Annotated in this window: 47 protein-coding genes (1 of these 47 only partly in view); 5 read left to right on the top strand and 42 right to left on the bottom strand. The window is 61.2% G+C overall.

Going from position 1 to position 57,671, the window contains the following annotated elements; translation table 11 throughout:
* The 4 genes from HMPREF2765_RS06785 to infC form a co-directional block, all read right to left on the bottom strand.
* Positions 1 to 79 carry the beginning of a TrmH family RNA methyltransferase gene (locus tag HMPREF2765_RS06785; RefSeq protein WP_005507874.1) on the bottom strand. Its footprint begins 923 nt before the window's first position, so 79 of the gene's 1,002 nt are visible here — the first part of the coding sequence; its start codon is at positions 77 to 79; its stop codon lies beyond the left edge, outside the window.
* A 118-nt stretch (positions 80 to 197) separates the two neighbouring features.
* The gene (rplT, locus tag HMPREF2765_RS06780) at positions 198 to 578 is read right to left on the bottom strand and encodes a 50S ribosomal protein L20 (protein ID WP_005507127.1); all 381 of its coding nucleotides are present in this window, start codon (positions 576 to 578) and stop codon (positions 198 to 200) included.
* 114 nt (positions 579 to 692) lie between these two features.
* Positions 693 to 887 carry a 50S ribosomal protein L35 gene (gene rpmI / locus HMPREF2765_RS06775; protein ID WP_004006287.1) on the bottom strand — a complete coding sequence of 65 codons (195 nt, stop codon included), beginning with the start codon at positions 885 to 887 and terminating at the stop codon, positions 693 to 695.
* Positions 888 to 1,084: 197 nt separating this feature from the next.
* Complete coding sequence (gene infC / locus HMPREF2765_RS06770) at positions 1,085 to 1,939, bottom strand: translation initiation factor IF-3 (RefSeq protein WP_371440734.1); 855 nt, start codon at positions 1,937 to 1,939, stop codon at positions 1,085 to 1,087.
* A gap of 140 nt (positions 1,940 to 2,079) precedes the next feature.
* Here infC and HMPREF2765_RS06765 point away from each other — a divergent pair, with 140 nt between their 5' ends.
* The gene (locus tag HMPREF2765_RS06765; RefSeq protein WP_070604849.1) at positions 2,080 to 2,502 is read left to right on the top strand and encodes a DUF1844 domain-containing protein; all 423 of its coding nucleotides are present in this window, start codon (positions 2,080 to 2,082) and stop codon (positions 2,500 to 2,502) included.
* 133 nt (positions 2,503 to 2,635) lie between these two features.
* On the opposite strand, the gene HMPREF2765_RS06760 is transcribed toward HMPREF2765_RS06765, so the two are convergent.
* The 3 genes from HMPREF2765_RS06760 to HMPREF2765_RS09110 all read right to left on the bottom strand — a co-directional run bounded on the left by HMPREF2765_RS06760 (position 2,636) and on the right by HMPREF2765_RS09110 (position 4,949).
* Positions 2,636 to 3,421, bottom strand: a complete 786-nt coding sequence (locus tag HMPREF2765_RS06760; RefSeq protein ID WP_070604846.1) for a HisA/HisF-related TIM barrel protein — start codon at positions 3,419 to 3,421, stop codon at positions 2,636 to 2,638.
* Complete coding sequence (locus tag HMPREF2765_RS06755; protein ID WP_083303631.1) at positions 3,421 to 4,173, bottom strand: type 1 glutamine amidotransferase family protein; 753 nt, start codon at positions 4,171 to 4,173, stop codon at positions 3,421 to 3,423. The genes HMPREF2765_RS06760 and HMPREF2765_RS06755 overlap by 1 nt, the downstream gene beginning before the upstream one ends.
* Before the next feature lie 119 nt (positions 4,174 to 4,292).
* Positions 4,293 to 4,949, bottom strand: a complete 657-nt coding sequence (locus HMPREF2765_RS09110; RefSeq protein WP_083303630.1) for a LysM peptidoglycan-binding domain-containing protein — start codon at positions 4,947 to 4,949, stop codon at positions 4,293 to 4,295.
* 849 nt (positions 4,950 to 5,798) lie between these two features.
* Between HMPREF2765_RS09110 and lexA the strand changes: the two genes are divergently transcribed.
* Positions 5,799 to 6,473, top strand: a complete 675-nt coding sequence (lexA, locus tag HMPREF2765_RS06745; protein ID WP_049341736.1) for a transcriptional repressor LexA — start codon at positions 5,799 to 5,801, stop codon at positions 6,471 to 6,473.
* Positions 6,474 to 6,720: 247 nt separating this feature from the next.
* On the opposite strand, the gene HMPREF2765_RS06740 is transcribed toward lexA, so the two are convergent.
* Both HMPREF2765_RS06740 and hflX read right to left on the bottom strand, forming a co-directional pair.
* Positions 6,721 to 8,793: an ATP-dependent DNA helicase gene (locus HMPREF2765_RS06740; protein WP_070604843.1), complete on the bottom strand. Its 2,073-nt coding sequence runs from the start codon at positions 8,791 to 8,793 to the stop codon at positions 6,721 to 6,723.
* A gap of 5 nt (positions 8,794 to 8,798) precedes the next feature.
* Complete coding sequence (hflX, locus tag HMPREF2765_RS06735; protein WP_070604840.1) at positions 8,799 to 10,511, bottom strand: GTPase HflX; 1,713 nt, start codon at positions 10,509 to 10,511, stop codon at positions 8,799 to 8,801.
* A 143-nt stretch (positions 10,512 to 10,654) separates the two neighbouring features.
* Between hflX and HMPREF2765_RS06730 the strand changes: the two genes are divergently transcribed.
* Complete coding sequence (locus tag HMPREF2765_RS06730; RefSeq protein WP_049345322.1) at positions 10,655 to 11,278, top strand: class I SAM-dependent methyltransferase; 624 nt, start codon at positions 10,655 to 10,657, stop codon at positions 11,276 to 11,278.
* A gap of 153 nt (positions 11,279 to 11,431) precedes the next feature.
* On the opposite strand, the gene dapF is transcribed toward HMPREF2765_RS06730, so the two are convergent.
* The 3 genes from dapF to miaB all read right to left on the bottom strand — a co-directional run bounded on the left by dapF (position 11,432) and on the right by miaB (position 14,988).
* Positions 11,432 to 12,367 carry a diaminopimelate epimerase gene (gene dapF, locus HMPREF2765_RS06725; protein WP_049345095.1) on the bottom strand — a complete coding sequence of 312 codons (936 nt, stop codon included), beginning with the start codon at positions 12,365 to 12,367 and terminating at the stop codon, positions 11,432 to 11,434.
* Positions 12,368 to 12,463: 96 nt separating this feature from the next.
* Positions 12,464 to 13,384: a tRNA (adenosine(37)-N6)-dimethylallyltransferase MiaA gene (gene miaA / locus HMPREF2765_RS06720; protein ID WP_070604837.1), complete on the bottom strand. Its 921-nt coding sequence runs from the start codon at positions 13,382 to 13,384 to the stop codon at positions 12,464 to 12,466.
* Positions 13,385 to 13,473: 89 nt separating this feature from the next.
* Entirely contained in the window at positions 13,474 to 14,988 is a 1,515-nt protein-coding gene (gene miaB, locus HMPREF2765_RS06715; protein ID WP_005507114.1) for a tRNA (N6-isopentenyl adenosine(37)-C2)-methylthiotransferase MiaB, read from the bottom strand.
* 35 nt (positions 14,989 to 15,023) lie between these two features.
* Between miaB and HMPREF2765_RS06710 the strand changes: the two genes are divergently transcribed.
* Complete coding sequence (locus HMPREF2765_RS06710) at positions 15,024 to 16,409, top strand: hemin ABC transporter substrate-binding protein (protein ID WP_070604833.1); 1,386 nt, start codon at positions 15,024 to 15,026, stop codon at positions 16,407 to 16,409.
* A 164-nt stretch (positions 16,410 to 16,573) separates the two neighbouring features.
* Here the strand turns inward: HMPREF2765_RS06710 and HMPREF2765_RS06705 are convergent, their stop codons facing one another.
* From HMPREF2765_RS06705 to dapB, 11 genes are all read right to left on the bottom strand, one after another.
* A complete protein-coding gene (locus HMPREF2765_RS06705) occupies positions 16,574 to 18,478 on the bottom strand; it encodes a regulatory protein RecX (protein ID WP_070604830.1) in 1,905 nt (634 codons plus the stop codon).
* 225 nt (positions 18,479 to 18,703) lie between these two features.
* Positions 18,704 to 19,807, bottom strand: coding sequence for a recombinase RecA (gene recA / locus HMPREF2765_RS06700; protein WP_005507111.1), 1,104 nt, complete (start codon positions 19,805 to 19,807; stop codon positions 18,704 to 18,706).
* A gap of 404 nt (positions 19,808 to 20,211) precedes the next feature.
* Complete coding sequence (locus HMPREF2765_RS06695) at positions 20,212 to 20,433, bottom strand: DUF3046 domain-containing protein (protein ID WP_049351797.1); 222 nt, start codon at positions 20,431 to 20,433, stop codon at positions 20,212 to 20,214.
* Positions 20,434 to 20,578: 145 nt separating this feature from the next.
* Positions 20,579 to 20,986 carry a helix-turn-helix domain-containing protein gene (locus HMPREF2765_RS06690; protein WP_012903910.1) on the bottom strand — a complete coding sequence of 136 codons (408 nt, stop codon included), beginning with the start codon at positions 20,984 to 20,986 and terminating at the stop codon, positions 20,579 to 20,581.
* Positions 20,987 to 21,262: 276 nt separating this feature from the next.
* On the bottom strand, positions 21,263 to 21,853 hold the full coding sequence (locus tag HMPREF2765_RS06685; protein ID WP_070604829.1) for a CinA family protein: 591 nt from the start codon (positions 21,851 to 21,853) through the stop codon (positions 21,263 to 21,265).
* Between the two features lie 100 nt (positions 21,854 to 21,953).
* On the bottom strand, positions 21,954 to 22,601 hold the full coding sequence (gene pgsA / locus HMPREF2765_RS06680) for a CDP-diacylglycerol--glycerol-3-phosphate 3-phosphatidyltransferase (protein WP_070604826.1): 648 nt from the start codon (positions 22,599 to 22,601) through the stop codon (positions 21,954 to 21,956).
* Between the two features lie 200 nt (positions 22,602 to 22,801).
* The gene (locus HMPREF2765_RS06675) at positions 22,802 to 25,999 is read right to left on the bottom strand and encodes an FtsK/SpoIIIE family DNA translocase (protein ID WP_070604823.1); all 3,198 of its coding nucleotides are present in this window, start codon (positions 25,997 to 25,999) and stop codon (positions 22,802 to 22,804) included.
* Positions 26,000 to 26,255: 256 nt separating this feature from the next.
* Entirely contained in the window at positions 26,256 to 27,971 is a 1,716-nt protein-coding gene (locus HMPREF2765_RS06670; RefSeq protein WP_005507894.1) for a ribonuclease J, read from the bottom strand.
* A gap of 389 nt (positions 27,972 to 28,360) precedes the next feature.
* Positions 28,361 to 29,296, bottom strand: a complete 936-nt coding sequence (gene dapA, locus HMPREF2765_RS06665; RefSeq protein ID WP_005507104.1) for a 4-hydroxy-tetrahydrodipicolinate synthase — start codon at positions 29,294 to 29,296, stop codon at positions 28,361 to 28,363.
* Between the two features lie 193 nt (positions 29,297 to 29,489).
* Positions 29,490 to 30,152 carry a tetratricopeptide repeat protein gene (locus HMPREF2765_RS06660; protein WP_070604820.1) on the bottom strand — a complete coding sequence of 221 codons (663 nt, stop codon included), beginning with the start codon at positions 30,150 to 30,152 and terminating at the stop codon, positions 29,490 to 29,492.
* Positions 30,153 to 30,161: 9 nt separating this feature from the next.
* Positions 30,162 to 30,932, bottom strand: coding sequence for a 4-hydroxy-tetrahydrodipicolinate reductase (gene dapB, locus HMPREF2765_RS06655; protein ID WP_070604818.1), 771 nt, complete (start codon positions 30,930 to 30,932; stop codon positions 30,162 to 30,164).
* A gap of 252 nt (positions 30,933 to 31,184) precedes the next feature.
* Here dapB and HMPREF2765_RS06650 point away from each other — a divergent pair, with 252 nt between their 5' ends.
* Entirely contained in the window at positions 31,185 to 33,131 is a 1,947-nt protein-coding gene (locus HMPREF2765_RS06650; RefSeq protein WP_070604813.1) for an acyltransferase family protein, read from the top strand.
* A gap of 207 nt (positions 33,132 to 33,338) precedes the next feature.
* Here the strand turns inward: HMPREF2765_RS06650 and HMPREF2765_RS06645 are convergent, their stop codons facing one another.
* From HMPREF2765_RS06645 to HMPREF2765_RS06555, 19 genes are all read right to left on the bottom strand, one after another.
* Positions 33,339 to 34,670 carry a M16 family metallopeptidase gene (locus tag HMPREF2765_RS06645; RefSeq protein ID WP_049356035.1) on the bottom strand — a complete coding sequence of 444 codons (1,332 nt, stop codon included), beginning with the start codon at positions 34,668 to 34,670 and terminating at the stop codon, positions 33,339 to 33,341.
* Between the two features lie 200 nt (positions 34,671 to 34,870).
* A complete protein-coding gene (locus tag HMPREF2765_RS06640; RefSeq protein WP_049345119.1) occupies positions 34,871 to 37,090 on the bottom strand; it encodes a polyribonucleotide nucleotidyltransferase in 2,220 nt (739 codons plus the stop codon).
* Between the two features lie 376 nt (positions 37,091 to 37,466).
* Positions 37,467 to 37,736, bottom strand: a complete 270-nt coding sequence (gene rpsO, locus HMPREF2765_RS06635) for a 30S ribosomal protein S15 (protein WP_005507098.1) — start codon at positions 37,734 to 37,736, stop codon at positions 37,467 to 37,469.
* 283 nt (positions 37,737 to 38,019) lie between these two features.
* The gene (locus tag HMPREF2765_RS06630) at positions 38,020 to 39,435 is read right to left on the bottom strand and encodes an amino acid permease (RefSeq protein WP_070604810.1); all 1,416 of its coding nucleotides are present in this window, start codon (positions 39,433 to 39,435) and stop codon (positions 38,020 to 38,022) included.
* Positions 39,436 to 39,687: 252 nt separating this feature from the next.
* Complete coding sequence (locus HMPREF2765_RS06625) at positions 39,688 to 40,026, bottom strand: hypothetical protein (RefSeq protein WP_070604807.1); 339 nt, start codon at positions 40,024 to 40,026, stop codon at positions 39,688 to 39,690.
* Positions 40,027 to 40,273: 247 nt separating this feature from the next.
* On the bottom strand, positions 40,274 to 41,167 hold the full coding sequence (mtnN, locus tag HMPREF2765_RS06620; protein WP_005507095.1) for a 5'-methylthioadenosine/S-adenosylhomocysteine nucleosidase: 894 nt from the start codon (positions 41,165 to 41,167) through the stop codon (positions 40,274 to 40,276).
* The gene (locus tag HMPREF2765_RS06615) at positions 41,167 to 41,625 is read right to left on the bottom strand and encodes an S-ribosylhomocysteine lyase (protein WP_005507905.1); all 459 of its coding nucleotides are present in this window, start codon (positions 41,623 to 41,625) and stop codon (positions 41,167 to 41,169) included. Before HMPREF2765_RS06615 ends, mtnN begins: the two co-directional genes overlap by 1 nt.
* 284 nt (positions 41,626 to 41,909) lie before the next feature.
* The gene (locus HMPREF2765_RS06610; RefSeq protein WP_070604804.1) at positions 41,910 to 42,926 is read right to left on the bottom strand and encodes a bifunctional riboflavin kinase/FAD synthetase; all 1,017 of its coding nucleotides are present in this window, start codon (positions 42,924 to 42,926) and stop codon (positions 41,910 to 41,912) included.
* Between the two features lie 262 nt (positions 42,927 to 43,188).
* Entirely contained in the window at positions 43,189 to 43,926 is a 738-nt protein-coding gene (locus HMPREF2765_RS06605; RefSeq protein WP_070594119.1) for a DUF4345 domain-containing protein, read from the bottom strand.
* A 221-nt stretch (positions 43,927 to 44,147) separates the two neighbouring features.
* Positions 44,148 to 45,245, bottom strand: a complete 1,098-nt coding sequence (truB, locus tag HMPREF2765_RS06600) for a tRNA pseudouridine(55) synthase TruB (RefSeq protein WP_070604801.1) — start codon at positions 45,243 to 45,245, stop codon at positions 44,148 to 44,150.
* Positions 45,246 to 45,686, bottom strand: a complete 441-nt coding sequence (rbfA, locus tag HMPREF2765_RS06595) for a 30S ribosome-binding factor RbfA (protein WP_005507090.1) — start codon at positions 45,684 to 45,686, stop codon at positions 45,246 to 45,248.
* 173 nt (positions 45,687 to 45,859) lie between these two features.
* Complete coding sequence (gene infB, locus HMPREF2765_RS06590) at positions 45,860 to 48,727, bottom strand: translation initiation factor IF-2 (protein WP_070604799.1); 2,868 nt, start codon at positions 48,725 to 48,727, stop codon at positions 45,860 to 45,862.
* A 219-nt stretch (positions 48,728 to 48,946) separates the two neighbouring features.
* Complete coding sequence (locus tag HMPREF2765_RS06585) at positions 48,947 to 49,288, bottom strand: YlxR family protein (RefSeq protein WP_049341695.1); 342 nt, start codon at positions 49,286 to 49,288, stop codon at positions 48,947 to 48,949.
* Between the two features lie 251 nt (positions 49,289 to 49,539).
* Positions 49,540 to 50,637 carry a transcription termination factor NusA gene (gene nusA / locus HMPREF2765_RS06580; protein WP_049362942.1) on the bottom strand — a complete coding sequence of 366 codons (1,098 nt, stop codon included), beginning with the start codon at positions 50,635 to 50,637 and terminating at the stop codon, positions 49,540 to 49,542.
* 109 nt (positions 50,638 to 50,746) lie between these two features.
* Entirely contained in the window at positions 50,747 to 51,418 is a 672-nt protein-coding gene (rimP, locus tag HMPREF2765_RS06575; protein WP_070604796.1) for a ribosome maturation factor RimP, read from the bottom strand.
* A gap of 86 nt (positions 51,419 to 51,504) precedes the next feature.
* Entirely contained in the window at positions 51,505 to 53,349 is a 1,845-nt protein-coding gene (locus tag HMPREF2765_RS06570; RefSeq protein WP_070604795.1) for a proline--tRNA ligase, read from the bottom strand.
* A gap of 111 nt (positions 53,350 to 53,460) precedes the next feature.
* The gene (locus HMPREF2765_RS06565) at positions 53,461 to 54,618 is read right to left on the bottom strand and encodes a GNAT family N-acetyltransferase (protein WP_083303629.1); all 1,158 of its coding nucleotides are present in this window, start codon (positions 54,616 to 54,618) and stop codon (positions 53,461 to 53,463) included.
* 271 nt (positions 54,619 to 54,889) lie between these two features.
* The gene (ispG, locus tag HMPREF2765_RS06560; RefSeq protein WP_044142245.1) at positions 54,890 to 56,032 is read right to left on the bottom strand and encodes a flavodoxin-dependent (E)-4-hydroxy-3-methylbut-2-enyl-diphosphate synthase; all 1,143 of its coding nucleotides are present in this window, start codon (positions 56,030 to 56,032) and stop codon (positions 54,890 to 54,892) included.
* Between the two features lie 139 nt (positions 56,033 to 56,171).
* Entirely contained in the window at positions 56,172 to 57,527 is a 1,356-nt protein-coding gene (locus HMPREF2765_RS06555; protein WP_070604791.1) for a M50 family metallopeptidase, read from the bottom strand.
* Between the last annotated feature and the right edge of the window lie 144 nt (positions 57,528 to 57,671).

The raw sequence follows: 57,671 nt of genomic DNA, 5'->3' as shown, positions 1-57,671 counted from the left end.
TACTAATACGTTCAAAAAAGTTCACTCTTAAAGGGTACAGGCAAAGGCACACCCAAAAACGCAGAACAGCCACAAGCACAACCCCCAGATACGCAGAAAGCGGCCGCCCACACTCAAAAGTGCAGACGGCCGCTCACGACGCTTAAGTATCCTACCCCGAACCTAGATCTTCGAGGTAAGAACACAACCTAGGCTAATTAAGCCTTGGGAGCCGAGGTGTCCTCGGGCAGGTTGTTCTTAGCAATCTCAACCAGTGCGTTGAAGGCAGCGGGCTCGTTAACAGCCAGCTCAGCCAGCATACGGCGGTCAACCTCAACACCAGCAGCCTTCAGGCCCTGGATGAAGCGGTTGTAGGTCAGGCCCTGTGCGCGGGAAGCAGCGTTGATACGCTGAATCCACAGGCGACGGAAGTCACCCTTCTTCTTACGACGGTGGTCGTAGCTGTAAACCAGCGAGTGAGTGACCTGCTCCTTAGCCTTACGGTACAGGCGAGAACGCTGACCGCGGTAGCCGGATGCACGATCGAGAATAGTACGGCGCTTCTTGTGCGCGTTAACCGCGCGCTTCACACGTGCCACGTGTGTCTCCTTCGTCTTATGTCCTGAACAGCTCACATATCACGCTGAACAGGAGCGAGTCTTTAATCAGTGCGCACCACTATCGGTGCACCAGGTGCAGAGAGTAAGCGTTGCTTACTTACCCAGCATCTTCTTGACAACCTTTGCCTGGCCGCCGGTAACGATCTGGTCAGAAGCCAGACGACGGGTCAGACGAGAGGACTTGTGCTCCAGGTAGTGGCGACGGTTCGCCTGCTGGCGCTTAACCTTGCCGCTACCGGTGAGCTTGAAGCGCTTCTTAGCACCAGAGTGGGTCTTCTGCTTCGGCATAGCTGCCGTTCTCCTTACATTCATCCCCCGCCACAACGGCGGGGGAGCTTAGTGGGGTTGAGCGATACACGCATCAGCCCCAAGGACCAAAGGTGAGGCACCCCTGACGAGGCGCCTCGGAACCGGCACCGGGTGAACCCGCAACACCCACCCAACGGTGGAGGCGCGTGCCCATCCTAAAGTGACGACCCGGTTCCCTACTCGGCGGAAGCCTGTGCCTTCAACTCGGCAGGCATAGCGTCTGCCAAAGAATTAGTTACGGGCTTCGCCTTGGTCGTGTCAATACGCTCGCGACCCTTGCGACCGCCGGCGCCCTGCTCACGGCGAGCCTCTGCCTTACCGCGAAGCGGAGCCAGAACCATCACCATGTTGCGGCCATCCTGACGGGGGCGAGACTCAACGGTGCTCACCTCAGCCAGCTCAGCCGCCAGACGCTCCAGCAGACGCACACCCATCTCGGGGCGCTGCTGCTCACGACCACGGAACTGAATCATTGCCTTGACCTTGTCACCACCGGAAAGGAAACGACGAGCGTGTCCAACCTTGGTTTCGTAGTCGTGGGTATCAATCTTCAGGCGGAAACGGATCTCCTTCAGAACGGCATTAGCCTGCTTCTTGCGGGATTCACGAGCCTTGATTGCGGCTTCGTACTTGTACTTACCGTAATCCATGAGCTTGCACACGGGCGGCTTCGCGTTCGGGGCAACCTCGACCAGGTCGAGTTCGGCGTCCGCAGCCAGACGCAGAGCGTCCTTCAGAGGGACAACGCCTACCTGCTCGCCACCGGGACCGACAAGACGGACCTCGGGAACGCGGATACGATCGTTAATGCGTGGTTCGCTAATGACTAGCTCCTGTGCTCTGTGGGTTTCCCCGTGAATACTATCCGTTGCGGGCGCTAAAAAAGCCCCCGCAGTTACACAAGCGGAGGCACAAACCAGCGTACGCCGAAATCGGCGGACGAACCCGTTCACCTCAAAACTCGCAAACAAACGCCTGCGGCGGTCAACCGGGTGGGAGGCATGCTCCACTTGCAAACTGCCTACAACCATACCGCAGAATCCCCGACAGACGCAAGGAAATAGACGCAAAACACCATAAAAATTGCGGGGGCTCCCCCAGAAAGTCCACAGAAGCACCCACTCTTAAGGACGCATTTACCGAAATAAACGAAATGTGAGATTCTAGGGTTATGAGCACTGAAAACAATAACTTCCGCTTTACCGCGGGAGAAGAAACCCCCGTCCACGGCCACACCGAGCTCACCGAGGAGCAGGTCGAGGCCGTTAATGAGCAGCTGCGCGATATTGCAGACGTTCCCGCCATCGAAATCATTAGCTCCGCAGCCATCCACATGATGAGCGCCGCAGCCGTCAAGTGCGGCCTAGCAGCAGACGAAAACGCCGACGACCTCAAGGACCTCGACGAAGCACGCAAGCTCATCACCGCACTGGCAGGCCTCGTCACCGCCGCAGCACCCGAAATCGGCTCCCAGCACGCAGCGCCCCTGCGCGACGGCCTGCGCACCCTGCAGCTCGCCTTCCGTGAAGCATCCCCCTTCCCGGACGAACCCGGCAAGGGCCCCGGCGAAAAGCTCACCGGCCCGGTCTACTAAACCAGGTTTCCAAGCCCGCCAGTCCGCCAAGCCGCATCTGGCCTACTTACGGCGAAACCCCGTCTCCCTCACAATGAGGAAGACGGGGCTTCGTTATGTATAAAATCTGTGCGGGTTAGCGGGAACGGTAGCTTTAGCGGGAGCCAGCAGCCTCAAGAGCCTGCTCAAAACTAAAGTTGCCCACATACAGTGCCTTACCAAGCACCACGCCCTCCAAACCGTACGGAACCATGGAACGCAGCTTCTCAAGATCAGCCAGCGACGCCACACCACCGGACGCCACCACCCGGCAGGCAGTCTGAGCCAGCACCTCATCCAGCAGCTCCGCACCGGGACCCGCCAGAGAGCCATCCTTGCTCACATCCGTAACGATATAGCGGCGCACGCCCGCGCCCTCCAGCCAAGCCAGTGCCTCCGCTAGGTCAGGACCCGACCAGTCGGTACCGCGAGCCACCGTCACCCAGCCCCGCTCAGGGTTGTAGCGGGCATCCAGGCCAAGAGCCAAAAGATCAGAATCCACGTAGCGAGCCAGGGTGCTTTCAAGCCAGGAAGAATCCGCCAGAGCCGCGCTGGTCACATTCACTCGGTCCGGGTTCAGACTCAGGGCGCGCTCCAGGCTCTCAGCATTGCGAACGCCGCCGCTGACCTGGATACGAACCGGAGCGGAGCCCGTTCGGGTGTTCTCGGCACGGACGGCGGCAACCACCTCAGCCAAAACCTCAGTATTCGTACCGCGCCCAAACGCCAGGTCAAGGTCAACCAGGTGAATCCAGCGAGCACCAGCCTTCACCCAGGTCAGAGCCGCCTCCACCGGGTCGAGGCGCTGCTCACCACCGGACAGGGTGCCACCCACCGGGCGCACCGCGTAGCCTTCAGAAATATCAACAGCGGGCAGAAGTTCAAGAACGGGTGCAGACATTAGTTACCTCCTGCAGCAGTAACGGAGTCACCAGAAGACAGGCGACCGGTCACCGCCAGGGATGCAACCCAGCGGCGCATAAACTCCGCACCCAGCTCCCCAGAACCCACCGGGCAGAACTGCACCGCAGTCAGCGGGCCGTTCTCCACCGCCGCAATATAGGCGGGTTCGGTTGCCGTCCAGGTCACCGCCGGAGGGGCAATATATTCAATGCTCTGGTCAAAAGCCCACTCAAAAACGCCGTGCTCAGACTTGAAGTGAGCCTCGCCCTCAAGGTCCTTGAGCAGCGCACTATCGGCAGACGGGCTCAGAGCGGAAGCTCCGGGCGCCAGGTCGCGAGTAGAAAGCTCCACACCCTCACCGGGCCACTCCCCCATGCCCTGCACCTGAACCTGCCCCATCTGCGGATGCTCCACCGTAACGGAGTCGAAGAGGCAGCTCAACGCTGCACCGGCGACCAACACCGGACGACCACCAGCCACACGGCGACCAATCACGCGCTCAGCGTCCTTAGCTTTCAGATCTTCGTACGCCTCGAGAGAGCTCGCACCGCCGGCAACCACCATGCCGTCAGCCTCACGCAACTGATCGGGCACAGCGGTCACGATAACGTCCGCCCCAGCATCCTGAAGAAGCTTCACCAGGGCGCCACGAGTGCCGGGTTCCCCCAAAACGGCAACCACAGGACGAGCGGTCTGAGCGTTCTGTACAGATTCAGTTTCGACGGGTGTGGGTTCAACGGGAACAGGCATCGGTGCGCTCCTATTTCATAGGCTCAAGAATTCGGCTCAAGCGCTCTAGCTTGAGAGATGAAGGATTCGGAGTCAAGACATCAACCTCATGCAGAAGCCAACCACACACGGGTCCATGCTTAGCGCTGAGTCTGAGGAATTTCCAGACGCTGACCGGCATCAACAGAGGTGCTGGTCAACGAGTTCAACTCCATAATACGAACCACAGTATCACGGGTGTCACCTTGCGGATCCACCGCCTGAGCAATATCCCACAGGGTCTCGCCGTGCTTGACCACGACGACGGTTCGAGTCGCCGAAGTGTTCTCCACGGAAGCAGAAGCCGCCGGGCCAAAGAAGCTAATAGCACCGAGCACAATCAGTGCCGCCAGGGTCAGCAGAGGCAGGCCCTTCAGGAAACCGCGCGGAGTGCCAAAACGACGAATCGAAGCGGGAACCGCACGCAGAAGCTCGCCTCCCTTAGCCAGAAGAGCACTCTTCACGCTAGGCGCCTGTGCGGCAGAAGCAGCCTGCGCCTCAGAAGCTACGGAGCGAACCGGTGCCTGAATAGAGCCAGCAGGGGCAGAAGCGGCGGGAACACGAGTAGGCTGACCCACCTGAGCGGGGCGAGGCGCATGAGCCGCACGAGAAGAGCGAACAGACTGCGAAGACGCAGGCACACGAGAACGCCCCTGCACGGTGCTGGCGGACGCAGTGCGGGCGGGGTGAAGTACCACCAAACCTGCCGGAAGGTGTGCAGAAGTGTCACGAGAAGCAAGAGGTGTTGCAGTAGTCATTGTGGTTCCTTTCTCTTAGCTCGCCCCGGGGTTACCCCGCGGGTCTAGCAATGCCGAGCGATACCCGCTCGGAGGTCCTAGTTGAGCGATAACTATGGAGTGGTGATTGTTAGGCGATAACTATTGGGTAGCTATTCTCTAGTTAGGTCAGAGCGTCGGATACACCGGGCTGCGCTGGGTCGCACTGGGTGACCCCGGAACCCCATCCCCTGCGCTCTCTCTTCGCCAGATGCTCCCTAGAGCATCCAAGGTAGATCATGCGAAGAGAGAGGCAGAGGATTCGAATACATTCGAACACCCATTCACTCTCCTCTCCCGAAAGACTCCGGGTTGAATCTTCGAATATTTTTCGAACATTCACCCGTAAATCCTGAATTCCAGGAGAGATTCAAGAGTATATACGAACTCTTGTTCTAAAGTCTAGCAGAGATGTACTAAAAATTTCTTCGAGTTTCGAAGAAAAAATCTAGAATATTTGTTTGAGTTTTTCGGTGTAGTGTTCTACACTGGTGTCAAGAGACGTTCCACACGCTCCTGATGAGTCCTACTCACAGCAGGTTTCTGTACCCGTTACGGTTTGATTCTGTATCGAATGCAGGTGCTGCTGACTGAGTTTTATAGGGCGGAGGCGCATACTCGTTGCCTGCGTATCGCTCCGGTATCGCTCCGGCACGGATAGAATTCCTCCACCCCCTGACGAGATAAGACCCATTTCGGCAGAACCAAAAAATTTTTAGGACTTCACCAGAAAACGTGTGAAGCACCCATCCGTGCCCCGACCGGACTGTGTCTCAAACAGACTGCAGAGACCGGAGTACAGAATTCGGGGCACAGACCGAAGGAAAAGAAATGGCAACAGCACCCCGTCCGGCGCTGACCGCGCGCCAGCAGAAGATTCTTGACGCGATCCGCACCGAGATTGAACAGAAGGGTTACCCGCCGTCCATGCGCCAGATTGGTGACATGGTGGGTCTTGCGTCCCTGTCCTCGGTCACTCACCAGCTCGGTCGCCTCGAGACCATGGGCTACATTCGCCGCGACCCCAAGCTCCCCCGTGCCATTGAGGTGCTGGATGAGAACGGCATCGGCATCCACGGTAGCGCTTCCTCTTCCCTGCCCGAGCTGCCGAACTTCGAAGTCGGCGATGAGGACCTCGTACCCGTTCCCCTGGTTGGACGAATTGCAGCGGGCGGCCCCATCACTGCCGAGCAGTCCGTGGAGGATGTGCTCGCTCTGCCCCGCCAGCTGGTCGGTAGCGGCAAGCTGTTCATGCTCAAGGTCAAGGGTGATTCCATGATTGACGCCGCAATCTGCGACGGCGACTGGGTGGTTGTCCGCGAGCAGCACACCGCAGACAACGGCGATATTGTTGCTGCGCTACTTGACGACGAGGCAACCGTGAAGGTGTTCCGTCAGGTCGACGGCCATACCTGGCTCATGCCGCGCAACTCCAACTACGAGCCGATTATGGGCGACCGCGCAACCGTCATGGGTAAGGTCGTCTCCGTGCTGCGTAGTCTCTAGAAAACCACAGCCTCTAGAAGATGCAGTCTCTGAAAGACGCGGGCTCTAAACAGCCACAGCATCTCAAAGAAGCTGTTTTAAACAACACAGCCTCTAAAAGACATAGCTACGAGGCTTTTAGCTCTCTATAGAAATCACCCCGGTGCTACGTGAATGTTCACGTATCACCGGGGTGATTTCTATATTTCCGAAGCGGATATCTCCAAAGCGAAAGAGGCGGCGTAGCCAGGGATGAATCTTGCCCGAGCTAACGCTCAATACTCGCCGAAAGACGAGCCAACGCGCCGGTCACCGCAGCCTTATTCTGCGTCGACCACATCGGCGGCATCGCCTTCATCAAGAAACCGCCGTAGCGTTTAGTCGCCACGCGAGAATCCAGCACAGCCACCACGCCGCGGTCAGACACCGAACGGATCAGGCGACCCGCGCCCTGCGCCATACGAATCGCCGCGTGGTGAGCAGAAACCGCCATAAAGCCGTTACCGCGATGACGGTTCACCGCCTCCGTACGAGCCTGCGCAATCGGGTCATCCGGGCGGGGGAACGGGATGCGGTCCATCACCACCAGGCGGCAAGAGTCACCGGGAACGTCCACGCCCTGCCACAGGCTCATCGTTCCGAACAGGCATGAGTCAACGTCCTCGCTGAACTCCTCCACCAGAGCCTTGAGCGAAGACTCACCCTGCAGAAGAATGTTCAGGTCGCTGTGCTCACGCATGTACTCGGCGGCACGCTCAGCGGCACGCTTCGAGGAGAACAGGCCCAGGGCACCGCCCTCCGACGCCTCGCACAGCTCACGCAGACGATCCAGCTGGCCCTCGTGCACACCGAATCCCGGAGGCTTCAAATCCCCGGCAACGTACATGATGCCCTGCTTGCGGTAGTCGAAAGGCGAACCCACGTCGATGCTCGTCCAGCGCGGCGCGCCCTCGCCCTGCAGTCCCAGGGCACCGGCGGCAACGTCAAAAGAGTCACCCACCGTCAGGGTCGCACTCGTCAGAATCACGGTGCGGTCAGCGAACAGACCGTCACGTAGCTGCAAACCGACGCTCAAGGGGGCGATGTTCAGGGTCGCCGGGTCGGTATCGGAAGCAGCCACGTAGCGGCCGTTCTCCCAACCACCCTGACGAGAAATCCACAGAACGTCCTGCTCGCCCGAAGCCTCCAGAATGCGGCTACTCATGTCGTGTACCTCAGAGACACGCGAGCGCGCCATCTGCAGGCCGGCGTCAACGTCCTGCCCGTCTGGTTTGGTATCGGACAGGGCGGTGCGGGCGGCATCATTGACCGCAGAAATAGCGGTCAAAAGGCGACCGTCCAGGCCTTTCAGCAGGCCCTCGGCAAGACCCTCGAACGCGGTCTCCAGGGTGCCGGCAGCCATTTCCAGTGCGCCGGAATCAGCCTTTGAATGCTTCTTCACGCTACGCGCCGCACGGCGAACCATCGCAACCGTCAAAGAACCAGACACGGCACCGGTCACGCGGTCCACCAGCTCATGAGCCTCATCAATAATGACCGTCTCATGTTCGGGCAGAACCTTCATGCCCTCGAAAGCGTTAATCGCCAGCAGGGCGTGGTTCGTGATGACAATGTCAGCCTCAGCGGCACGGCCACGCGCCATCTCGCTAAAGCACTCTTCCACCAGCGGGCAGCGGCGGCCCAGACACTCGGCGGCACTGACCGATACCTGAGCCCAGGCGCGGTCAGAGACGCCGGGCTTCAGCTCGTCACGGTCGCCGGTCTCAGTGCGGTCAGCCCACTCGCGCAGGCGCACCACTTCCTCACCCACGCGGGAGGTCGAAGAAGGCATGTCAAAGAGAGCATCCGGCTCGTCTTCCGGGTAGCCGCCCTCCAGCTTGTGCAGGCAGAGGTAGTTATTGCGGCCCTTGAGCAGAGCCACCTGCGCCTGCGATTCCGGGCGCGGCTCCAGCGCTTGTAGAAGACGCGGAATATCGCGGTTCACGATCTGCGCCTGCAGGGCGAGGGTCGCCGTCGCAACCACAATCGGCTGGTCCGACTCCCCCACCCTCGCCAGGGCAGGAACCAGGTAGCCCAGGGACTTACCGGTACCGGTACCCGCCTGGACCAGCAGGTGACGCTGCAGTTCAAGAGCCTGCGCCACATACGCCGCCATGGTGCGCTGACCGGCACGGTTCTGACCGCCGGTGGCGGCAACCGCCTCGTCCAGCAGGGTCAGGGCATCCTTCGCACCGGGCAGGGTCTCAAGCTCCTGCCCGGTGAATCGGGTGCCGTCGGTTGCCGGTCCGGGCACAGTTCCCGGGGTGTTTTTGGGCGCGTTGATGCTCTCGGTCACGCTCATCCGCCCTAGAGAGCCTCGGAGGTAGAGGGCTGCTCGGAGTCAGATGCGGTCGCCTCAGTGAGGGCGTGTGCCTCCGCAAGTTCCTCTTCCAGGACCTCCAGCAGGTCGCCCTCCAGCACATACTCGGACAGTTCGGAGGCGACATCCTCACGGACCAGAGCCACCACGAAGGTGCCGTCCGATACGAAATCGGTGCTCTTAATTTCGGCGTCCCACTCGTGCAGGCGCGAAATAATCTCACCGTGCGAATACGGAATCAGCAGCTTCACCTCAATGGAGGGGCGCGGAATGGTGTCCGCGATCTTCTGCTTCAGCTCCTCAATGCCCTCACCGGTACGCGCCGAAACGATCACGTGCTCCGGCTCGCGCTGGCGCATACGCTCCAGCACGAACGGGTCAGCAGCGTCCGCCTTATTCAGCACAATGATCTCGGGGATATGGCGGGCGTCAACCTCCGCGATGACCTCGCGGACGGCACGAATCTGCCCCTCCGGGTCCGGGTGCGAAGCATCCACCACGTGCAGGATGACGTCAGCGTCAGCGACCTCTTCCAGGGTGGAGCGGAACGCCTCCACCAGCTGGGTCGGCAGCGAACGCACGAAACCCACAGTATCGGAGAGGGTATAGCCGATACCGTCCGGGGTCTGCGCCTTACGGACGGTCGGATCCAGGGTCGCGAACAGGGCGTTCTCCACGAGCACACCAGCATCGGTCAGACGGTTCAGCAGGGAGGACTTACCCGCATTCGTGTACCCGGCGATAGCCACCGAAGGCACACGGTTACGGCGACGGTTCAGACGCTTCGTCTCACGCGCCGGCGCCATCGCAGCAATCTCACGCTTAAGCTTCGCCATGCGAGCGCGCAGGCGGCGGCGGTCCATCTCAATCTTGGTTTCACCGGGACCACGCGAACCGATACCCTCACCGGCTGCGGCACGGCCACCCGCCTGACGGGACAGGGACGCACCCCAACCACGCAGACGCGGCAGCATGTACTCCAGCTGTGCCAGCTCAACCTGCGCCTTACCCTCGCGGGATTTAGCGTGCTGAGCGAAAATGTCGAGAATCAGGGCGGTGCGGTCAATGACCTTGACCTTCACGATGTCTTCGAGGGCACGACGCTGCGAGGGAGCCAGTTCGGAGTCGACAATGACGGTGTCAGCGCCGGTCGCCTCCACAATGTCCTTGAGTTCCAGCGCCTTACCGGAGCCGAGGAAGGTGCCGGGGTCCGGCTTGAGGCGGCGCTGAACCAGGCCGTCCAGAACCTCGGAACCTGCGGTTTCAGCCAGTGCCGCGAGCTCACGCAGGGAGTTCTCTGCGTCCTCTACGGTGCCTTCAGTCCACAGACCAGCCAGCACCACGCGCTCCAGGCGTAGCTGGCGGTACTCGACCTCGGTGACGTCTTCAAGTTCGGTGGAGAGGTTCGCGATACGGCGCAGTGCGCGGCGCTCAGCGAGGTCTTCCTGGTCACCGTCATATTCGGAATGCTCGCGCTGAACGTCAGAAATTTCGCGCGCGCGAGTATCCAGCACACGGCGGCTATTGTTGCCGTGAGTGCTGGAAGAATTATCGCTGTGATGCGCGGTACCCGCTGCGTCATAAGTAGTGACGGAGGCGGCGACCTGGGAGCGGCCCAGAACGCGGTCTACGGTGCGGCGCAGCTGCTCATCGCTGGGTAGCTTTTCGGTATCAGATACGGGGATGTTCTTAGAATTCATACGACTCTAATTCTACCGCCGTTGCCCGCATCAGGTAGGGGGTTCGGTCGTCTGTGCGCTCAGGGCGTGCAAGCTGCCGACCCGCCCCGTGCATACTCTGCCCGTGTGCGGCGGGTTCTTGCCCTACCGGTACACTGGATAGCATGAGCGAGCAGCATTATTTCTCTGAAACCCCCGAGACCGAATTCAAGCCCCGCCCGGTGCAGGTGGAGCTTGCCGGCCGCAAGGTCACCGTCACCACAGCTAACGGCATTTTCAGCCCCTCCGGTATTGATAAGGGCACCGCTATTTTGCTGCAGGAAGCACCCGACCCGCAGGGTACACGCATGCTCGACATCGGCTGCGGTTGGGGCCCCATCACCTTGACCTTGGCGATGCTCGCACCGCAGGCGCAGGTGCACGCGGTGGATGTGAACTCCCGCTCCATTAGCCTGACTGAACGCAACGCCGCCGCTCTCGGCCTGTCGAATGTCACCGTGGGAACCCCCGAATCGGTTGACCCCGAACTGCGTTTTGACACCATCTGGTCGAACCCGCCGATTCGCGTGGGCAAGGAGGTTCTGCACGAGATCCTGCTGACCTGGCTGCCGCGCCTGGCGCCCGGTGGTGACGCCTACTTGGTGGTTCAGAAGAACCTGGGCTCCGATTCTTTGCAGAAGTGGATGGACGCGCAGCTTGAGGAGCTGCACCCCGGCGAGTTTGAGGTGTCGCGCTACGCGACTTCGAAGGGCTTCCGTATTCTGCAGGTGCACCGCTACGAGGACTAAAACCTCTGGCGCTAAATCCTCTAGCGCTTATTGCTTAAAAATATAAAAGCGGCGGGTGTTTTCTGAATGTGTTCTCAGAAAACACCCGCCGCTTTTGTCTATAAAATCTCTGGTCTAGGACTGCTCGCTACCGCAGCCGACTATCGCTGCAGGCTATCGCAGCACGACAGTCGCAACCATCTGCGCCGGACCAGCCAGAACAACATGCTCCAGGTCGTCCGGGCCCAGCACGAAAGTCACCGCGAGGGTACCGCCGGGCACATGCACCAGCCACTCATCCGGTGCTTCCTCGCCACCCCAGAAACGGGTCGCCGCAGCCGCCGCACACGCACCGGTACCGCACGACAGAGTCTCGCCCACGCCGCGTTCGTGCACGCGCATACGGATAGCGCCCACATGCGCACCGCTCTCAACGTCCAGGTCGACCGGCACCACAAACTCAACGTTCGTGCCGTTGACCGGGGCGGGGTTCACCTGAGGCAGGCTGTGCAGGTCCAGGCCGTCCAGCTTACCGTCGGAGCCGAGCATCACCACGGTGTGCGGGTTACCCATCGAAATGGACAGGCCAGCACGCGGAGTCTTCAAGCCGCGGGCAGACACCAGGCAGTCCTCGCCACCCTCGCGGGCAGCCTCACCGTGGATGAAGCTCCACGGACCCATATCAATCGCGTAACCCTCTTCGGTGCGCGCCACAGTCTTCACGCCGGCACGGGTACCAATCTTGACGGTCTCGCCCACCTCAAGCTCAATCAGGCCCTCAGTGCGCAGGTACTCCACGAACGCGCGCACACCGTTGCCGCACATTTCAGCGATAGAGCCGTCACCGTTGCGGTAGTCCATGAACCAGACAGCGTCCGGGTGCTCCTCGAGCAGCTTCTGACCCGCGCGGGAGGCGGTGCTGCGGGCAGCACGAATGAAGCCGTCCGCACCAATGCCGAAGTGTCGGTCGCAAGCGCGGGCTACCAGCTCGGGGGTGAGAGCAATTTCTGCGTTCTCGTCCGTCAGAAAGATGAAGTCGTTACCGGTGCCGTGACCCTTGGTGAGGGTCAGGCCCGCCAGCTCGCCCCAGGTGGAAGGGTTCTCGCTCATATGCTGTCCTTAAGGTTGGTGACCTGTCCGTTTATGATTTTACCGCGCCGACCGACTCGACGAGGTATCTGTTCGGCTGCGGCTCGTTATTGTGGCTTATCGGGTGCTTTCGCGGATGATGGCTTCCGCTTCGTCGGCAAGGGTGGGTGAGAGCGCGTCCAGCCAGTGCACGCGCGGGTCCGCGCGGAACCAGGTCAGCTGGCGGCGTGCAAACTGGCGGGTGGCAATCGTCGTATCCTCAATCGCCTGCTCCACGCTGTGATCCTCATCTTCAAGGGCGCGGGCAAACTGCGCGTAACCAATCGCGCGGGAGGCGGTCTTCCCCTCCTGCAGTCCCTGCTCGTTCAGGGTGCGCACCTCGTCCAGCAGGCCGCGCTCATGCATCAGCTCCACGCGGCGGTGCAGACGCTCGTGCAACAGGGTACGATCCATATCCAGGCCAATCTGCACGCTCTCAGTCACGTACTCGCGCACCGGCATGAACGCCGAGAACGGGCGGCCCGTCACCTCGAACACCTCCAGCGCACGAATGATGCGGCGCTCATCCTTCACGCGCGCAGCCGACTCAGGATCGACCTCCGCCAGGCGGGCGTGCAGAACACCAATACCCTCGGTACGCACCTGCTCCTCCAGGCGCTCGCGCACCCGCGCATCCGTGCCGGGGAACTCCAGCTTATCCAGGGCGGCACGCACGTACAGGCCCGAACCGCCCACCAGAATCGGGTAGCGGCCACGGCCGCGAATCTGCTCAATCAGCTCACGGCTACCCTCCTGAAACTCCGCCACGGACGCCTCATCCCGCACATCCATAATGTCGAGCAGGTGGTGCGGAACGCCGCGCGTCTCCTCTGCAGTGACCTTCGCGGTACCGATATCCATGCCCCGGTAGAACTGCATGGAGTCAGCGTTAATGCACTCACCATTCAGGCGCAGAGCCAGCTCAATCGCGAGCGCGCTCTTACCGGTGCCGGTCGGGCCCACAATAGCGATAACGGGCAGAGTTTCGGAGATAGTCATGCGCCCCATTCTACCGGTTCCCTCACCCCCCCCAACTTGCGGTGAGGATGAGGGCCCGAAGAACAGGGCGCATGATTCGAATCTAGGTTTTAGGGGCGCAGACCGATGGTCGGCATGCCCAGACCCACCGGCGCACCGGGCACCTGGGTGGTGCCGGTACCGCAAGAGTCAGCCTGGGAGCGGTCCCACGCGTCGCCGGCGCGGGTGCGGCGCAGCTGGTACTGCTCGGCGGTCGGGTCAGAAATCAGGTGGAAGGAACCAGCCTCGGTAATCGGTACGGTGACCATGTCGCCGGGGCGCGGAGTCTCGCAGCCCTCGGGCACGGAGAAGTGCACGAGGCGCTGGTCCGGGCCACGACCGGAGAGACGGTGAGTCTGGTCCGCCTTACGACCTGCCTCCGCAACGACCATCAGTTCAACGGTCTTACCGAGCTGCTTGCGGTTCTCTTCACCGGCGATGCGATCCTGCAGGGCAATCAGACGCTCGTAGCGTTCCTGCACGACCTCCTTCGGGATCTGGTTCTCCATGGTTGCCGCGGGGGTGCCGGGGCGGATCGAGTACTGGAAGGTGAACGCGGAGGAGAAACGAGCCTGCTCCACAACCTTCAGGGTGTCCTGGAAGTCCTCTTCAGTCTCGCCGGGGAAGCCCACAATGATGTCGGTGGTAATCACGGCGTTCGGGATGCGCTCGCGCACCTTGTCCAGAATGTTCAGGAACTTCTTGGAACGGTAGGAGCGGCGCATATCCTTGAGCACCTTGTCGGAGCCGGACTGCAGCGGCATATGCAGCACGGGCATGACGTTCGGGGTCTCCGCCATCGCGTCAATCACGTCGTCGGTGAACATTGCCGGGTGCGGGGAGGTGAAGCGTACACGCTCCAGGCCCTCAATCTCACCGCAGGCGCGCAGCAGCTTGGAGAACGCCTGGCGGTCGCCGAACTCCACACCGTAGGAGTTCACGTTCTGACCGAGCAGGGTCACCTCAATAGCGCCGTCATCGACCAGTGCCTGAACCTCAGCGAGAATGTCGCCGGGGCGGCGGTCCTTCTCCTTACCGCGCAGAGACGGCACGATGCAGAAGGTGCAGGTATTGTTACAGCCCACCGAGATGGACACCCAGCCGGAGTACACGTGATCGCGCTTAGTCGGCAGGGTGGAGGGGAAAACTTCGAGGGATTCGAGCAGTTCTGCCTGCGCCTCGTGGTTGTGGCGGGCACGCTCCAGCAGGGTGGGGAGGGCACCAATGTTGTGGGTACCGAACACGACGTCAACCCAGGGCGCCTTCTCAATGATGGCGTCCTGGTCCTTCTGAGCCAGGCAGCCGCCCACAGCGATCTGCATGCCCTTGTGGGCGCGCTTGACCGGTGCCAGCTGACCGAGGTTGCCGTAGAGTCGGTTGGAAGCGTTTTCGCGGACCGCGCAGGTGTTGAACACGACCAGGTCGGGCTGGGTGCCTTCCTCAGCGCGAACGTAGCCGTTAGCCTCCAGAAGGCCGGACATTCGTTCGGAGTCGTGCACGTTCATCTGGCAGCCGAAAGTGCGCACTTCGTAGGTGCGGGGGCTGGTTTCGGGGGTCTGGGCGGAATCGCTGAGGGTCGAAGTCATGCCCTATAGGGTATCCGATGGGGGATAATGGCTCTATGCAGGTTTCCCTTAGTAGTAACTTTCCGGCTCTGTCACCGAACGATTCTTCCGCCCCCGCCCCTGACGGGGAGCGTCTGAGCACCCTCATTGAGGAGGCGATTGCTGCCTACTCCCCTGTTCCGCCTCAGGCGAGCGCTGATTCTGCCTCGATGCGTCAGACCCTGATGCAGCTGCTCAGCTGGGCGCATTCTTTGGAGCAGGTGTCTGCCCGTGCGGTTGAGCGCGTGCAGATTCTGGGTACCGGCATGCGTTCCGTTGTGGTGCGTGTGGCGTATGAGCCTGCAGCCGAGTCTGCCCAGTCTTTCGAGTCTGCACAGTCTTTGCCGACCTCGATTATTGTGAAGCGTTACCGCCGTAAGGATTCGACGGTGAACGCGGGCGGTTTCGGGTACCTGCGTGAGCGCTACGGTTTGGAAGCGCTGAACCAGCAGGTTCCGGGTCTGTTCCCGCAGCTTTACGGTGCGGATGCTGAACTGCGCGTGCTGGCACTGGAGGATGTGAGCGACGGAACCGTGGAGGGCGAGCAGTATTCGGTCGCCCACGCCCTGCTGGAGGGCACCGAGGAGCAGGCGCTGGATGCGCTGAACTACTACATTGAGGCGTACCGTTCCCTTGCCGCCAGCGGCATTATGGGTGAGGCGGTCGAGGATTACCGCCTGAACCTGGCGCGTGCCGACCGCAAGGCGCAGTTCCCGGGTGCTATCGCCTCGCCGGGACTGGCTGAGCGCGGCTTGAAGAAGCTGTACGGTGTGGCTGATGAGGCGCGCGCACCCGAGCAGGGTGCTGACTCTAGCCCCGTCTCTGCCTCCGCTGAGCATGAGGATGCGCCCGTTCTTCCCGCCGCAGTTGAGGAGCTGTCCTTCCGCTTCCGCCGTGTTCTGCAGCCCTTCTTCACCAAGCGCCCGCCCGTGCCCGAGCAGTTCAAGCTCAACCGTGGACGTGTCTATATGCTCTCGTCGGGCGATTTTTCGCCGCAGAACGTGCTGATTGGTTCAGCGGACGGCGCGCAGGTGCGCATGGTCGATGCGGAGGGCACCTGCCTGCACCACCGAGGCTTCCCCTTCGTTGAGGCGACGCTGGGATTCCCCTCCTCGCCGGAGTACCCGCGCTACCGGGTGGACCGCAAGAAGGCGCTGCCGGCGCTGTACTCTGCCCTCTTTGAGAACGCCCCGCTGGATGAGCACCTGGCGGAGGATTTGGCGGTGTGCACGGCGGTGACCGTGTGCGCTCTGTTGGAGCTGTACTCTTCTTCGGCGCGTTCTAACTTGTTGCCGCGTATCCGCCGCGAAGGTGCGCAGCTGATGCGCCTGCTCCTGGAAATCGCCGGCTCTCAGGATTCAACCCTCGCCGAGTTCGCGGACCGTCTGGGAGCCGTCGATTAAGCAGCGAATATAGCCTTCGACAAGGCGGTTTACACAGCTCAAAAGAATAAAGGGTGGGCTCGCTACAGAGTATTTCTGTGGCGGGCCCACCCTTTATTGTGCCTATTTTCGCAGTCACCCTGGCACGGGTCTACCCGGGCGTGCGGAACGTATTTATTCGCCCTCTACCAGAGCTCGTCCTCCGCGCCGTAGGCGGCAAGCTCCTCACGGATTACCGACATCGATACCGAGGAGGAGTACCCGCGGCGAGCCAGCATCCCCAGCAGGCGGCGGGTGACCTTATCCTTTTCGGCGCGGTCGCTCAGGTCCATGCCGGGGCGCAACTTCTTACGCACCAGCTCGGCGGCGTCCTCACGTTCCTGCTCGTCAGTGCGCTGTGCGAGGGCATTCTCTGCTTCTTCACCGCGCACCCCGCGTTCAGCGAGCTCACGGCGAAGCGCCGCGCGGGAGAGCTTCTTGGTACGGCTCTTCTGCGCCACGAACGTCTGGGCGTATTCGGCGTCATCAATGAGTTTTGCCGCCTCGAACTTATCGAGCAGCGGCTCAATGAGCTCAGTTTCGAAGCCTTCTGACTGTAGCTTCTTACGCAGCTGACCTCGGGTTTTTGCCGAGTACGCAAGCTGGTTGTACACGATGGTTTTCGCGCGAGTGTAAGGGTCGGTCTCCTCGGCTGCGCGGGCGGCACGCACCTTCTGCCTCCAGGAGGGCACGTTGCTTTCCGCCTGCGAAGCTACAGCACCACGCGCTCGAGAACCGCCCTTCTGGGAACCAGCCGAAGCGGCGCGGCGCTTTCCGGTGCCGACACCCTGCGCCTCCTCCTCGGCAATGCCGCGGATGAGCGCTTCTTCGGCGGGGGTGAGTTCTTCGTTCAAGGCGCTTCCCTCCCTAAATAGGTTGCTTCCCGAGCCGCGGCGCGTGGTGCTCTTGCGGGTTTCCTCGTCGTCACTGCGAGCCCCGAAAGCGGGCGCGTAGGGCGAGCGGCTCCGCATTTTCTCTTCCTGCGCCGCGCTCATGCGACGGAATCCGCGTTTGTAGTCGGTGTTCTTAGAGACTCGCGAAGGCTTGCGTTTCTTCTGCTTATCCCGCTGCGCAGCTTGCCTCTCGATTTCTTCCTTCTCTTCGGCGGTGAGCCCCGATCCGATGGAGGCGGCGCCGGCTCGGCTCATACGGCCTGCCGCCATGGGGCGCGGCTCAGCACCGCCGGGAGTGAAGGCACGCTGGGGTGCTTCGTCGATGGAGACGGCGGGCAGGTTCGGGTCGATGAGCAGGCTGCGGCGCGGTGATTTACCGTCTTCCTCAGAGCTGCCACCTTCAGAGTTGGCGGGCACAGCCTGCAGGGGTAACTCGGGTACGCGGAACTCACCGGCGTAGTCGCCGCCGTTATCGCGGGCGATGCTTTCTTCAACAAAGCCGTGCGCGGCGGGGTGCCAGTCCGGGAACTCCTCAGCGGCTACCGAATCCGCGGTCCTGTTCCGCACCCACTTTTTGGGGGCGTTTTCTGTGGCCGCTGACTTCTTCTTAGGCGCTGGCTTCTTCTGAGGCGCGGGCTTTTCAGCCTGCCGCGCTTTCGGCTTGGTTTTCTGGGGTGCGGTTTCTTGGCCCCCACGCTGCTCCGCTATCGCTTCTGCGGGTGCTGCTTCTGCGGGTGCCACTTCGTCCGAGGGGACCCAATATTCCCCTGCATACTCGGGCTCTGCCGGATACGGAGGTTCGTCCTCATAAGGAGGCTCCTCAGGGTACGGGGGCTCATCCTGATACGGGGGCTCTTCAGCAGCAGGAAGCGTAACAACAGGAGGTGCCTCCCATGTGAGGGTGGGCTCCGCCAGGGCGGCGGGCGCCTCAAAATTGAGCGCCTCAAAGCCGCCTACCTCAACAGGCGGGGTTGCCGGTTCAAAGGAAATAGCGGTCTCAAAGGGAACAGGCGCAGAGAATGCAGAGTCTTGGAGGGCTGAACCATCCAGAGCCGAGAAACCGAAGTGCGGTTCGGTCGCGTCCAGCGCCGCAAAACCGGCGTCACCGTCACGCGCGCTGTTTTGCTCGTGCTCTTCATGACCGTTCTGTTCCGTCATGCTCAGTTCCTCCTCTCCCCTGTATTGGATCGCCTGATGACGGGTCGCTTGATGACCCGTGCGCCGGGCTATACGGCGCTCCCCCATTGTAACGAGGCGCTGTCCCAGCACCCGCTGGCGCTCCATATAAAGCGCTCCCGTTAACGACAGATTGCCGTGCACCGTGCGGAATGCACAGCACACGGCAATCAGTCGTGGCGTTAGCAAGAAGCTACGCGGGCCGGTTTAGAACTCCTCAGCCAGCTCGTCCAGCGGGTCGTTACCCTCAGACTCAGCAGCTGCCTGCTCGTCAGCTTCTTCCTCAATGATGCCCAGCTTCACCAGAACCTTGTACTGCAGTTCCTCGGTGAGCTCGGGGTTGTCCTTGAGCAGCTTACGAACGTTCTCGCGGCCCTGGCCCAGCTGCTCACCGTCGTAGGTGAACCATGCGCCGGACTTCTTGACGATGTCGTTCTCCACCGCCAGGTCCAGGATGCCACCCTCAACGGAGATACCCTCACCGTAGAGGATGTCGAACTCAGCCTGCTTGAAGGGCGGAGCCATCTTGTTCTTCACAATCTTGGCGCGGGTGCGGTTACCGATCGGGTTAGCGCCGTCCTTGAGGGTCTCAATGCGGCGGATGTCGATACGGACCGAAGCGTAGAACTTCAGCGCCTTACCACCGGTGGTGGTTTCGGGAGAGCCGAAGAAGACACCAATCTTCTCACGCAGCTGGTTGATGAAGATTGCGGTGGTGCCGGTTGCGGAGAGGCGACCGGTAATCTTACGCAGAGCCTGGCTCATGAGGCGAGCCTGCAGACCCACGTGGGAGTCACCCATGTCGCCTTCAATTTCGGCGCGGGGTACCAGTGCTGCAACGGAGTCGACAACCACGATATCAACGGCACCGGAACCAACCAGCATGTCCATGATTTCCAGTGCCTGCTCGCCGGTGTCGGGCTGAGAGACCAGCAGCTGGTCGATGTCCACGCCCAGCTTAGCCGCGTAAATCGGGTCCAGTGCGTGCTCGGCGTCGATGAACGCTGCCACGCCGCCTGCCTTCTGAACGTTCGCTACAGCGTGCAGTGCAACGGTGGTCTTACCGGAGGACTCGGGACCGTAAATCTCGATGACGCGGCCGCGGGGCAGACCACCAATACCCAGAGCGGCATCCAGAGCGATAGCGCCGGTGGAGATAACCTCGGTCTTGGTGATTTCCTTATCACCCAGGCGCATGACTGCACCCTTGCCGTAGTTCTTGTCGATCTGTGCCATCACGGCTTCAAGTGCCTTGGCGCGACCCTCTTCGGGAACGCGAGCTACGCTCTGAGACTTGGTGTTCTTAGCCACGGTAGTACCTCGTTCTTTGTGTTGTCAGTGGTTGACGGGAGTAATGTTTCTTCGGAATCGGTGGGACTCGTAATCGAGACCTTGAAGGTTTTGGCCTACCGGTTCCTTCTGAGACTACTCTAGGGTCACAGCCTGACAGGATAAGGCCATTTTTTAAAATCTGTGGAAAACTTTGAAGATTTTTCCGAAAAATTCCTGATGTGGAAAAGTCTAGCATGAGTCGAACAAAATTACGACCCGGTTTCGAATAAATCGGATAGGGTTTCGGCATATATTTTCGAAAAACCCCGGATTCTCGGCTAATTATTCGAAAATACCTCCCGCACAGGCGCCAGCACTCGAACAAACGCTAGGGAACAGACGGTGGGCACCGCCCATACGCTAGAACACGCCAGGCTCACTACCTAGCGCAGCGGTTCCTTATCCGGACCCAGGCGGCGCTCCTGCGGAATCTCCTGCTCATCACAGATCGCCAGCCACACATCCCTCGGGTTAACGCCCTGGTCCAGCGCCTCCGCAGCGGTCACATGACCCAGCGAGCCCAGCACCAGGTCCCGCGCAAGTACCGGAGCATACCCGGCACCGAACTCATACTCCATGCACGCCCAAAATTCGCTCAGCTTCACAAGCGCTCCTTCCGCTTCACCGCTAGTTTGCTTCATAATTCGTCACATCGCTCGGTAATAAACCGAGAATAAGCGATGCCGCACACCCACCTTACGGGGATGCACGGCATCGCTTCACGTTTAGTGCGGCATGTGCCGCCTCGCATTACTTCGAGAGAATGTAGTAATCGCTCTTGTACTGCTCAGACATCTCAGCCGGAACAGTATCCGGGATCTGAACGCCCTCGAGAACCGCCATACGGTCGGCAACCTCACGCAGCATCTGGGACATCGGAATGTCCAGAGCCTGGCAAATCCATGCCAGCAGTTCGGAGGAAGCTTCCTTCTGACCGCGCTCAACTTCGCTCAGGTAACCGAGGGAAACACGGGCACGCTGGGAAACCTCACGCAGGGTGCGGCCCTGACGCTGGCGAACGTCGCGAAGGACCTCACCGATTGCCTGTCGCAGGGGAACAACCTTGGCTTCCTCAACGACCGGGGCGGCCTGTCGGGGGGTCTCCTCGATTTCCTTCCACTTAGTAATGCCATTAATCGATACGCGCTGCTTAGCCATGAGCTTCTATATCACTTTCCTGAGTAGGTATTCCCGACGCGCGGGACTGTACATAGTTAAGCCTAACTGATTTTTGGAGCGTGAGCTAGGAGCCCCGCCATTTTTGTCTTCTTCTTACGGCTTGTATCTATTCAAACAGACGAACCTATGCCTTTATTCCCTCGGAGCTGAAAGAACCCTGTGAATATATTTGAACCGTAAAATTTTTTCTCAGGTAGGCGCCGCACAGACGACGACACAGCCGTTCCAGGCACCGCACAGCCCAGCCCTAGCACGCTACGCCAGCTCGTCCTTCAGAACCCCACCGGCACCACCGCGCACCGCACGTGCCAGCAAAGCAATCGCATCCGCGCTCGCCGCCGCACGAATCTGCGCGCGATCCCCTGAATAGTGGCGCTCAAACACCTCAGAACCGGACGGGGAACACACGCCAATATAGACCGTGCCCACCGGCTGGCCATCCGCAGGATCAGGACCGGCAACACCCGTAGTCGACACCGCATAATCGGCACCGCACACACGCGCCGCACCAACAGCCATCTGCACCGCCACCGCAGGATGCACCGCACCCTCACGCGCCAGCAGCTGAGCATCCACTCCCAGCACCTGCGCCTTCACCTCGTAGGCGTAGGAAATCACGCCGCCGCGGTAATACGCGGATGCGCCCGGCACCGTACAAATCGCGCCGCCCACATCCCCGCCGGTCAGCGACTCAGCCGTCGCCACCAGCACCGGCCCCTCCTGGGAGGCACGCAACCGCACCGCATCACGCAGTAGCAGCGCCGCTGCCTCCGGGGTGCCGGAGAAAACCTCAGCGGTCGAAAGCTCAAGGGACAGAGCATCTTCAAGTACGAGGGGAACCATCATTCTCTCCTTTCAGCGGCGCACCGCCGCCCAAAACCTCACGCGGCACGCAACGCACCGCAGGTACAGCGAAGGGGAGCAGCACACACCACTCCCCTCGCCTCTAGTTACCGCCGCCCTGGGAGGCCTGAGCCTGCAACCAGTTACGGCGCAAAATATACGCATCACGCACATACACCAGGCCGGTCCACACGGTAATCGCGGTGACCGCGCCCATCAGAACCCAACCGGGAATCAGCCAGCCAAGACCCAGCTGGCCCAGCGGCAGAAGCATCAGCACCAGCGCAACCGTCTGCAGCACAGTCTTAATCTTGCCGCCCTTACTAGCAGCCATCACACCGTACTTAATGACGAACAGGCGCATGATCGTAATGCCCCACTCACGCAGCAGAATCACAATCGTGACCCACCACCACAGCTCACCCAGCGCCGACAGCACAATAAACGCCGCGCCGGTGAGGAACTTATCGGCAATTGGGTCAGCAATCTTACCGAAGCTCGTAATCAGATTACGCGAGCGCGCCAGGTAACCATCCGCCCAGTCCGTGAGCATAGCAATAATGAAAATAATCCACGCCAGCCAGCGGTGCGTCGGATCAGCGGCACCAAAAGTACCGCCCGCAACCAGGGCAACAATGAAGAAAGGAACCGCAATAATACGCAGAACCGTCAGCACATTCGGCACATTCCAGTTCGAAGGCTTCGCTGTGCTGACCGCACCGGCGGATGCGGAATTGCGAGCTTCACTCATAACGGCTCCTTACGGGTAGATGGCTTTCGACGGTGAGAGACCGCGTACGCACCGACACCTAAACGTATCGGGGATACGCAAACACCCCGTACCGTCCATTATACGTGTGCCGTAGCAGACATCACAGGGATGATACGGGGTGCATGTCGCACGCTCACTCAGCTGAGTGGACTCAGCCGAATGGATAGGGCGCTGAGGGGCTAGCGGCCGGTCAGCTGCCAGGCGTCCTCCGAGCCCTCATCATCGGGCTCATCGAAATAGTCGGTGACCGGCTCGCCCGGGTCCACGGCATTCGCGTAAGGGTCAGCAGCCGGAGGCTCCTCACCGCGAATACGCGCCAGGGTCGCCTGCAAGTCATCCGGGCGGATGAGCACCTCACGTGCCTTCGAGCCCTCCGAGGGGCCCACCACGCCCTGCGACTCCAGCAGGTCCATGATGCGGCCAGCCTTCGCGAAGCCCATGCGTAGCTTACGCTGCAGCATCGAGGTCGAACCGAACTGGGTCGTAATCACAATCTCCGCCGCCTGCAGCAGATCGTCGAGGTCATCGCCGATTTCCTCATCAATCTGTTTCTTCGCAGCAGAGACCATCACGTCCTCACGGTAGATGGTCGGCGCCTGCTTCTTCACGTGCTCAACCACGGCGTGAATCTCAGACTCAGACACCCACGCACCCTGAACACGCATCGGCTTCGAAGCACCCATCGGCAGGAAGAGCGCATCACCCTGACCGATCAGCTTCTCCGCGCCGGGCTGATCCAGCACCACGCGAGAGTCAGTGACCGAGGAGGTCGCAAACGCCATACGAGACGGAACGTTCGCCTTAATCAGACCGGTCACCACATCCACCGACGGACGCTGGGTCGCCAGCACCAGGTGAATACCCGCCGCACGCGCCAGCTGCGTAATACGAACAATCGCCTCTTCCACGTCACGCGGAGCGACCATCATCAGGTCGGCGAGCTCGTCAACAATCACCAGCAGGTACGGGTACTCGTGCACCGTACGCTTGCTGCCGGGATCGGGCTGAACCTTACCCTCACGCACCGCCTTGTTGAAGTCGTCAACGTGCTTGTAGCCGTAGTGGGCGAGGTCGTCGTAGCGGGCGTCCATCTCACGAACCACCCACTGAAGAGCCTCAGCGGCCTTCTTCGGGTTCGTAATGATGGGCGTAATCAGGTGCGGAATACCCTCGTAGGCGGTCAGCTCCACACGCTTCGGGTCAACCATCACCAGGCGCACCTGGTCCGGGGTTGCACGCATCAGAATCGAGGTAATCATCGAGTTCACGAACGAAGACTTACCGGCACCGGTCGCACCAGCGACCAGCATATGCGGCATCTTCGCGAGGTTCGCCAGCACGAAGCCGCCCTCAACGTCCTTACCCACACCCATGACCATCGGGTGTTGGTTCGCGTGAGCCTGCGGGGAACGCAGCACGTCACCCAGGGCAACGGTCTCACGGTCCGTATTCGGAATCTCAATACCGATTGCGGACTTACCCGGAATCGGGGACAGAATACGAACGTCCGGGCTTGCCACAGCGTACGCAATGTTCTTGCTCAGCGCGGTCACACGCTCCACCTTCGTGGCGGGACCCAGCTCAATCTCGTAGCGGGTCACGGTCGGGCCGCGCGAGAAGCCGGTGACCTGCGCATCCACCTTGAACTGTTCCAGCACATTCGTCAGAGCCTCAACCACGTGCTGGTTCACCTCGGAAGATTCCTTGGCGGGCGGACCAGCAACCAGAATCTCCTCCGAGGGCAGCACATAGGTGCCGCGGGAGGACTGCACGACCTGCTCGCCGCGCGCCCGCTCGGTGGTCGCCACCTGAGTGTTGTTCTGCAACGGGCGGGATGCGCCAGCCTCGGGCGCTCGCGAAGCCGCGGGAGCCGCGTTCTTCGGGTGAGCACCCGGCGAGTGCATGCGGGTCGGAATCGGAGGCTGAGCCGCGGGTGCGGCAGGAGCCTGGGACGCGGAAGCCGAGGCGGCAGACTGCGCAGGGTTCACCACCTGGTGCGGCTTAGTCTGCGGTGCAGCTTCCTCAGAAGCGCCGAAGCCGTCATATGCCTCAACATCAAAGAGAGGCTCCTCGCCAGGAATACGGTTCACGCGGCCGTTCGCCACAGCGGCGCGCTGCACCTGATCCAGGCGGGCTGCGGGCGCATCCGACGCCTCAACGTCGAAGAGGTCAGGGCTGCTCGAATAAGCGCCGTTCTGTGCAGAGGTACCCTGGGCTGACGCACCCTGCGCGGCCGGTGCCTGATTGAGGCGACCGGGCAGACGGGACAGACGGTTCGGCTTAGCCGCCGGGCGCGTCTGCTGAGCGGATGCCTGCGCAGAATCCTGTGCGGAGTCCTCCGGCTGTACCGGCATCTGCGTGGTCTCCGGGTGAGTCTCATCCACCACGGCGCTCACGAATGCTTCATCACCGGCGTACTCGTCCAGGGAAGAATCGGTCGACGTAGCGGGAGCAATGCCCAACCAGCCGCGCAGACGAGCGAACAGGCCGCCAGACTTCTGAGGCGTGCGTGCCGGCTTCTCATCGTCACCGTACAGGTAGCTGCGGTCATGCTCCTCAGCGTTCAGGTCCACGGTCTGAGTCGCATCCGAAGGGCTGTCCTTAACGGAGGTTCGAGTCGTGCCGTTCGGCTTCTCACCCAGAGCCAGACCGACCAGGTGCAAAGTACGCGGCACCACCTGACGAATCGGGGTATTCGTCAGAACCATCAGACCGGCAATACCCAGTAGCAGGTGAATCAGAATCTCAACGAACGCAATACCGCCGCTCACACGCACAATGGGGGTGCCCAGCAGCACGCCAGCCACACCACCACCAGCCCAGACGGCGTCAAAACCATCCGCGAAGGTCGGGTGACCCGCATGGCGAGCAAAGAACAGGGAGGTCGCCACCAGGATGATGAAGGAGCCCAACGCCACGCGGTTATTACGTTTAATCAGGTCGGGTCCACGGAAAACGCACCACGCCATGATGAGGCAGAGCACCGGGACCAGCAGGGCGCCCTGACCGAAAATACCGCCCAGCATGGTGTGCCAGGCGTCCAGGGGCGCACGCAACAAACCGAGGGAGGTGTGGGCACGCCAGTTGTACCACTCCACTCCGGCGCTAATCAGGCCGAACAGCAGGATGGTGAGCGCGCCGCCGTCACGGCGGTCTTCGGGCGCAAGGTCGGTGCGCACCGCGCCGATGGAGCGGAAGAGCCCACCGATAGCGTGAGCGATGCTCAGCCAGACGGAGGAGATAGCGCCCGCTACAGGGTTCGCCGCGTTGGCACCGCGCTGGGCACCGCCTCGGGAGGTGGTGCGCTTGCGGGTGGTCTTCTTAGTGTTTGCTTTAGTAGAGGTCGTGTTACGACCCTTCGTGGTCCGTGGAGCCATACCTTTTAGGGTATCAACCTTCCCGTTAATGTACCGATTCTTTCGTTATCAGTGAGCTAAAAAGTGTGCCCCGCCCTGTGCCTGTGAGGGCATTGATAGGGCGCTGATGAGGCGCTTCTCCCCTGCTATGTTCGCTTTCGCGCAGCTTTCGCGCAGCTTTCACCCATCCGTTCGGCAGATACACAGCAGGCGGGGCCGACACAACGTATCGACCCCGCCTTTTCGCTATGACGGGCACCTAGCCTCGCGCAGAGTATTAGTTCTTCGCGGCCTTCGAGGTGTTCTCAACAACCACGGGAACGATCATGGGCTTGCGGCGCAGACGGCGAGAAATCCAGGCACCGATGGTGCGGCGCACAATCTGCTGCAGCTGCTGCACGGTGTGCACCTTCTCGGGTGCGCGGTGCAGAGCATCCTCCAGGGCGGCGGTAATCTTCGGAACAATCTCGTCGAATACCGCGTCGTCCTCCGCGATACCGCGAGCGTGAATATCCGGGCCGGTCACCACACGCTTGGTTGCACGGTCCACCACGGTCACGATGGACACGAAGCCCTCTTCACCCAGGATGCGGCGGTCCTTCAGATCGCTCTCGGTGACCTCACCGACGGAGCGGCCGTCAACGTACAGGTACTCGCAGGGAACCTCGCCCACCACGGACGCCACGCCATCGCGCAGATCCACGACGGTGCCGGACTCGCAGAGCAGCACGTTCTTCTTCGGAACGCCGGTCTCCATCGCCAGGTCACCGCTAGCAATCAGGTGGCGAACCTCACCGTGAACCGGCATAACGTTCTTCGGCTTGAGGATGTTGTAGCAGTACAGCAGCTCACCCGCGGCAGCGTGACCGGAAACGTGGACCTTCGCGTTGCCCTTGTGCACCACGTTAGCGCCCAGCTTCATGAGGGCGTTGATGATGCGGAAGACGCTGGTCTCGTTACCGGGAATCAGCGAGGAGGCGAGCACCACGGTGTCGCCGGGCTCAATCTGAATCTTGTGGTCACCGTTCGCCATGCGCGACAGTGCCGCCATCGGCTCGCCCTGCGAACCGGTGCACATCATCACGATCTGGTCGGGGCGGTAGTCGTCAACCTTCTTCAGGTCCACCAGCACGTTGGCGGGAACCTTCAGGTAGCCCAGCTTCTCAGCGATGGTCATGTTGCGGACCATGGAGCGGCCCACGAGCACGACCTTGCGGCCACGCTCAGCGGCTGCGTCCAGAACCTGCTGCACACGGTGAACGTGCGAGGAGAAGGACGCCACAATGATGCGGCCGCTCGCGTCACGGAATACGTTCGACAGCACCGGACCGATGTGCTTCTCGGTCGGGGTGAAGCCGGGAACCTCAGCGTTGGTGGAGTCCGGCAGGAACAGGTCCACGCCCTCCTCGCCCAGGCGAGCGAAGTGGCGCAGGTCGGTGATGCGGCCATCCAGCGGCAGCTGGTCCATCTTGAAGTCACCGGTGTGCAGAACCTTGCCAGCCTTGGTACGGATGTAAACAGCCAGTGCGTCCGGAATCGAGTGGTTCACAGCAACGAACTCGCACTCGAACGGGCCGAAACGCTCCACCTGGTGTTCCTTCACCGCGAGGGTGTAGGGCTTGATGCGGTGCTCGGCGAGCTTCGCCTCGACCAGCGCCAGGGTCAGTTCGGAGCCGACCAGGGGGATGTCGGGGCGGCGGCGCAGCAGGTAAGGAACCGCACCGATGTGGTCCTCGTGGCCGTGGGTCAGCACCATGGCAACCACGTCGTCCAGACGGTCGACAATGTAGCTGAAGTCGGGCAGGATCAGGTCCACGCCGGGCTGGGACTCTTCGGGGAAGAGCACGCCGCAGTCAACAATCAGCAGCTTGCCGTTAATTTCGTACACGGTCATGTTACGACCGACTTCGCCCAGACCGCCCAGGGGCACCACGCGCAGGGTGTCCTTCTTCAGGCGGGGAGGGAGGGGAAGATTCGCTTCAAAGACGCTCATCGTGTGTCTCCTCTTTCTTCTATGTTTTCTTGTGATGTCTGTGATTCGTAGGCGACGCTTCGTACCGCATGCGCTCCCGCCGGTTCGGCTCTCACATGCCGAGGAGGTGGGGTGCTGCCGGTGCGTCCAAATCACCGAAAGTATTCAAAAGTATTGGGGGTGTAGTGCGCGGGTGCCTCTGCCTAAGCTGGGCCCCTGTCTGAGTGGTGGCCGAATCATTGGGCGGTAAACCGCGGCAATACGCCAGAGCGGACCCCTCACCTAGTGTTAGGTGTGGAGTCCGCGTCCGTTGGCTACATCATGCGCCCGAAGTCGGGGTGTGACGGTAGCCGAAGTCCTCTATATATACGCGCTCTGCACGATAAGTTGTGCAGGTTCTGCGTTAAAGTTTAGGCGTTCTTCAGGGTGTGAGCGATGCTCGAGGAGAGCAGGTCAGCTCGCATCGCCTGGGCAACCTCCGGTTCGGAGAGTACGTGCGGCAGGCGAACGACGGGCTCATCCAGCACACCCTGCCAGGAAAGAATTTCCTTGGCGGCAACGCAACCGGGGGCACGGCCCATGGTTGCTCGGACAATCGGAGTCAGTTCCAGGTGAAGACGCTGAGCCTCCACCAGGTCCTGTGCAACGACAGCATCAATCAGGGCACGGAAGAGTGCGGGTGCCACGTGTGCGGTCACCGAGACGAGGCCGACGGCGCCCATTGCCATCCAGGGAAGGGTCAGTCCGTCGTCGCCGCTGTAGTAGTGCAGGTCGGTGGTTGCCATAACTTCGGTTGCGGCACCGAAGTCTGCCTTGGCGTCTTTCACCGCTACAATACTATCAATTTCTGCAAGGCGACGGTAGGTTTCGGGTGCGATGGGGATGCCCGCACGACCCGGAATATCGTAAAGCATGACGGGGGTCTCAGTTGCCTGCGCAACGGTCGCAAAATGGGCGTAGACACCCGGCTGAGTCGGCTTGTTGTAGTAGGGAGTCACGACCAGCAGGCCGTCCACACCAATCTTTTCGGCACGGTGCGCCAGCTCAATAGTATGCGCCGTATCGTTTGAACCAACACCGGCAATAATCTTCGCGCGAGAACCGACGGTGTCCTTCACAATCTGGAAGACGCGTTCATTCTCGTCATCGGTCATGGTGGAGTATTCGCCGGTGGTACCGCAGACTACCAGACCATCGTGACCGTTCTCCACAAGGTAGTTCGCCAGGTCTGCGACCTGCTTTTCATCAACGGAGCCGTCCTTCGCGAAGGGGGTCACCATTGCGGTCAGGAGGCGACCGAAGACGGGTTCAACAAAAGTACCGGGGTTCGAAAGGTTCTCAGACATATGTCCAGAGTACGCCCGAAATGCAGATTTTTCCGTTAGAACGCATAAGTTTTCATGCGTGTTCTACTATTCGGACTCTTTCAAACCCGCGGTACTTCCACGAGAGCCTATGAAACCGGGCACATAGCCTCGGCGTTATCAGTCTCATACCGAAAATAAATGTGGCATTGACTAGGGATCGCAGGGTCAGAGCCTAACGCATGCCCTTCGCCTGACCGCCCGAACGCAACGACCACGCGTTACGCATCGCCGCACGGGCACGCTTGCGTTCACCACCGGCATCGTACATGCACGCCAGGTTGAACCACGCCTTCCAGTTCTCGGGGTCCTGCTCAACCGCCGCCGCGAAGCCTTCAAACTCCACCGCTGCCGCCTCACGGTCCACCTTACCGCTCGGGGTGCGAGGCAGGGTATCCTCCGCCAGTTCGCCTGACGCCGCCAGTTCCTGAGCCATACGCTGAATACGAGCACCGAAAAGCACCTCACGCACCAGCGCCCACGCACCCAGAATCGGCAGCAGAATCATACCCGCACCAAGAACAATGCCAGCCACCGAACCGGAGGTGAGCATCACGAACCCCTGCTGCGCAATATGCACCAGGTACAGGGTCAGCAGCGCGCAAGTCAGCGCCGCGAAGGTCTTGCCGAATCCGCCAGCATCCACCGTCACAAAGACAGCACTAAAAATCAGCACACCCAAAATAGAGGCACGCGCCGCCAAAGGCAACGGAAGAATCAGCACGGTCAGCACCATCAGCACGCACGCACAGATAGTCCACAGACGCAGTGAAGTCCACCAGGGGCTACGAGCCTCGGAAGATACCTGCGAGGCGTCGGGTGAAGTCTGTTCAGACATAACGCTCCCCTACGACAAATCCATGTAGGCGTCCAAGCCCACGCTCAAACCCGGATGCGCCGCCACCTCACGCACACCCAACAGTACGCCGGGCATGAAGGAGGCACGGTCAAAGGAATCGTGACGAATCACGAGCTGCTGACCGGGATCGCCCAGCAGAATCTCCTGATGCGCCACCATGCCGCGCAGACGCACCGCATGTACGTGAATATCGTCGATTACGGCGCCGCGCGAGCCCAAAGGATCGGAGGTGGTGGCATCCGGGCTTGCACCCACGCCAGCCTCCGCGCGGGCGGCAGCCACCTTACGGGCGGTGTGCACAGCGGTACCGGAGGGGGCGTCCACCTTATTTGGGTGGTGAATCTCGATAATCTCTACAGACTCGAAGTAGCGTGCCGCCTTCGCCGCGAACTCGGTGGCGAGAATCGAACCAATCGCAAAGTTCGGGGCGATGAGCACACCCACCTCGGGGTGCTCAGCCAGCAGTTCGCGCAGGGAGTTCAGACGCTCGGGGGTCCAACCGGTCGTACCAACCACAGCGTGCATACCGTGCTCCACCGCGAAACGCACATTCGCCTCGCTGGAATCGGGAACGGTCAGGTCAATAACAATCTCTGCACCGGCATCGACCAGCTCCTGCAGGTCGTCGCCGCGGCCCAGTGCCGCCACCAGGTCCATGTCTGCGGAGGTGTTGACGGCGCGCACCGCCTCAGAACCCATACGGCCCGCGGCACCGAGTACCGCTACCTTCCAGATTTTTTCGTTACCCTCGCGGGCCATCTTCTCTCCTCCGTAACTTATGAGCACCCCGACGATGGGGCAGACGCTGTGACGTACAGCCTCTATTATCCCCGTGTGAGCGCGGTGCACGCCATCGCACACGCTGGGTGAGATGCCCTGCGGAACCTCAGCGGCATAAAAAGCGAAGTAATCTAACCGTCATACAAGCCGTTTAATACGTTATCTAAAGTTAGCAACCATATAATTAGGAAGTATTTCTATAATTTCCGTCCTACGGAGTACACAGACAGTATGAAGTCCCTCTTTACCTCCTCCGTGCGTCCAGATGAGGCTAACCGGCGTTATATTCTGCCGGGTCTGGACGGCCTGCGAGCAATCGCTGTGCTCCTCGTGATGGTGTACCATTTCTGGCCCACCGTACTACCCGGCGGCATGATTGGCGTGGATATCTTCTTCGTCATCTCCGGTTTCCTGATTACCTCCCTGCTTCTGCGTGAAGGTGCGCTCACCGGCAAAATTGCCCTGGGCAACTTCTGGATTCGCCGTGCCCGCCGTCTGCTTCCCGCCATTACCCTGCTGATTCTGGTCATGGGACCGGTCAGCCTGCTCATTGGCGGCGATATTCAGGTGAACCTCGGCCGACAGCTCGCCGGTGCGGCGACCTTCTCGTCCAACTGGATTTCCATTTTTGCCGGTAACGACTACTTCGCGCAGACCTCCCCGGAGCTCTTCACGAACTTCTGGTCCCTGGCTGTGGAAGAACAGTTCTACGTGGTGTGGCCGCTGCTGATTGTTGGTGCCGGCGTGCTGTTGCGCCGTTCGTGGCGTCGCTTCAGCGTGGTTATGGTGCTGGGCATTATTGCGTCACTGAGCGTTGCTACCGCTCTTCTGATGTCCGGCGCACCCATTAGCCGCGTCTACTACGGCACCGACACTCACTTGTACGGCCTGCTGCTCGGCGCCCTGCTGGCGTTTGCGCGCCCCTGGTCGCTGTATCCGCCGCTGCAGCAGTCCGTGCTGTACCGCGTGGCTCAGCCCTTTGGCCTGGTTGCCTTCGCCCGCGTCATGATCAGCTGGCTGTCCCTGTTCGCTCTGATTCCCTACGCAATTCTGGTTCCCGAGTCGGCTCCCGGTGCGATTCCCTGGGGTCTGTTCGGCGCCTCCCTGCTGGCACTGGGCGTGATTCAGGGCATGCTTCCCGACATGCTTGCTGGCGCCTCCGAGGTGCTGCGCCGCCTGCTGAACTTCGCTCCCCTGCGCTGGGTGGGCGAGCGCTCTTATGGCCTGTACCTGTGGCACTGGCCGCTCGCCGTGGTCATGCACTACCTGATGGGTGCGGACCGTTCCCCGCTGGTAAACGTGGGCGTTCTGGTAGCAACCTTCGCTATCGCGGAGATGTCTTTCCGCTGGGTTGAGACCCCGATTCGCCGTTACGGTTTCCGCGGTAGCGCTAACCGTGCGGTAGCGGCTTTCCAGTCCTCTCGCACTAAGTTCCTGCCGGTTTCGGTGGCTCTTGCCGTTGTTGTGGCGGCTGCTTCGACCGGTCTGGCGGTGCACACCGCTCCGGCGATGACTACCGCGCAGCAGTCCGTTGAGGACGGCAAGCGTGCCGCCGCTGAGCGTCTGAAGGCGCGTCAGGAGGCGCAGGCCGCGAGCGCATCGGCAAACCCGAGCGCAACGGGTAAGGACGCGAAGGCTTCGGCAAGCCCCTCGGTGTCGAAGGCTGCAACCGGTTCGGTGGATTCTTCGAAGGTGACCATTGTGGGTGACTCCATTGTGGTGGCGGTATCCCCCGAGCTGTACGACAAGATGCCCGAAGCAACTATTGACGCGCAGGAAGCACGCACCATCGCCAAGGCCCTGCCGATTATTAAGTCCATGGGTGCCAACGGCCAGATTCGTAAGACCTTCGTACTGTCGGTGACCGCGAACTCGACCATTCTGGACGGTCAGCTCGACGAGGTTCTGGCGGCTATGCCTGCCGATTCTAAGCTGGTGCTGGTCACCGGTTACGGTCCGCGCAACCTGACCTGGATTGACTACTCGAACGGTAAGATTCGTGAGTTTGCGGCTCAGCATTCTGATCGCGTGATTATTGCGGATTGGAACTCTACGATCCGCCAGGCTCTGCAGACTCAGAGCGGTCTGCTCTCCTCCGATGGTGTTCACCCGGAGGCTGCCGGTCAGGAGCTCTACGCCCAGGTGCTGATGGAGGCTATTGCCAAGGCACAGAAGTAGTAGCTCTCAGCAGTAGCTTTTCGGGTTCTGCCGCTCATGCTGAGCGTCAAGAGCATGGGCGGCAGAGCGCCCGGAAGCACTTCTTGGAATCATCTCTTCAATAGATACCGATGCACACAAAATGCCCGTTCCCTCCCCCGCTTTGGTGGGGTGTGGGAACGGGCATTCTATGCCTTATCAGCGTTGTGCGTTAGGGATGTTCAAGGGTTAGCGCACGATGGTGGTAATCATCTGCTGCTGCCCCAGGTACGCCGCCAGGTCGCGAACCTCCTCCAGGGAGACCGCGCGGATCTTCTCCAGCAGCTCATCGGTGCTTGTGAACAGTCCAGAGTCCAGCTCGGCGCGGCCCAGGCGGGACATGCGCGAGCCCGAGTCCTCGCTACCGAGCACCGTGGAGCCAGCCAGCTGGCCGCGGACCTTCGTCAGCTCCTCCTCGGTAATACCGGCGGTGGCGAGCTTATCGAACTCGTAGCCCATGACCTCACGCACCTGCTCGGTCTTAGCGGGCAGGCAGCCCGCGTACATGCCGAAGTAGCCGGCATCCGAGTACGCACCGGAGAACGCGAACGTGCTGTAGGCCAGGCCGCGCTTCTCACGAATCTCCTGGAACAGGCGCGAGGACATGCCCGCACCGAATGCGCTGGTCAGCACGCTCATTGCGTAGCGGCGGTCGTCACCGGCGATAATGCTCGGGCAGCCCATCACAATGTTGGTCTGCTCGAACCCCTTCTCCACCTCACGCAGCTCGCTCAGCGGAACAATGCCGCTGTCGGTACGTACGCGACGCGGTGCCGGTGCCACCCCCTCTTGCAGATTCCAGCCGTAGCGGGTCAGCGCCTCCAGCACGAGGCGGACCATGGTGCTGTGCTCCAGCGAACCGGCGGCAGAAATAACCAGGCGGTCCGGGGTGTAGTAGCGCTTGTAGTGCTCCCACACGGCGTCACGCGGCACCTCGGTAATCTCCTGCGGGGTACCGCCGATGGGGCGGCCCAGCGGGTTCTCACCCATGAGCTGCTCCACGAAGTTTTCGAAAGCAACGTCGGTCGGGTCGTCCTGGTCCATGGCGATCTCTTCGAGGATCACGCCGCGTTCCTGCTCAAGGTGAGCCGGGTCCAGCAGGGCGTTGGTGACCATGTCGGTGATGACGTCCACCGCCATGGGTGCGTCATCGTCGAGCACACGCGCGTAGTAGCAGGTGTGTTCCTTAGCGGTCAGGGCGTTGGATTCGCCGCCTACCGCGTCGAAGGAGGAGGCGATGTCCAGGGCGGTGCGGGTGCCGGTGCCCTTGAACAGCAGGTGCTCCAGGAAGTGGGTGGAGCCGAGCATGCCGGGGGCTTCGTCGCGGGAGCCGACTCCCACCCAGAACCCGATGGATACGCCGCGGGTACCGGGCATTTTTTCGGTAATCACGCGTACGCCACCGGGCAGGATGGAGCGGCGCACCTCGTTACCGCCTACACCCTCGTAGATGAGGCGGCCGTGCTCGTAGTTGAGCTCTTCGGCGATGACCTCAAGCTCGACGGGCAGGGAAATAGACATAGAGAGAAGAACCTTTCAACAGGTACGTCTGAAGGTAAGCATTCCCGCCCCACTACCTGTAGGCAGTCCCACAGCTGGTGGGGCGGGTGAGCATCAAAAGATGCAGGGCAAGCACAGCGAAGGGGCGCCCGGTGCATCCGGCGGGGAATCAACCGCACCGGGTGCGCCGAACGCCCCTCATCACTTAGCGGGGGTTACGACTAGTCGTCGTCGCCACCCTCAACGACCGGTGCCAGCGAGAGCTTGCCGCGGTCATCAATCTTGGTGATCTCCACCTGGACCTTCTGGCCCACGGAGACAACGTCCTCAGCGTCAACAACGCGCTTGCCGTCGTTGAGCTTACGCATCTCGGAGATGTGCAGCAGACCGTCCTTACCGGGGGTCAGGGAGATGAACGCACCGAAGTCGGTCACCTTCACTACGGTACCCAGGTAGCGTTCGCCAACCTCGGGAACCTGCGGGTTAGCGATAGCGTTCACTGCCGAACGTGCAGCCTCGGCGGAGGGGCCGTCAGCTGCGCCGATGTACACGGTGCCGTCGTCCTCAATGGAGATGTCTGCGCCGGTGTCTTCCTGGATCTGGTTGATCATCTTACCCTTGGGGCCGATGACCTCACCGATCTTGGCAACCGGGATCTTCACGGAAATAATGCGCGGTGCGAACTCGCTCATCTCATCCGGTGCGTCAATCGCGCTGACGAGCACCTCGAGGATGTGCAGGCGAGCCTCACGTGCCTGGGTCAGTGCGCCAGCGAGCACGGATGCGGGGATACCGTCGAGCTTGGTGTCCAGCTGGATAGCGGTCACGAACTCGGAGGTACCTGCAACCTTGAAGTCCATATCGCCCAGTGCGTCTTCCGCGCCGAGGATGTCGGTCAGGGCTGCGTAGCGGGTCTCGCCGTCAACCTCGTCAGAGACCAGGCCCATTGCGATACCTGCAACGGGTGCGCGCAGCGGCACACCGGCGTTCAGCAGGGACAGGGTCGATGCGCAGACCGAACCCATGGAGGTCGAGCCGTTGGAGCCCAGAGCCTCAGAGACCTGACGGATTGCGTAGGGGAACTCTTCGCGGGAGGGCAGCACCGGGGTGATTGCACGCTCTGCGAGTGCACCGTGGCCGATTTCGCGGCGCTTGGGCGAACCCACGCGGCCGGTCTCACCGGTGGAGTACGGCGGGAAGTTGTAGTGGTGGATGTAGCGCTTGGACTTGACCGGGTGCAGGGAGTCCAGCTGCTGCTCCATCTTGAGCATGTTCAGGGTGGTGATACCCATGATCTGGGTTTCGCCGCGCTCGAAGAGCGAGGAGCCGTGAACGCGGGGCAGGATTTCGACCTCAGCGGTGAGCTGGCGGATGTCGGTCAGGCCGCGGCCGTCGATACGGACCTGATCGGTGAGGATGCGCTGGCGCACCACGTGCTTGGTCAGGGCAGCGAATGCTACGGAAACCTCGTTGGAGCGCTCTTCGAATTCCTTACCTTCGCCGGTGAGAGCTTCCATGAGCTCTTCCTGCAGCTCGGATGCTGCTGCTTCGCGTTCCTGCTTGCCAGCGATGGAGTACACCTCTGCCAGGCGGTCTGCTGCGAATGCTTCAACTGCTGCGTCGACGTCTTCGCCGTGGCCGCCGAAGAAGGGCAGTTCCAGGGCGGGCTTGCCTGCGCGAGCCACCAGGTCAGCCTGCGCCTTGCACAGTGCTGCGATGAAGGGCTTAGCTGCTTCCAGGCCCTCTGCGACGATCTCTTCGGTGGGGGCGATCTGGCCGTCTTCCTTGATGAGCTTCCAGGAGTTGTCGGTTGCTTCTGCCTCAACCATCATGATGGCGACGTCTTCGGTACCGTCAGCCTTGGTGACGATACGACCTGCAACAGCCATGTCGAACACAGCGTTTTCCAGCTGGGAGTACTTGGGGAAGCAGACCCACTGGCCGTCGATCAGTGCCATGCGCACGCCACCGATGGGGCCGTTGAACGGCGCACCGGACAGGGAGGTCGATGCGGATGCAGCGTTGATTGCGAAGGTGTTGTAGATTTCGTCCGGCTCGTAGGTCAGGACGGTCACAACGACCTGAACCTCGTTGCGGATGCCCTTGGTGAAGGCGGGGCGCAGCGGGCGGTCAATCAGGCGTGCAGCCAGGATTGCCTCGGTGCTGGGTCGGCCTTCGCGGCGGAAGTACGATGCGGGGATCTTGCCGCCTGCGTACATGCGCTCTTCCACATCCACGGTCAGCGGGAAGAAGTCGAAGCCCTCACGGGGAGACTTGCCGATTGCGGTTGCGGAGAGCAGGGTGGTCTCGTCATCGATGGTGACGAGGACGGAGCCAGCAGCCTGCTTTGCGAGGCGGCCGGTTTCAAAGCGCACGTGGCGCTTACCGTGAATGCCGTTGTCGATTTCGACTTCAGCAAACTTGATTTCGGGACCTTCCACGGTTCCTTCTTTCTTCTTGGCAGGCCGTACGGCGCACGAGTCGGCCTTCGATAGGAAACCACGGCACCTCTCCCCCGCCTTTTCGTGTGCGCGACGTGTGTCGGCACGGTTGTGGGAGTGGTGTTGTTCCGTAATTCGCTACCGAGGACCGCGGCGTGTGTGCCGGCACGGCCTTCTGTTCTTTCTTTCAGGTGAGGCGGCATCTTCTCACGCGGCGTTGGAATCTAGCGAGCGGAAGATGCGCCCCTCAACGCGGCAGTACGGACGCGCTGGCGCTACCCGCCTCCGTGTTGGAGGGTTGGTAGCGCTGACAGCACGTCCGCACACACCGCCTAAAGGCGATTAATCACCACAAAAGCGTCAAGACGCTCCTGTTTTATCGGCGCAGACCCAGGCGCTCGATCAGCGAACGGTAACGCTCGATGTCGACGCTCTTCAGGTAGCCGAGCATGTTGCGGCGACGACCAACGAGGATCATCAGGCCACGACGGGAGTGGTGATCGTGCTTGTGGAACTTCAGGTGCTCGGTCAGGTCGGCGATACGACGAGACAGAACTGCAATCTGAACCTCGGGCGAACCGGTGTCGCCCTCGTGGGTTGCGTATTCCTTGATGATTGCCTGCTTGACAGCGGGATCCAGTGCCACTTTTAACTCCTAGAGTTAGTACCGCATACGTCCCGTACGGACGGTTGCCGCCGGGTGGTGGGCTTACGCCCTGTAATACACGTCGTCTACTGCGGACTGCAGACGCGTTCTTCCCATTCTACGCTACCGGGGCGCTTTCGTGGAAGGGTGAGCAGAAGCCCGGCGACAGGTAGCTCATCACACTACCGGTCGCCGGGCTTTGCAGCCGGGTTCTCGCACCGGGCTCTCACGCCGGGTTCTCGCACAGGGCTCTACGTTTATTCGGTGTCTGTGCTTCTGCTCCCTATGCTTCTGCTGCTTCAGCGCGAGTGCGCACCACCACGAGGCGGTAGTAGCCCAGCAGGAACAGGCACCAGATTGCGCCCATCACCAGCGCCAGCTGGGTATCGGAAAAGCAGCCGAAGAGCACCACGATAAAGATCATGAACGCCAACGCCAGGTAGCTCAGCCACAGGGGCTGGCGTACCGGCTGCGCCTCGGTATCGGCGCCGCTGCGCTTGAAGGCAATGTGCGCCAGCAGAATCATGACCCACACGAATACGGTCGCGAAGGTTGCCAGGGAGGCGACCACCTCGAACGCGTTCTCGAAGAGCACGTTCACAATCACGCCGACCGCCATAACCAGCACCATGATGAGGGTGGTCATCCAGGGCGCACCATTCTTCGTAACCTTCGCAAAGGAAGCCGGCGCCAGGTTCTGCTTCGCCAGGCCGTACATCATGCGGCCGGCACCGTACACATCCGCGTTCAGCGCAGAGATGGCGGCGGTAATGATGACCACGTTCAGAATCGAAGCGGCAGCCGGAATGCCCAGTCCCTCAAAGATCTGCACGAACGGCGAGTTCGCCTTGGTCACCGAGTACCAGGGGTACAGGGACATGATGACCGACAGGGTCAGAATGTAGAAGATGAGGATGCGCAACGGCACCGTGCGAATCGCCTTGGGAATCGAGGTGCGCGGGTCCTTCGCCTCACCGGCGGCAATACCGATGTTCTCAATACCGCCGAAGGCAAACATCACCACGGTAAAGCAAGCGAGGAAGCCGGTAAATCCGTTTGCGAAGAAGCCGCCCTCAAGAGCCCAGAGGTTCGTAACCGAGGGCGCCACGGAGTCGTGCGCCTGCACACCCACGAAGAGCAGAACCACGCCGCCAACGATCATGGCGATAATGGCGCTGACCTTCACGAGGGTAAACCAGAATTCGGTTTCGCCGAACGCCTTGACCTTCGCCAGGTTAATGGCGAGCAGAATCAGCAGAACCGAGACAATCCAAATCCAGGAGGGGCTGTTCGGGAACCAGAACTTCATGTACACGGCAAAGGCGGTGACGTCCGCGATGGCGACCAGCGCCATTTCCAGGGCATAGGTCCAGCCGGTTACGAAGCCAGCCCAGCGTCCGAGGTAGCGGGTGGCGTATTCGGAGAACGCTCCGGAGACCGGGTGCGCCAGGGCGAGTTCGCCCATTGCGCGCATCACCATGAACACTGCCGCGCCGCCAATAACGTAGGCAAGCAGCACGGAGGGGCCCGCCAGCTGAATGGCGGATGCCGAGCCGTAGAACAGGCCGGTGCCGATGGCGGAGCCGAGGGCGATGAACATGATGTGACGCAGGGAGAGTCCACGCGCTAGCTGCGGGCTCTCGGAGGTAGCCTCAGCTACGCCCTGCTGTACCGGGGATGAGTCCGGAGTGGTATTCATCTTCTTCTTTTCCTTTACCTCGTGGGGTGTACCCGCCGGTGGCGGGGAAACGTATCGGGCGGTGCCGCAGCTCAGCAGGTGACTGAGAGCGGTACCGGTTGATTCACTCCCCATCGAGTGATGGGGCGTTGCGCGGAAGGTGTTGCCTTCGCGCGTCGCCCCGGCGCATCCCCACCCAACCGGTACGGTGGGAGGGAACGCAAAAGACGGCGGGAAGGCAACGTTGCCTTTCCGCCGTCTTTTCGTCAAAGATTACTTCTGTCGCTTACGTCCAATGACGATAGAGGACAGAGCGGTTACCGCAGTCACGGTGTAGACTGCAGGCCACGCGCCAAGCTTCTTGGCGAGCGGATGAGCGGCGCCGAACGCGCCGAGGTAGAGAGCGGTGAGGAAGGTGGCACGGCCTGCGCCAGCCTTACGCTTCCAATTCTTGTAAGCCACGGCACCGCACAGTGCCAGGACAGCGCCACCGAGCGGGCGGATGCCGGTGCTAGATGCAACCTTGTAGCCACCGAGCAGACCGGTGACGGAGGCGAGAGTCGGGCAGAACTTCACGACGTACTCCTCTGTGAGATCGGACAGTTTCCACATTCATAGTACTCCACGACACACAGAATGTATATTCACCGCGGTTAATATTTCTGCGTTTCTTACGGACCGGGTACATCAAAGTGCCTGATCAGAAAAAGACTGGGGTACAAAAACCAGTACAAAAAGACCGGCACAAAAGGACCGGCATAAAAATACCGGGGCGCAAACCCGTCAGGTTCACGCCCCGGCACTTGCCGCATGCGAGCTCACTTCGTGCCGCATGCTCTAGAGCTTTAGTTCTAGAGCTTTAGAGAGCCAGCTCCAGCGCCTCTAGCTGCGCTTCGGTCCACAGCTCAGCAGCCAGCTGCAGCGCGTAACGAGCCGAACGAGGAGCCACCACATCCACGGAGAGGTGGAAGTCCTGGTCAGCCTCCGGGCCGCACAGATCAGACACGCAACGCACTCCGATAAACGGAATCTCGTAGTTGTGGCAGACCTGCGCAATAGCGGTGGTCTCCATATCGGTGCTGATGGCGCCCTCGAATGCCTCGCGGGTGTCCTTCACGTTGTGGGCGGTTACGAAGGAGTTACCCGCCAGCATCTGGCCGCGGCGCACCTCCCACGGGCTCTCAGCCTGCTCACGCACCGGCTCCAGTGCGGCGAGCGCATGCTCCAGAGCATCCTGCCACTCATCCGCCTGACCGTCGTAGCTTTCGGGCATGCCCGGAACCTGACCGCGCGCGTAACCGAACGCGGTCGCGTCGGCGTCAGTGTAGGTGTAGTTCTCGCCAATCAGCACGTCGCCCACGTTAATGCCGCGAGCCAAACCGCCAGCGGTACCTGCGCTGATGACGCCCAGGCAGTTCGAGGAGTAGCTGATCGCCTCGGTGACGGCGCTCGCCGCGTTCACCAGACCAATCTTGGAGCGAACCAGCAGCAGCGGAACCTGGTCCTCGCCCACCTGCAGGTAACGCGGGTGGAATACTGCGGCACCCTCGGTGAAGGACGGCTGCAGCTCCTCGGTCACCTTCAGGAAGGGTGCAAGCTCCTCATCCATAGCCACCTGAATGATGATGGCGTTAGACATGCCGTCCATCAGCTCAAACATGCTGTTGAATGCCTCAGCCGGGTCGAAAGCGTTCGGGTCAAAGTCCACCGGGTTGAAGGCGGATGCGAAAGCATCAGGGATCTGTGCGCTCATTACGCCATCACCTGAGCCCACTCATCGCGTGCCGCGAGGAACTCGCGAGCCGCAGCCTGCGCGCCTTCGAGGGTGTGGTTGGCACCCCAACCGCACTGCACCTCGTTCGCTGCCGGAACCTCGGTTGCGTTGAGGATATCGTTGAGGGTTGCTTCCAGGATGGGGAAGAAATCCTCGGGCTCCAGGCCCAGGGTCAGCGCGTAGAAACCGGTCTGGCAGCCCATCGGGGAGAAGTCAATCAGACGGTCGGTGTGGTTGCGCATGTGCTCGGCGCTCAGGTGCTCGATGGAGTGCACGGTCGGCATTTCCAGGTGCGCGGTGTTCGGCTGGGTGAAGCGGATATCGTACTTGATGAGGGTGTCGCCACCGGGCAGGACCTTGCGGTCTGCGATACGCACGTAGGGTGCTGCTACGGCGCGGTGGTCGAGGTTGAAGGATTCGACGTTCATTTTTTCCATGACTCTATCTTCTCTTAAAACGGGGACGACTAAAACAGGGGTGCCTCGCGGGCAGCACAGAACGTCAAGGTGTGCGGCGCAGAACGTCGAGGCGTGCGGGGCACGAGGTTTCGTCGGAAGGCGCAGGCGGTCAGGTGTGAAGAAGGTGCCCGCTTTTGCCCGTCCGGTCGGGTACGCAAAAGCCCCGGCGGCAGATCCGAAAATCTTACCGCCGGGGCATCACACGTCATCACCGCAGAAAATGCAGGCTGCGGCGCCCTGTGGCTGGGTTACCCGTGGTGGGGTTAGAGCTGGGGATGCTTCACTTCCGCCTGCACCGGGCACTCCGGCGGGCAGTAGTTCTTCGCGTCCTCAGCCAGCACCTCGCGGGTCTGCACCACATCATCGTTAATCTGCTCAATCAGCGCCTCAACACCGGTGTACGCCACCATGGGACGCAGACGCTTCACGAACTCAATCAGCACACGCTGACCGTACAGGTTGAAATCCTCCACGCGCTCTTCCGGGCGGTCAATCACGTGCGCCTCAACCTGGCGGTGCTCAATACCGTCAAAGGTCGGGTTCGTACCCACCGAAATAGCGGAGGGGTGACGGTTACCGGATTCGTCCACCAGCCAGCCGGCGTACACACCGTCGGCGGGAATCAGGCCGCGTGCCTCAAGCTCAAGGTTCGCGGTCGGGAAGCCCAACTCGCGGCCGCGCGCCAGACCGTGTACGACCTCACCAGCCATCATGTGGTGGCGGCCCAGCAGCTCGGTTGCGGCGGGCATATCGCCCTCCAGCAGCAGCTGGCGGATGCGGGTCGAGGAGCAGCGGGTGTTCTCATCCACCATCAGATCCTCAACGACAACCACCTCAAAGCCGTACTTCTCCCCCAGCTCACGCATGGTGTTCAGGTCGCCGGAGTTGTTGTTACCAAAGCGCACGTCGTCACCGATGACCACGAAACGCGCGTTCAGCGCATCCACGAAGGTGGACTTCACGAACTCTTCGGGGGTCTGCTGCGCGAACTCCAGACTGTAGTGCAGCAGCAGGTAGTCCTCCAGGCCCAGCAGGCACATGAAGTAGCGGCGCGAACCCTGACCCATAATGTCGTGGTGGGCCGCCTCGGGACGGTGCACCTGCATCGGGTGCGGGTCAAAAGAGACCGCGATAGAGCTCAAACCGTGCTCTTCAGCAAGGGAGACCACGCGCGAAATCACGCGGGCATGTCCACGGTGCACGCCGTCAAAATTGCCGATGGTCACGACCGAGGGGCCGTAGCCGGCGGGGACCTCGCTCAAAGCGGTGTAGAGGGTCACGGGCTCTCCTGAAAAAGATAAATGTACCTAACCATCCTAGACCACAGGCGGCAGGATGCAGAATTCAAAACGGGAATCAACAGGGAATGGAACGGCGCCCCTCGCAGGCGGTGCCCTCTCCCCTACCTTTGCGGATGCGGCGGGGTATCTGGCACTCAACTGTGCAGCCTCCGCACCTGGAAAATCCATGCGCAGCACCCACCCATAAGAAAGCCCGGGCAGGCACCCCACCGTGCGGCAGGAACCTTCCCGGGCGTTACGACTACTTACGAGCCTGGTTACGAGAAGCCTTCAGCATCTCCTCGCGAATCTTATTGGACTTGTTAATCCAGCCGTACCACACCAGCAGGCACGGAGGAATCACAAGCTCAGTCACCATCAGCACGATCAGCGACCAGTGCGGGGTGCCGAAGAACGCCCACGACAGGATACGACCCACGCCGCCCAAGAAAACCACCAGGCAGGAGAACACGAGCATGTTCACCCACTTGAACTTCAGGGCAATGAACACGAAGGACAGGCCCACACCCACATAGGCTGCCGCGAAGAACACGTAGTTCGACTGCACCGAGGCGTTCGCAAAGTCCTGAGGCGCATCCGGAATGACGCGGACACCGCCCAGAACCTGCCACACACCGTACGCAATCATGAACAGACCGTACAGCGCCACCGCCGCGCGGAACGCCGCACGGTTCTGAGGCTTAGCCGCCTCCTCAAGGCTCTTGGGGCGGGCAAACGCCTCGCGGGTTGCCTTCTTCTCAGCCTTCTTAGCCGCCTTCTGCGACGCCTTATCGCCGGACGCCGGTGCGGCTACGCGAACACCCTCGGGTGCCTTCGCCGCAGAAATAGGCTCAGCGTTCTTAGCACCGGCAGCCTTCGCGGCACCGCTCTGAGTAGCAGCCCCGGTTACGGTAGCTTCAGCCTGTGCAGACTCCACGCGGGGTACCGGCGCGGTACGAGGCTCACTCGCCTTCTTAGCAGAGCTCTGGTTCTCGCTCATCTTCTCTCCTTCAGCGGGGCCGGGCGGCACCCGCACGAGTAGTCATGTGTGTTCAGGGGTTGTTTACGTTAGCGTGTTGAATGAATAGGGGGCGCACATTCGGTAGGGCGCATATTCAATAGGCACTGGATCAATCAGGCTTGAGGAATCAGGCTTGAAGGAATCAGGTGTGGGCAGGCGCAAACGCCGAACCCTCTTCGCCCATTATAAGCCCTCAACGCCTAGTTGAAGGAACGATTCGCCTCAAAAACCAGCACCGGGGCGGCCTGCACCTTCCCGCGCTGCTTCTTATTCTCCAGGAGGGCAACCAGGGTACCGTCCGGGGCGAAGCCCGCCACAATACCCTCAACGCTGGCATGCTGCACCGCGCCGGACTCATCCGCGCTCGCGTGCACGGAACGCTTCACCACGGAACCGTCACCGCTGGGGCTAATACGACGACCGTAAGAAATGTCGCTCGCCTCCGCGGCAGAGAGCTCACGCGCACCAAAGATGCGGCGTGCCGCCTCCTCCAGGGGAAGCAGCGGCAAATCTTCCAGCGGTGCCTCCGACTCTTCACGGCGCTGCTTCAACTGCGCCAAATCGGCGGCATCCTCAAGCACCACCGCGCCCACACGGGTACGGCGAAGAGCCGTCAGGTGGCCACCGGTGCCCAGAATCTTGCCCAAATCACGCGCCAGGGCACGAATATAGGTGCCCGAAGAGCACGAAACCGTCACCTTGCAGTCAATCACGGGAACCGAGGTTGCCGCGTGTTCGCCCTCATTCTCGGGGTCCTCAATCACGTACTCGGCAAAACCAGGGTTGATGGAATGTACCGTGAACTCGCTAATCGTCACCGGACGCGCCGCCAACTCAACCTGCTCACCGCTACGCACACGCGCATACGAACGAACACCGTTGATCTTAATAGCGGACACCGCAGAAGGAACCTGCAGAATATCGCCGCTCAGCTGCGCCACAGCCTCCAGGATGCGCGAGTGCATCTGCTCAGCGTCCAGACCGGTCAGCGCCTCGACGGCATCAGGATGCGCGGCGGTGTGCTCGCCCTCGGCATCCTCAGTCAGCGTCTCAAGCCCTAAGCGAATCGTCGCGTCATAGGTTTTATCCTGACCGACCAGGTAGGTCAGCAGCTTCGTCGCCTTATTGATGCCCAAAATCAGCACGCCGGTCGCGGCGGGATCCAGCGTACCGGCGTGACCAACCCGCCGGGTGCCAGCAATACGACGCATCTGAGAGACCGCATCGTGGCTGCTCATCCCGGCGGGCTTATCAATGACCATCAGGCCGGACGGGCCCTGAGGTTGTTTCTTCGCCACTTAGGCGTCCTCACCCTCGGCAGGCTCATCCTTCTTGTAGGGGTCAGCCTCACCAGCGTACTCGGCACCCTCGGCTGCAGCAGCCAGGGCGGCGTCGCGCTCGCGAGTCTCACGCAGAAGCGCCTCAATGTGGAAGGCGTTCTCGGGAACCTCGTCAGCGACGAAAGTCAGGGTGGGGGTCAGGCGGGCAGTGATGTTCTTACCAACCTCGGCGCGCAGAATGCCCTTAGCGGATTCCAGCGCCTTCTTGGTGTTTGCGGCGTCCTCTTCGGAGCCGAACACGGTGTAGTACAGGGTTGCGTGCTGCAGGTCGTTGGTCACGCGGGCATCGGTAATGGTCACAAAACCGAGGCGGGGGTCCTTAACACGACGCTCCAGCGCCTTCGCCACAATTACCTTGATGCGGTCGGCAAGTCGTGCCGCGCGGGCTGCATCAGCCATGTGTTTCTCCTTGAAATGTTGTGGCGCTTCCGTGGGCACTCGAGGTGCTTTGGAAGCGTTCCAGGTAATGCGGAAGCGCCCGCCCCGCCAGCACCCGCCCCGCAGGCTCTAAGTTTTAGAAGCCTGCGGGTGCGGGAACACTAGCGGGTGACGGGCGCATCAGCGTGTGAGTCTTAGACACGCGGCTTTTCGCGCATCTCCCAAGTCTCGATAATGTCGCCTTCCTTGATGTCGTTGAAGGAGCCGAGGCCAATACCACACTCGAAACCTTCGCGAACCTCGGTAGCGTCGTCCTTGAAACGACGCAGCGACTCGATGGTGAGGTTGTCTGCCACCACGGAACCGTCGCGCACCAGGCGTGCCTTGGCGTTGCGCTTGATGATGCCGTTCTTGACGATCGAACCTGCGATGTTGCCCCACTTGGAGGAGCGGAAGACCTCGCGGATCTCTGCGGAGCCGAGCTCCACTTCCTCGTACTCGGGCTTGAGCATACCCTTGACGGCCTGCTCAATTTCCTCAATCGCACGGTAGATGACCGAGTAGAACTTCATCTCGACGCCTTCGCGGTCGGCAAGTTCGGCAACGCGCTCTGCCGGGCGGACGTTGAAGCCGATGATGACCGCGTTGTCCACGGTAGCCAGGTTCACGTCGTTCTGGGTAATAGCACCCACACCGCGGTGGATGACGCGCAACTGAACCTCGTCGCCACCGGCGTCGATCTTCATCAGGGACTCTTCCAGTGCTTCCACAGCACCGGAGACGTCACCCTTAATGATCAGGTTCAGGGTGTCCATCTTGCCCTCAGCCACAGCGGCATCGAAGGACTCGAGGGTCACGCGCTTACGACGCTTAGCCAGCTGAGCGTTACGATCAGCAGCCTCACGCTTCTCAGCGATCTGACGAGCGGTACGCTCTTCCTCGGTGGAGAGGAAGGTGTCGCCTGCACGAGGAACGGTGGACAGACCCAGCACCTGAACGGGGCGGGACGGGCCAGCTTCCTTCACAGCCTGACCGTTCTCATCGAACATTGCACGAACACGGCCGTGAGCAACACCGGCAACGATAGCGTCACCGACGCGCAGGGTACCGGACTGAACCAGGACGGTGGAAACCGCACCGCGGCCCTTGTCCAGGTTTGCTTCAATAGCAACGCCGCGTGCTTCCTTGTTCGGGTTAGCAGTCAGTTCGAGCACGTCAGCGGTCAGGGTGACAGCCTCAAGCAGCTCGTCGATGTTGGTGCCGTTGCGAGCGGAGACGTCCACGAACATGGTGTCGCCACCGTACTCTTCGGGGATCAGACCGTACTCGGTGAGCTGGCCACGGATCTTGTCCGGGGACGCGCCTTCCTTATCGATCTTGTTCACAGCAACCACAATCGGCACGTTAGCTGCCTGTGCGTGGTTCAGTGCCTCAACGGTCTGGGGCATAACGCCGTCATCCGCTGCGACCACGAGGATTGCCACGTCGGTGACCTTCGCACCACGGGCACGCATAGCGGTGAACGCCTCGTGACCGGGGGTATCGATGAAGGTAATCGCGCGGTCTTCACCCTCAACGGTGGTGTGGACCTGGTATGCACCAATGTGCTGGGTAATGCCGCCGGCCTCACCCTCAATGACGTTGGTGTTACGGATAGCGTCCAGCAGGCGGGTCTTACCGTGGTCAACGTGACCCATGACGGTAACGACCGGGGGACGAACCTCCAGAACGTCCTCGCCCTCAGCTTCTGCTTCGGCTTCGAGGTCGATGTCGAAGGATTCGAGCAGCTCGCGCTCCTCATCCTCCGGGGAAACAATCTTGATCGAGTAACCCAGTTCGGCACCCAGCAGCTCGAAGGTCTCCTCGTCCAGGGACTGAGTCTGGGTAGCCATCTCACCCAGGTGGAAGAGAACCGTAATCAGCGATGCCGGGTTTGCGCCAATCTTCTCAGCGAAGTCCATGATGGACGCGCCACGGCGCAGACGAATCTCGGTCGAGCCGTCGCCGCGAGGAACAACCACGCCACCGGGTGCCGGTGCGTTCAGCTGCTCCTGCTCATGGCGGCGAGCTGCCTTGGACTTGCGGCCCTTACGCTTGGAACCGCCGCGACCGAATGCACCCTGTGCGTTGCCGCGACCGCCGGGGCCGGGACGACCCGGACCGCGGTTGAAGCCGCCGCCGGAACCGCCGCCGCGACGTGCGCCGCCGCCACCGTTACCGCCGCCGTTGTTGGAACCGGACGCGCCGCCACCAACGTTGGATACCTTGGGCATCATCGAGGGGTTCGGGCGTGCGCCGCCGCCACCAGCCGGACGGGGTGCACCGGGACGTGCGCCAGCTGCCGGACGGGGGCCACCGTTACCACCGGGACGTGCGCCACCTGCGGGGCGGGGACCGCCGTTACCGCCGGGGCGTGCGCCACCGTTGCCACCGGGACGACCGTTACGTGCCGGACGGGGACCGCCGGAACGCTGGGAGTCGCCGCCGCCACGCTTCATACCCTGCTGGGATGCGAAGGGGTTGTTACCGGGGCGAGGACCGGGCTTGGGGCCGGGCTTCGGAGCGGCAGGCTTGGGTGCTGCCGGCTTCGGTGCAGCCTCGGGGCGTGCCATGCCCTGCTGGGATGCGAAGGGGTTGTTACCCGGGCGGGGGCCGCCGGGCTTGGGTGCTGCTGCCGGCTTTGCGGCGGGCTTAGCTGCTGCAGGCTTGGGAGCTGCGCTCTCAGCTGCGACAGGCTTAGCTGCAGGCTTAGGTGCCGGCTTAGCGGCAGGCTTTGCCGCTGCGGGCTTGGGGGCTGCCGCAGGCTTAGCGGCGGGCTTTGCTGCTGCGGGCTTGGGTGCCGGCTTAGCGGCAGGCTTAGCTGCCGACTCCGCGGGTGCTGCCTTTGCGGCAGGCTTAGCGGCTGCGGCGGGGAATTCCGCGCGCAGCTTCTTCAGAACCATGGGGTTCAGGGTGGAAGAGGAGCTCTTAACGAACTCGCCCATATCCTTAAGCTTGGCAATAACTTCCTTGGAAGGTACGCCTACTTCTTTAGCAAACTCGTGTACTCGAGGCTGAGCCAAATTTTCTCCATTCCCGGTCCGCACCGGGAATGGTGCGGACACTAATGTTTACGGGGTGCACGCCCGAAGGCGCGCCAATTCGTGAAATTGCCGGTGGGTGAGCACGAAAGGGTACTCATTTCGCGGCACTCATTAGATATCCATCAGTTTTCTGACTCGCTTTCAGATAAGAAGTCGTCAAACTCGTTGACTTACAGAGGGCATATACCCGAAAAGCGTCTATGAGGGGGTCGAGTCCGCAATAACGGCTCGAATCTGCTCACAGCACGCCTGCAGCTGGGCTGCAGGGACCGCTTTTTTGAAGGCGCGCGCCAGACCGTTCTTTTTCTGCAGAGCGGCTACGCACTTTTCGCTCGGATGGATCCAAGCGCCTCGTCCGGGCATAGTTCCCGCCGTATCGGGCTGATAGGGCGGGGTGTCCGCCTGCTCGGTAGCAGACGTGACGGGTGTGCGGGCGATGCGCAGCAGGTTGCGCTGTTCATCGCGGGCACGGCATCCGATGCAGGTGCGGACCGGTCCTTCAAACGCTTCGGAGGTTGCGGTGAGGTCGTGATTGCTCATGGTCCTCTCCCCTCTCTAGCGTGTGTAGAACCGCGTTCGCAGTACATTCGTGATGCTCTATCCGGTGCGCGTGAGGGCACGATAAAGCGCCCGGTTACGCACCGGCACATCTTAATAGTGTATCCCGTTTTTAAGAATCATGGGCAAAACTGTGACGCAGGCGCAAGAACACCGGGCACGTTGCTGCCCGATCTCTTGCGCCTGTATCAAAAGGATATGCCGCGGGATACGCCCCTCACCGGGGCTAATGCTTATTCAGCGTCCTGTGCGGACTCTTCTGCTGCTTCTTCAATTGCCTTCTCAGCGGAAGCTTCTTCAGCCAGGCTACGAGCCACGCGAGCTGCAACCTCTTCCTCGGCACGAACCTGAGCGTACTTGGACTCGGAGAGAATATCGATACGCCAGCCGGTCAGCTTCGCTGCCAGACGCGCATTCTGACCCTCACGGCCGATAGCCAGGGACAGCTGGTCATCCGGAACCACGGCACGAGCGGAGTACTCACGCGGGTTCGCGATAATGACCTCGGTGACCTTCGCCGGAGACAGTGCCGCAGCGATGAAGGTTGCCGGATCGGTCGAGTAGTCGACAATGTCAATCTTCTCGTCGTTCAGCTCGGCAGCAACCGCACGCACGCGGGCACCCATATCGCCGATGCAGGCGCCCTTAGCGTTGATGGTCGGGTTCTTCGCGGACACAGCAATCTTGGAGCGGTGACCAGCTTCACGTGCGATGGAGTTAATGGAAACCAGGCCCTCAGAGATTTCGGGAACCTCGTGCTCGAACAGGCGCAGAACCAGGTTCGGGTGCGAACGAGAAACCACAATCGAGGGACCCTTCGGGCCGCGGCGAGCCTCAACCAGGTAGGCGCGCAGGCGGGTACCGTGCGGGTACTTCTCGCCCGGAACCTGCTCGTTGCTGGGCAGAACAGCTTCAACGGTGCCCAGGTCAACCTGAACCATACGCGGGTTGTTGCCCTGCTGGATTACGCCGGACACCAGGGTGCCCTCACGGTCCTTGAACTCGCCCAGAACGGATGCGTCCTCAGCGTCACGCAGACGCTGCGAGAGCACCTGACGGACGGTTGCGGCAGCGATACGGCCAAAGTTGTTCGGGGTATCGTCGAACTCGTCAATCTTCTGGTTGTCCTCATCAAGCTCAGGAGCCAGAATGACGAACTCGCCGGTGGTGTGGTCGATGACGGCACGAGAGCCCTTAATAGCGCCGGGCTGCTTCATGTACGCAAGCAGCAGGGCGTTCTCAACCAGGGTGAAGAGCTCCTCCATGACGAGAGAGCGCTGCTTCGCCAATGCGCGCAGTGCGCCCAGGTCAATAGTTTTAATATCCTCCACGCTTTTCAGCCTTTCCCAGTTAGCACGGCGCCGGGACGCTTAGTGCGCCCCGGCTCCCGAACGGTATATACCTGGCACGGAGCACCCCGTGCCTGAAGCTTTAATAACTCTATTCTACCGGCTCAGCGGGCGAATTGAAGTCAATCTCGACGTGAGCAGAAGCAATATTTTCCCACGGAAGCAAGCTCGGCTCGTGGTACGACTCCTTCTGACCCTTCTTCGTGTTCTTCTTACGAGCCAGCACCGGACCCTCATCCTGCACCTCGTGCAGACGCGCCAGGTACTCGGTGCCGTCGGGTGCGGTGACCGCAATCAGGCGGGTACGGGCACGCTCCCAGTGGCGACGCTCGGTCAGAGCGCGGGTAGCACCGGGCGAGGACACCTCCAGCTCATAGGGGAAGAACTCGTCGTTTTCATCCGCACGATCCAGGGCGTTCGAAATCGCACCGGAAATCTCCGCGAGGGAATCCAGCGACAGCGAATCGGTACGCTCAGCGGTGTAGTCCACCGTAATCTTCACGGTGCGGTTCGCCGCCGGACCCGAAATCTTCAGGCCCTCCAGCACCAGCGAGAACTCGGAGATAACCGGGGCAATCGCCTCGGCGACCTCCTCCTCGCGGATCGCGCGGGTACCCACGCGCACCGGTGCCTCCACCACGGGCTCGCTATCAGCGCGAGTGCGGGGAGCGTTCACACCATTCGCCACGCGGGATGCGGCACGGCGAGCGCGCGCATTCGGGGCGCTCTTCTTAGAGCCAGAACGCTTCGGCTTATATGCCATAGTTCTCTTCTTTCATTCTTCCGCCGCTACCCTGCCCCACCTCCGGGGAGGCGGGGCAGGTGGCGACGGTTTTACGTCTTAGCGGGCTAGTGGCGTGCCTTAGGCGCGCGCACCTCAGCGATGACCTCAGCCACCGCGTTCTCGACGGACACCTCGCGAGCCTCACCGCTGCGGCGGTCCTTCAGCTCCAGCACGCCGTCCTTGAAGCCGCGACCAATCACCAGGATGGTGGGCACGCCCAGCAGCTCGGCGTCGCCGAACTTCACGCCGGGGCTGGTCTTCGGGCGGTCGTCCAGCATGACCTGCAGGCCGGCGGATTCCAGAGATGCGCTGAGCTTTTCAGCGTACTCGTGGGATGCTGCGTCCTTGCCGGTAACGACGATGTGCACGTCTGCCGGTGCCAGGTTGCGCGGCCAGATCAGGCCCTTCTCGTCGTGGTTACCCTCGGCGATAGCAGCCAGTGCGCGGGTCACGCCCACGCCGTAGGAGCCCATGGTCACGGTCTGCAGCTTGCCGTTCTGGTCCAGAACCTTCAGACCCAGTGCCTCAGCGTACTTGCGGCCCAGGGCGAAGATGTGGCCCATCTCGATACCGCGGGCTGCCACCAGCTCACCGGAGCCGTCCGGTGCCGGGTCGCCTTCACGCACCTCGCACGCCTCAATGACGCCGTCGGCGGTGAAGTCGCGGCCGAAGACCAGGTTCGCCACGTGCTTGCCCTCTTCGTTTGCGCCGGTCACCCAGCGGGTACCGCGCACCACGCGGGGGTCAACGAAGAAGGGAATACCGGTTGCGGAAGCTACCGCATCCTCGTCCTCGGTGTGCGCACCGAACAGGGGCGCGTCCAGGCTCAGGCCGGGGCCAATGTAGCCCTTGACCAGCTGCGGGTATGCCTTCAGGTCCTCTTCGCTGGCTGCCTCAACCTCAACCTCGCCGCCGATGCCCAGCAGGGCACCGATGTTGACCTCAACGCGCCCCAGGTCCACGGCACGGTCGCCGGGAACGCCCACGGCGAAGACCTTACGCTCGCCGGAGGGGGTGATGACGGTGCCCAGGAAGCACTTGAGGGTCTGCGAAGCATCCAGGGTGCCGCCGATAACCTCGGAGTGCAGTTCGTTCATGCGCTCCACCAGGGTCTCAATGGTGGCGGAGTCGGGGGTGTCCACAACGAGTGCCGCCGGGGTGTCCTCGGTGATTTCGATTTCCTCGGGAACCACGGTGGTGACGGCCTCAACGTTTGCCGCGTATCCGCCTGCGGAACGCACGAAGGTGTCCTCACCGATGGGGGTCGGGTGCAGGAACTCTTCACTGCGGGAGCCACCCATCGCGCCGGACTGTGCGGTCACAATGACAATCTCCAGGCCCAGGCGCTCAAAGATGCGCTGGTAGGCGGCACGGTGAGCCATGTACGCCTCGTTCAGGCCCTCATCGTCAATGTTGAAGGAGTAGGAGTCCTTCATGACGAACTCGCGGCCGCGCAGCAGACCCGCGCGGGGGCGCGCCTCGTCGCGGTACTTGGTCTGAATCTGGTACAGGTAAACAGGCAGGTCCTTGTAGGAGGAGTACAGGTCCTTAACCAGCAGGGTGAACATTTCCTCGTGAGTGGGGGCCAGCAACATGTCTGCACCCTTGCGGTCCTTGAGGCGGAAGAGGTTGTCACCGTACTCGTCCCAGCGGTTGGTTGCCTCGTAGGGTTCGCGGGGCAGCAGTGCGGGGAAGTGAACTTCCTGCGCACCAATGGCGTCCATCTCTTCACGGATGATGTTCTCGACCTTGCGCAGTACCTTCAGGCCCAGGGGCAGCCAGGTGTACACGCCGGGGGCTGCGCGGCGGATGTAACCGGCGCGGACCAGCAGCTTGTGGCTGGCGACCTCGGCATCTACGGGGTCCTCGCGCAGAGTGCGCACGAAGAGGTTGGAAAGGCGAAGTACCACGATTCTCCTTGAAAGGTCGATAGGTTTAGGTGGGGTGCCCGAGGCTCACCGGGTGAGCCGTAAATAGGCACAGTCGTCTTTAATTTTATAGCGTTTTAGGGTTCGGCGTGTTTAGCGCTCAAAAATGATGGTCGAGAACTGCCCAATCTGCTCCCAACCGGTCCCCCGATACATGGCAAGAGCACGGGCGTTGTAGTCGTTCACGTACAGGCTCAAGTGCGGGTAGCGGCGCTGCAGAACCTGCGCGGCGGCGGCAAAGAACGGCTTAGCCAGACCGTAGCCGCGGTAGTCCGGATGCAGCCACACGCCCTGCACCTGCGCGGCGTCCAGGTTCACGATGCCCGCATCCGCCTTGAAGATGACGCGCCCGTTCACGTCGGTGACAATGGCGCTGCGCTGACCGGCAATGAGCGTGCGCAGGCGCGCCGCGTAGCCGTCACCGTAGCGGGCAACCGGGTCGAAGCCGACCTCCTCGGTGAACATGGCGGCTGCGGCGGGCAGAAGCTCCCCCAGGTCCGCGGAGGTGGCAAGGCGCGCATACCCGGCAGGCTCACCGATACGTTGAAAAGCACCGGTGGGGGCATCGGCAGGTTTGAGGGGTGCGGGCAGGTGCGCCGGCAGCTCAGGAAGCTCCACGGCGTAGAAGCGGGCGAGGTCCTTCTCCGGCGGCAGATACAGCAGTGGCTGATTGGGACGCTCCGACAGAACCCGCGCACGGTGATCGCAACCGTCACCCAGGCTCGGCTGCAGCATCTGCAACAGCGGGCTCTTACCGCCGCGAGTCTGCTCGCACAGCTCCTGCATGCGCGTCCACAGGGGCATCACGAAGACGCTCTCACCAAACATGGAATCCAGGCGAGCACCCACCTGCAGCAGCAGCTGAGCCAGCGCGTCACGATGCGCGAGCGCCGTCGCATCCAGGGTGGGAGTGTCCAGGGAGGGAGCATCCAGCGCTTCAGCAACGTGAGAATCCGCATCCTGTTCAGCGTGTTCAACGGCGACATGTTCAACGGCGGCACCGCACAGGCGCACCGGCACCACATTCGAACCCAACAGCAGCACACAGCACAACTGCCCGTCACGCTCACAGCCCACAAAACCCTGATAGTAGTGCAGCGGAATACGCGGAGCCCTCACCGGAAGAGGGCACGCCAAATAATGCTCAATGGGGTACAGATTCGGGACCGGGTCGCTGAACAGGACGTCCTCCAGCTCATCGCACCACCGAGCGTCCAGAGCAAAAACGTGTTCCTTCACGCGATCAGGCATAGGGGAAGAATCCATCGACGAAACAGCAGCACGCCGGGCGCGATCAGCCTTACGGCGGCGAGAAAAAAGAGTGAACATGACGTGTTGAGTGGTAGAGAATGGGCGATAAAAATTGAGTGAAAACACGGGGACATGTAACCCCGAAAAGGTAGCCGAATCACGCGGCCAGAACCAGCAGCGGCAAGCACCAAGCCTGCCACCACCATAACCGGACATAACCGGAAAAGCGCGGAGGCGCCCTCACCAGGGCGCCTCCGCGCACAAAAGCTAACTAGCTCACCGAAACAGCCGGGGAACCCTCGGGAACATACTCGCCCGAAGCCTCCATCTCAGCAGCAATACGGGTCGCCTCTTCAATCAGAGTCTCAACGATCTGATCCTCAGGCACGGTCTTAATGACCTCACCCTTCACGAAAATCTGGCCCTTACCGTTACCGGACGCCACACCCAGGTCAGCCTCACGAGCCTCACCCGGACCGTTCACCACGCAACCCATCACGGCAACACGCAGCGGAACCTTCATGTGCTCCAGGCCCTTAGTCACGTTCTCAGCAAGCTCCCACACGTTCACCTGCGCACGACCACACGACGGGCAAGAAACAATATCCAGCTTGCGGGGGCGAAGGTTCAGCGACTCCAGGATCTTGGTGCCCACCTTCACCTCCTCAACCGGAGGAGCAGACAGCGACACGCGAATAGTATCGCCAATACCCTGAGACAGCAGAGTACCGAACGCCACCGAGCTCTTAATAGTGCCCTGGAACGCCGGACCAGCCTCAGTCACACCCAAGTGCAGGGGCCAGTCACCGCGCTCAGCCAGCTGACGGTACGCCTCCACCATCACCACAGGGTCATTGTGCTTCACAGAAATCTTGAAATCACGGAAACCGTGCTCCTCAAAGAGCGATGCCTCCCACACAGCAGACTCAACCAGAGCCTCCGGAGTAGCCTTACCGTACTTCTCCAGCAGACGCTTATCCAGCGAACCAGCGTTCACACCAATACGCAGAGAAACGCCGTGGTCCGAAGCCATCTGAGCGATTTCCTTCACCTGGTCGTCGAACTTACGGATATTACCCGGGTTCACACGCACAGCACCGCAACCAGCCTGAATAGCCGCATACACGTACTTCGGCTGGAAGTGAATATCAGCAATCACCGGAATACGGGACTGCTTCGCAATAATGGGCAGAGCCTCCGCATCCTTATCGGTCGGGCATGCCACACGCACAATATCGCAACCGGCAGCAGTCAACTCAGCAATCTGCTGCAGAGTCGCACCAATGTCGTGGGTCTTAGTGGTCGTCATCGACTGCACCGAAATCGGAGATTCAGAACCAACACCGACAGAACCCACCTTGAACTGGCGAGTCTTACGACGCGGGGACAGAACCGCGGGAGCGGGCTTCGGCATACCAAGGCTGACCGACAAGGTTTTCCTCCATACATGGGTTATGAAGGACGTACGACGCATCCTTCGTTCAACTTTTTATTGTGCCACTGACGCGAAAGAAAGCACTAATACGGGTACCCTTACCGCGCGTGACAACACACTAAAACAGGGTGATGGGCTTAACAATATCCGCCACAATCAGAATGACAGACATCACAATGAACGCGCCCGCCACCACATACGTCAGCGGCAACAACTTCACCGGATCAAACGGACCCGGATCCTTACGCCCAGTCAAACGTGCAAAGAAACGACGCACACCCTCCCAGAGCGCACCCAACACGTGGCCACCATCCAGAGGCAGAAGCGGAATCAGGTTAAACGCAAAAAGCATCAAATTCATATTCGCCACCAGCGAGACCAACATCGCAGCCTTCGACTTCAGGTCGATGCGGTCAGTGGCCGTCACCTCACCGGCAATACGGCTCACACCCACCACAGACACCGGCGACTCAGCACTACGCTCACCACCAGTCACCAAAGTCACCGTCAACTCCCACACACGCTGCGGCAACGACAACATCGACGAACCCACACGCGAAAGCGTATCGCCCACCATCGCAGGCACCTCAGTAATAGAACCAGGCACCAACTCACTCGACGGCGAAACACCCACAAAACCGCCGCGAGTCGTCGCAATCGAACCATCCGCAGCACGCGCATACTGGCCCTTACCATCAGAAACCGGGCGGATCATCTCAACCGGAGTCACCGACAAATCCAGACGCTGACCATTACGCTCCACCGTCAGAGTACTCGGGTGAGAACCCGCCGCACGAATCGCCGAAGACACAGCCTCCCACGAACCCGTCGATGCACCATTCACAGCAACCACACGGTCACCCACCTGCACACCAGCAGCCTTCGCCGGCGACGGAGTGGACTTATCAGTACACTCGCCATAGCTAATCGAATCATGAGTGACATTCACGCTCGGCACGCACTCAGACACCGCCGACACCTTATTCGTCACCTGCGCCGTACCAAAACCACAAATCAGCACAGCAGTACACACCACACCAATCAGCAGGTTCATGGTCGGGCCACCCAGCATAATCACCATGCGCTTGAGCACCGGCAACTTATAGAACAGGCGGTCCTCATCACCGGGCTTCAGACGCTCAGCGTCCGCCGCACGCGCCTCCTCAGCCAAGGACGCAAACGGGCTGGTACTCCCCGAATGACCCTCCGTATGGTGCTCCTTCACTTCGGTGGGGCTCGGCGGGTACATGCCAATCATCGAAATATAGCCGCCCAACGGGATCGCCTTGAAACCGTACTCAGTCTCGCCGCGGCGGAAAGAGAACACGGTCTTACCGAAGCCAATCATGTACTGCGGGACGCGCACATTGAACAGCTTCGCGGGCACCAGATGCCCCACCTCGTGCAGGGCAATCGAGACGGCAATAGCGATTGCCATGAGGATAATGCCCACAGCGTACAGCAGGATTTCCACGCTTTTTCTCGTTTCGGTTCGGGGATACGAAGCTTCTAGGATACTCGCTTAGCCTGTGAAGGCACCCTCCCCCGCTTTCTGGAGGGGCTGGATGGGGACGATAAAAGGGGCGGTGTTCGTCCTCGTTCCTACAGGGGCACCCGC

Source organism: Rothia sp. HMSC062H08, from assembly GCF_001810775.1.
In the GTDB taxonomy this organism is placed as follows: Bacteria; Actinomycetota; Actinomycetes; order Actinomycetales; family Micrococcaceae; genus Rothia.
Note: the sequence above shows the minus strand (reverse complement) of the source record. Positions and strands in the feature narration are given on the sequence as shown.

Excerpts from the sequence above, each read along its gene's own strand:
- rpmI (WP_004006287.1), bottom strand. The coding sequence starts at position 887 with ATGCCGAAGCAGAAGACCCACTCTGGTGCTAAGAAGCGCTTCAAGCTC.
- infC (WP_371440734.1), bottom strand. The coding sequence starts at position 1,939 with ATGGTTGTAGGCAGTTTGCAAGTGGAGCATGCCTCCCACCCGGTTGAC.
- HMPREF2765_RS06765 (WP_070604849.1), top strand. The coding sequence starts at position 2,080 with ATGAGCACTGAAAACAATAACTTCCGCTTTACCGCGGGAGAAGAAACC.
- HMPREF2765_RS06760 (WP_070604846.1), bottom strand. The coding sequence starts at position 3,421 with ATGTCTGCACCCGTTCTTGAACTTCTGCCCGCTGTTGATATTTCTGAA.
- HMPREF2765_RS06755 (WP_083303631.1), bottom strand. The coding sequence starts at position 4,173 with ATGCCTGTTCCCGTTGAACCCACACCCGTCGAAACTGAATCTGTACAG.
- HMPREF2765_RS09110 (WP_083303630.1), bottom strand. The coding sequence starts at position 4,949 with ATGACTACTGCAACACCTCTTGCTTCTCGTGACACTTCTGCACACCTT.
- lexA (WP_049341736.1), top strand. The coding sequence starts at position 5,799 with ATGGCAACAGCACCCCGTCCGGCGCTGACCGCGCGCCAGCAGAAGATT.
- HMPREF2765_RS06740 (WP_070604843.1), bottom strand. The coding sequence starts at position 8,793 with ATGAGCGTGACCGAGAGCATCAACGCGCCCAAAAACACCCCGGGAACT.
- hflX (WP_070604840.1), bottom strand. The coding sequence starts at position 10,511 with ATGAATTCTAAGAACATCCCCGTATCTGATACCGAAAAGCTACCCAGC.
- HMPREF2765_RS06730 (WP_049345322.1), top strand. The coding sequence starts at position 10,655 with ATGAGCGAGCAGCATTATTTCTCTGAAACCCCCGAGACCGAATTCAAG.
- dapF (WP_049345095.1), bottom strand. The coding sequence starts at position 12,367 with ATGAGCGAGAACCCTTCCACCTGGGGCGAGCTGGCGGGCCTGACCCTC.
- miaA (WP_070604837.1), bottom strand. The coding sequence starts at position 13,384 with ATGACTATCTCCGAAACTCTGCCCGTTATCGCTATTGTGGGCCCGACC.
- miaB (WP_005507114.1), bottom strand. The coding sequence starts at position 14,988 with ATGACTTCGACCCTCAGCGATTCCGCCCAGACCCCCGAAACCAGCCCC.
- HMPREF2765_RS06710 (WP_070604833.1), top strand. The coding sequence starts at position 15,024 with ATGCAGGTTTCCCTTAGTAGTAACTTTCCGGCTCTGTCACCGAACGAT.
- HMPREF2765_RS06705 (WP_070604830.1), bottom strand. The coding sequence starts at position 18,478 with ATGACGGAACAGAACGGTCATGAAGAGCACGAGCAAAACAGCGCGCGT.
- HMPREF2765_RS06690 (WP_012903910.1), bottom strand. The coding sequence starts at position 20,986 with ATGGCTAAGCAGCGCGTATCGATTAATGGCATTACTAAGTGGAAGGAA.
- HMPREF2765_RS06685 (WP_070604829.1), bottom strand. The coding sequence starts at position 21,853 with ATGATGGTTCCCCTCGTACTTGAAGATGCTCTGTCCCTTGAGCTTTCG.
- pgsA (WP_070604826.1), bottom strand. The coding sequence starts at position 22,601 with ATGAGTGAAGCTCGCAATTCCGCATCCGCCGGTGCGGTCAGCACAGCG.
- HMPREF2765_RS06675 (WP_070604823.1), bottom strand. The coding sequence starts at position 25,999 with ATGGCTCCACGGACCACGAAGGGTCGTAACACGACCTCTACTAAAGCA.
- HMPREF2765_RS06670 (WP_005507894.1), bottom strand. The coding sequence starts at position 27,971 with ATGAGCGTCTTTGAAGCGAATCTTCCCCTCCCTCCCCGCCTGAAGAAG.
- dapA (WP_005507104.1), bottom strand. The coding sequence starts at position 29,296 with ATGTCTGAGAACCTTTCGAACCCCGGTACTTTTGTTGAACCCGTCTTC.
- HMPREF2765_RS06660 (WP_070604820.1), bottom strand. The coding sequence starts at position 30,152 with ATGTCTGAACAGACTTCACCCGACGCCTCGCAGGTATCTTCCGAGGCT.
- dapB (WP_070604818.1), bottom strand. The coding sequence starts at position 30,932 with ATGGCCCGCGAGGGTAACGAAAAAATCTGGAAGGTAGCGGTACTCGGT.
- HMPREF2765_RS06650 (WP_070604813.1), top strand. The coding sequence starts at position 31,185 with ATGAAGTCCCTCTTTACCTCCTCCGTGCGTCCAGATGAGGCTAACCGG.
- HMPREF2765_RS06645 (WP_049356035.1), bottom strand. The coding sequence starts at position 34,670 with ATGTCTATTTCCCTGCCCGTCGAGCTTGAGGTCATCGCCGAAGAGCTC.
- HMPREF2765_RS06630 (WP_070604810.1), bottom strand. The coding sequence starts at position 39,435 with ATGAATACCACTCCGGACTCATCCCCGGTACAGCAGGGCGTAGCTGAG.
- HMPREF2765_RS06625 (WP_070604807.1), bottom strand. The coding sequence starts at position 40,026 with ATGTGGAAACTGTCCGATCTCACAGAGGAGTACGTCGTGAAGTTCTGC.
- mtnN (WP_005507095.1), bottom strand. The coding sequence starts at position 41,167 with ATGAGCGCACAGATCCCTGATGCTTTCGCATCCGCCTTCAACCCGGTG.
- HMPREF2765_RS06615 (WP_005507905.1), bottom strand. The coding sequence starts at position 41,625 with ATGGAAAAAATGAACGTCGAATCCTTCAACCTCGACCACCGCGCCGTA.
- HMPREF2765_RS06605 (WP_070594119.1), bottom strand. The coding sequence starts at position 43,926 with ATGAGCGAGAACCAGAGCTCTGCTAAGAAGGCGAGTGAGCCTCGTACC.
- rbfA (WP_005507090.1), bottom strand. The coding sequence starts at position 45,686 with ATGGCTGATGCAGCCCGCGCGGCACGACTTGCCGACCGCATCAAGGTA.
- HMPREF2765_RS06585 (WP_049341695.1), bottom strand. The coding sequence starts at position 49,288 with ATGAGCAATCACGACCTCACCGCAACCTCCGAAGCGTTTGAAGGACCG.
- rimP (WP_070604796.1), bottom strand. The coding sequence starts at position 51,418 with ATGGCATATAAGCCGAAGCGTTCTGGCTCTAAGAAGAGCGCCCCGAAT.
- HMPREF2765_RS06565 (WP_083303629.1), bottom strand. The coding sequence starts at position 54,618 with ATGCCTGATCGCGTGAAGGAACACGTTTTTGCTCTGGACGCTCGGTGG.
- ispG (WP_044142245.1), bottom strand. The coding sequence starts at position 56,032 with ATGCCGAAGCCCGCTCCCGCGGTTCTGTCCCCGCGTCGTAAGACTCGC.